We start from the raw sequence: 55,903 nt of genomic DNA, 5'->3' as shown, positions 1-55,903 counted from the left end.
CAGCGTCTGCTGGCACGCAAAAGCGCCATGCGAAGAACCTGCATAGCGTAACGCTGCCTTACATCAGAGCGTTGAATGCGTTACGTGATGTTTGTGGTATTTCGTGGGACGCTGTCGCCGGCGTTCATCAGGTCACATCGCGGTTGATGGGGAGGGTGGTCAAACCCATCTGGGCCAGGGTGAGGCTGACCTCATCTGCCAGCAAGTCCCAATATTGCGCAAGCCCGTCGCGCCCGCCTGCGGCAATCGCAAACTGCATCGCGCGACCAAAAAAGACAAAATCAGCACCCATTTGATAGGCTTTGACCACGTCTTCACCCGACCGCATCCCGGTGTCATAAAACAGGGGATACTGCGGGCCGATGGCGTCGCGTATGCGTTTGAGTGCAAGGATCGGGGGCGGCGCGCTGTCCAACTGTCGTCCGCCATGGGTTGAGACCTGAATGGCGTCAACACCCTGCGCTTTCAATCGCAAGGCATCGACCACATCTGTCACACCTTTGGCCACCAGATGGCCATCCCAACTGTCCCGCAAACGCTTGAGAAAATCCCAATCTGCGGCCGCGCGGCTTTCGGTTCGATCAAAGGTAAACTCCGGTGTCTGGAAGTTCGCCAGATCGGGCGCGCCTGCCATGAGGCTGGAGAGGGACCAGCGCGGATGCAGGGCAAAGTCGATGAATTGCATCGGCCCGATTTTGAACGGCATCTTGAACCCGCGCCGCAATTCGCGCGGACGTCGGCCAACTTCGGGCACATCCAGCGTCATGATCAGGGTTTTGTATCCAGCAGCCTTGGCGCGTTCCACCAGCTTGGCCGTGCCGCTGCCATCCCCGGAAAAGTAGAGCTGAAACCAGGCGTGTCCCTGCGCCTCTTCGATCATCGTTTCCAGTGAGGTGGACGCAACGGTCGAGACACCGACAGGCACCTGATGTTTCGCAGCAATGCGCGCCAGCATCACATCTGCGCCGGGACCTGACAGATTGCACATACCCATCGGGCTGATGCCAAAGGGAGCTTGGCCCGCGTGCTCAAACACCTGCACACCGATGTCGCGACGCGCAACGTTGCGCAGCACACGCGGCTGCAATTCGACGTCTCGCAGGGCGGCGAGGTTGCGCGCTTCGGCCACGCCATTGCCCGCCGCCCCGTCAATGTAGTCAAAGACCATCCAAGGCAGACGCCGCCGCGCGATGCGGCGGGCGTCGTCATAGCTGTGGATGGTCGCTCCCATCAGATCAGGCCTGAACCGCCTTCATGAAGCGGTCGCGAATGACGACCGGGTCCATGGTGATCACAGGCAGCTTGATGTTGCCGCTGTCGCATTTCACGACGATGATCGTCATCTGTTTGCTGTCGATGGCTTTTTGCAGAACCTCGCCGGTGTCTTTGTCCTGACACTCGATCACGTTTTCACAGCCACAGGCTGATGCCACTGCCGCCAGCGACGTTTTCTTGCCCGCGTAGGTCGGTTGATCCCCGGTGGAACCGTAAGATCCATTGTCGATGATCATCAGGATATAGTTGTCCGCGACGTTGTTGGCGATAGTAGGCAGAGTGCCCATGTTGGTCAGAACAGAGCCGTCCCCGTCGATGGAGATCACGGTTTTGTCCTGTGCCATGGCAAGGCCAAGCCCGATGGAAGACGACAAACCCATGGTGCCGAGCATGTAGAAATTGGTCGGCTGGTCGTCGATCATATGCAGTTCCTGGCTGGGCAGACCGATGTTGCAGATAACGAGGTGATCCCGAAGGATGGGCGCGATTTCGCGCAGGATTTCAGAACGGATCATTGGTCGCCATAGCCTCCCCAGAAGGACGCATCCGTCAGGATCGCCACAGGTTTGTTGCACATGAATGTGTATTTCAGAATCTCAGGCAGTTCGGCTGCATCGGATTCCTTATGGAAGTGGAACGTGGGGATCAGCATCTGGTTCAACAGCGCCTTGGTATGCACCGCCATCTCGACCTGACAGGCCACAGGTTCGCGCAATTCGCCCCGGTAGGAGATCAACATGGGCAGCGGCATCCGGTAGTATTGCGTCAGCGTCGCCAGCGTGTTGATTGTCACACCAATCGCGGTGTTCTGCATGATGATGGCAGGTTTCTTGCCCCCCATGAAAGCCCCCGCGCACAGGCCCATGCCTTCGTCTTCCTTGTTGGAGGGGACATGATGGATTTCGGGTCTTGCCTCGACTTCCTCGATGACGCCGGCAAGTTGTTTGCACGGCACTGTGGTAATGAATTCAACGCCTTCCGCGATGAAATCGTCCACAATTTTAGAGCTGATGGACACGAATGTGGCCTCCTGGGGTTCAGATTGAAGTGAAAATCATGTGATCGGGAACGGTACCAGCCTGCCTAGCGCAACACGACGACAGAACAATGCGCCTGCTGCACGATCCGCGCAGCCGTAGAGCCGAGAAAGAAATCGCTCAGACCGGGTTTGTGAGACCCGAGGATGATGCAATCGGCGTTTTGTTCCTTTGCATATTGCGCAATTGAGCGTCCCGTGTGGCCGTTGATCAGGACAGCCCTGGCGTTGGGGATACCCTGCACGCGTTCCAACAGCCGTTTTTCGGCATTCGCCCGTTCACGCTCCACGATATCGTCGGTGACATAGGCATTCGTGGTGCCCGACGGCAGTTCATGGACATGCAGTGCAATGATTTCGCCGCCGTCATCCAGCAACAGTTTCGCCTTGGCCAGCGCGGTTTCACTTATGCCGTGATCAAGAGCGAGGCAGACGATGATCTTCTTGTACATGCTATGTCCTTTTTCGGTTGCGGGCTGCGGATTAATCGGCGTGTTCGGGGATCAGGACGATCTTGGGCGATGCGACCTGACCGTTGCGAATGTCGTGAAACGCAGATTGGCCCTGCGCCAGGGAGCGTGTCTCGATCCAGTCAAGGGGGCCGAGCCGCCCGTCAAAAATGGCCTCGGCCGTGTCGCGGAAGTCCTGCGCCGTATAGGTATACGTACCAATAAAGGTGATTTCCTGCAACGTCATGCGGCGCACATCCAGACCGCCCTCCCCACTGCCGAGGCCGATGTGTCCGATCACCCCGCCGGCACGCACCATCGCGCAGGCCGCCGCGCGGGTGGCCGCATAGCCCACACCGTCGATCACAAGATCCACGCTGCCCGCTTCGGGGGCGGCGGGTTCATCCGGCGCGCAGACCTCGAAGCCTGCGACATCTGCAAGACGCGCGCGTCGTAGCTCATTGGGTTCAATCACCGTGATGTCCCGAGCGCCCTGTGCCGCAAGCGCCAAAGCCGCGCCAACACCAATGGCGCCGCCGCCGATGACGGCGCAGCGGGCATCCTTGAGATCGCCGCCCACCACGGCACGGGTGAGCCGCGCGGCGTGCCAGCCACAGGCAATGGGTTCGGTCAATGCGGCTTTCTTGAGGTCAACGTGATCCGGTACGGTGACAAGGTTACGCTCCGGTGCGCAGACATATTCGGCAAACGCGCCTTCGCGCGGCAGCATCGAGATGATCTGCCGATCGCTGCAAAGGTTCTCGCGGCCCGAGGTGCATGCATCGCAGGACAGGCAGGTGACCAACGGATTCAGAGTGACACGCCGCCCGTCCATGGCCCCACCGACCACAACCCCGGCGGCCTCATGCCCCAATGTCAGCGGGGCAGGGCGGCGTTCGTCGTGGCCGAGAAAAGCATGCATGTCCGACCCGCAAATCCCCGACGCCTCGATGCGCACCAGATGCTCGCCCGCGCCGGGGGTTGGGAGGGGGCGGTCCTGATAGGTCAATTGCTCAATGTCAGTATAGACTAACGCCTTCATTTTGCTGTAAAACCTCCGTCGACAAATAGTGTCTGGCCAGTCACATAGTCAGACGCGGGCGCGCAGAAAAACATCAGTGGTCCATCAAGGTCCACAGGTTCGCCGTTGCGCCCGATGCAGGTCTGATCCGCATTGCGCTGCGCCAGTTCGGGATCGGCAAAAACCGGCCCCGTGAGTTCCGTGCGGAAAAAACCGGGTGCCACGGCGTTCGCGGTGATGCCATAGCCTGACCATGCTTCGGCCATGGCACGGGTCATCTGTTCCACCCCGCCTTTGGACGCGCCATAGCTGATGCCATTGGGAAAGGCGCGCTGCGATTGCAGTGAGGCGAAATTTATGATCCGCCCCCATCCTTTCCGTTTCATGGCGGGAACCAGCGCTTGCGCGAGAAAGAAAGGCGCGGCGAGGTTCAGATTGAGGGTTACATCCCATCCGGTGTCTGTCACCTCGTCGGCGTGTTGGCGCGTATTGATACCCGCCGCGTTGATCAGGACATCGACCGTGCCAAAGGGCATGCTGACCTGCACGGCCACCTTTTTCAATGCCGCCCTGTCGGCCAGGTCGGCGGTGACGTAGGCGGTCTGTCCCTCGGTTGAGTTGTTCCAGGCTTCAAGCTCTTCTGCGCGTCGGGCGACGCCGATGACTTTGGCGCCGGCCTGTGCCAGCATCGTGGCGGCCTGTCGACCGAGGCCGCTGCTTGCGCCGGTCACGCAAACCACCCTGCCGCTGACATCAAAGAGCGCCGCCACCTGACTTAATCCACCGCTGAGAGGTCAAAGTTCTCGTTCGGAAAATACTTGTGCAGGCGCGCATCCGCGGCGCGCGCGTGCCCTTCCATCCCCTCCAGACGTGAAATCCGCGCCGTGGCTTCGGCCACCGGTCGTGCGCCGTCCCGGGTGGAGCGCTGCCACGTGACGATTTTCATGTATTTGTGGACCGACAGACCGCCCGTGTATTTTGCGGATCGCGATGTTGGCAGAACGTGATTGGTGCCCGAGGCTTTGTCGCCAAATGAAACGGTTGTCTCTTCCCCAAGGAAGAGCGAGCCGTAGCACTGCAACCGGTCGAGCCACCACGGCAGGTCTTCGGCCTGTACGGTCAGGTGTTCGGGGGCGTAGTCATCCGAGCAGGCGGCCATTTCCTCGCGGTTGGCACAGACGATGACCTCTGCATAGTCGCGCCACGCGGCAAAGGCGTTGTCGCGGTTCAGTTCTGGCAGATCGTCAATCATGCCCGGCACCAGCTCCATGACCTTTTCCGCCAACACGCGGCTGTCCGTCACCAGCCAGACCGGCGAATTATACCCATGCTCTGCCTGGCTGACTAGGTCTGTTGCGACCATGAATGGATCCGCCGTGGCATCAGCCAAGACCAGACTGTCGGTTGGCCCGGCGATCATATCAATGCCCACGCGACCAAACAGGATGCGCTTGGCTTCGGCGACAAATTGGTTGCCCGGCCCGACCAGAATGTCGGCTTTTGGCAGACCAAAGAGGCCAAAGGTCATGGCGGCGACCCCCTGAACCCCGCCCATGGACAGGATTTTGTCGGCACCGCAGAGGTTGGCGGCATAGACGATGGCGGGGTTGATCCCGACATCGGGGCGCGGCGGCGAACATGCGGTGATGTGCTGGCAGCCCGCCACCTTTGCCGTGGTGACGGTCATGATGGCGCTGGCGATGTGACTATAGCGTCCACCGGGAACATAGCATCCGGCCGCGCGCACGGGGATCGCCTTTTGCCCGGCGATCAAACCGGGGACGATCTCAAGCTCCACATCCTTCATCGTGGATTTCTGCACTTCGGCAAAGCGGCGCACATTATCATGCGCAAAGGCAATATCATCTTTCAGTTTCTGGCTGACCTTGGCGCTGGCGGCTTCAATTTCGTCGTCGGTCAGGATGACATTGCCGGCGTATTTATCGAACTGCTCCGCATAACGCATCGCTGCGGCATCCCCACCCGCCTCGATATCGCTCAGAATATTTTGAACGATTTCGCGCACGTCCCCCGCATCTGTCATCGCGGTCTTTTCAGCTTTTTTCAGATATTCACGAGCCATTTCGCGCCTCCAGCGTGTCACATGTGTCAGTTGGATGAATACTGGGGTTGCCCACCAATAGAATCCCTTGGTATGCAGATGTGTAAGCGCTTGCATGACGTAATGCAAGCGCTTACATGAGCGAGGTCCGCTTTCTGGATCCCAAGCGTGAGGCGATGGTGAGATGGTCAAGTCTACTGCACCCACTCTGGAAGACGTGGCAAGATTGGCCGGGGTTTCGACCGCGAGCATTTCGCGCGCCCTGAATGAACCTGACAAGGTTGCAGCCACGACGCGGCAAAAGATCGAAAAAGCGATTGATACCCTTGGTTATACGCCGAATTTTGGCGGTCGCGCGCTCGCGTCCAGTCGCACAAATACGGTGGGTGCTGTGATCCCGTCGATGGCGAATGCGATGTTTGCAAGCGGTCTTCAGGCCTTTCAGGAAGCTTTGGCGGTTGATGGCGTGACACTTTTGGTGGCCACGACCGGCTTTGATTCCGAACAGGAATTCCGCCAGATCAAATCGCTGGTCGGGCAGGGCGCTGACGGGCTGATGCTGATCGGGAATGACAGGCCGGACAAGACATGGGATTTTATCGACAAGCGACGTGTCGCACATGTGGTTTCCTGGTGTAACGTAAGCCGCGAGGGGCAGTATTTTGCAGGCTTTGACAACGCAAGAGCCGCCGGTGACGCTGCAGAGCGTGCGATGACCCTTGGACATCGGCGGATTGCTGTTATCAGCGGGCAGACCTTGAGCAATGATCGCGCAAAGGCACGGCGCGATGGGGTCCATGCAGCCGTGGCGCGATTTGGCGACGGTGCGCGGATCACCCATGAGGTCGAAGCGCCCTATTTGATCGACGATGCTGCCGCAGCGTTTGATCAAATTATGGCGCAGGCGGAAAAACCGACCGTGGTTTTATGCGCCAATGATGCACTGGCGGCTGGTGCGATGATGCGTGCGCGCGAAATCGGCATCTCGTTGCCGGATGAGATGTCATTCGTCGGGTTCGATGATGTGGGTCTGGCGCGGGTGATCACACCGGCGCTCACAACGGTGCGTGTGCCCCAGATCGAGATGGGCCGTGCCGCTGCGCAGTTTCTTTTGGCGAAAATTGGCGGTGAAACGGATCTGTCATCCACCACATTCGAGACAGAATTCATCTTGCGCGAGTCGCTGAAACCGCCGCTGGTGCCTTGACATCCATCGCGCATCGCTTTCTGTTTCCAGAAAATTGAAGGAGACGATTATGATGAGAACGCGAGCGGCGGTTGCGGTTGCGGCTGGGCAGCCTCTTGAGGTGATGGAGGTCAATCTTGATGGCCCGCGCGCCGGAGAGGTTCTGGTCGAGATCAAGGCGACGGGTCTGTGTCATACGGATGAGTTCACGCGCTCGGGCGATGACCCCGAAGGTATCTTCCCGGCAATCCTCGGCCATGAGGGCGCGGGCGTTGTCATCGAGGTGGGCGAGGGGGTGACCAGCCTTGAAGTGGGCGATCACGTGATCCCGCTCTACACGCCGGAGTGTCGCGAATGCGACTACTGCCTGAACCCCAAGACCAACCTCTGCCAGAAGGTGCGCGCCACGCAGGGCGCGGGGCTGTTGCCTGATGGCTCAACCCGGTTTTCGATGCTGGATGGCACGCCGATCCATCATTACATGGGCTGCTCGACCTTTGCCAACCACACGGTTGTGCCCGAAATCGCGCTGGCCAAGGTGCGCAAGGACGCGCCCTTTGACAAGATCTGCTACATCGGCTGCGGCGTGACCACCGGCATCGGTGCCGTCATTAACACGGCAAAGGTTGAGATTGGGTCAACGGCCGCCGTGTTTGGCCTCGGTGGCATCGGTCTCAATGTGATCCAGGGGCTGCGCATGGCGGGCGCGGATCAGATCATCGGCGTCGATCTCAACGACGACAAGGAAAAAATGGCGCGCCATTTCGGCATGACGGATTTCGTCAACCCCAGCAAGGTCGAGGGCGACATGGTCGCGCATCTGGTCGAACTGTCGGGTGGGGGGTGCGACTACACCTTTGACGCCACGGGCAATGTGAACGTGATGCGCACGGCTCTGGAGGCCGCGCACAAGGGCTGGGGCGAGAGCATCATCATCGGCGTGGCCCCTGCGGGAGCCGAGATTTCGACGCGGCCCTTCCAACTGGTGACGGGCCGGGTCTGGCGCGGCACGGCCTTCGGCGGGGCCAAGGGGCGCACGGATGTGCCGAAAATCGTGGACTGGTACATGGACGGCAAGATCGAGATCGACCCCATGATCACCCACAAACTCAGCCTGGACGAAATCAACCACGGCTTCGACCTCATGCACCAGGGAAAATCAATCCGAGCCGTCGTGGAGTTTTGAGTGACCCCGTCAGCCCCCATCCGATTGGGGGCTGACGCCCGCCAAATCAGCGCCGAGACCCGAAATCGCGCGCAGATGATCCAGCACCTCTGATACGCCCTGACCGTGACGCAACGCCGCAAAGACAAACGGGCGGCCTGCGCGCATCCGTGTCGCGTCCTGTTCCATCACTTCCAGCGAGGCGCCCACATGCGGGGCCAGATCGGTTTTGTTGATGATCAGGACATCGGATCGGGTGATGGCCGGGCCGCCCTTGCGCGGAATTTCTTCCCCCGCCGCCACGTCAATCACGTAGAGGGTCACATCCGCCAGTTCCGGTGAGAACGTGGCCGACAGGTTGTCGCCACCGCTTTCGATCAGGATCGCTTCAATGTCCGGATGTCGCGTCTGCATTTCGGCAACGGCTGCAAGGTTGATCGACGCATCCTCGCGGATCGCCGTATGTGGGCAGCCCCCGGTTTCAACACCGATCACCCTGTCCTGCGGCAGGATTTGCAACCGCATCAGCGCCTCGGCGTCTTCCTGCGTATAAATGTCGTTCGTGATGACCCCGACCGAGTGTCGCGGGCTCAGCGCTTTGGCCAAAGCGGCGGTGAGCGTGGTTTTGCCCGCGCCGACGGGGCCGCCGATCCCAATGCGCAAGGGTCCATTGAGCGTAAGAGGGGGGGCAACATTCATGTGCGAAATACCTTTGAATATTGGGTTTCATGATGCATGGCGGCAATATCAAGCGCCATGCAGGCGGTGGTCAGATCGTCAATGCCTGCATCATGGCACCGGCGGGCCACCTGCCGGATCAATGGCGCCAGTGCCGCCAGCACGGCCTGTCCTTCGGTCTGACCCAGGGGCACCAGACGCACCGCAGCAGACACAAGGTTCGCGGCAAAGGCATGGGTGTAGATTTCAAGTGTCAGATCCAGTGGCAGGCCCTGCGCGCAGGCCGCGCGCCCAACCGCAACGGGGTAGCATAGCTGTCCAAGGTCGGTGGCCCAGATGGCATCGACCGCTTTTGCAAATGCCGCGCCCTGATCCACCGTCTCTGTCACACGTTCGGCAGAGCTGGCAAAAGCACGGGCAATGGCGTCTATCCGGCTAACGTCTTCCGGGAGTGCTTTGTAGGACGCGGCCAGCAGAATGCCATCGCTCGTCCCGCTTCCGTGTTCCAAAATGTCCTCGACCCAGTCTTGCAGGGCCTTCGCATCGCGCATGTCACCACAATCAATGACCTGTTCAAGACCATGGGAATAGGCGTAGGCCCCGACCGGGAAACCGGGGGAAAGCCACTGCGTGAGTGTCAGGAAAGCGTCAGTGCTCATGATGATGCGGCTCGTGTGAATGGTCATGGGCCGGGCCGTGCTGGTGGCTGTGGTCATGGCCATGGGTGCGCCCGTGGCCGTAGGCCCCTCCCTCGGGTGTAAAGGGTTCAACGATTTCGGCCACCGTCGCGCCAATCTTGCCCAGCATATCGGCCATCACATGATCGCGCTGGATCAACAGCCGGTCGTCCTCGATCTGACAAGGCGTATGCCGGTTGCCGATGTGCCACGCGATCCGGTGCAACATCTCGCCTCGCACCTCAAGCAGTGGTTCCGGTGCCGCGATGATGCCGATCAGCGTGCCATCGTTGGCCTCCAACGCGTCGCCCGCATTCAGCGAAGTCGTCTGGGGCAGGTCCACCAACACCTGAACCCCCTTGTCGGTGGTCAACACCTTGCGCCGCAGGAACCGCGCGTCATAGTCGAGCGTCACGTGATCGTCCGTATGGTGGCTGTGGGTGATCTTCTGGGCGGTCAGCATAGTCTACAGTGCCAACGTGCCAATGGCCTAGATGGATAATTTAAGAACCCAAGCAACTTGAGTGTTGCACACAAGCCCCCCCAGACTAACCTGTCGATAGCGAATTGATGGTTCATGAGCAACAAACCTAATATCCTCTGCGTTTACGGAGTTTTAAAAGCGGACCGACTGTCAAACCGGGAGTGTCAATTATCGTCACTAATTTCTCCACAACATCCAAAGGAGCAAAAATAAACCATTCATCACTCCCTTGGTCACGGAACCACTCCAACGTCTCCTCAACGGCATCGAAGTTGATTTCTTCGCGATTGCCGTTGCGGTTTGTATGGGAAAACTGATCAAATTTGTAGCGCCGGGACCTATGCACAAACGTGTGTCGAAACTCGAAGAGCTTTTCAATTTTGTCTTGCCATCCGGAAAGCGTGTCAGCCGCCTGCGGACAATCTTGTTTTAAAAACTTGAATGCGAGCTTCAACTGATCCTTTGGCGAACGAAATCTATTCAGAACATCCTGTGCTGCTCGGTCTGGAATTTGAAGTTCTCGCAAGAACAGTTCTTCAATCCTGTTTTCCAGTTCAGTGCATTTTAGAATCGTATCGATGTACGTGTCGCGCCCGTCTAATGGTTCAGCATCAATCCAAGCGAACTCTGGGTTTTCGAGCCCGGTCAAAACAGAAAATACCGCTGCGCCATGGGCAGCACTTCGGCGGGTTGGCAGGTCAATAATTCCCCATCGGCGCGGACCTCGTAGGTTTCGGGGTTTACCTCGATATGGGGCAGGGCGTCGTTCAGGATCAGGTCCTTCTTGCCGATCCCGCGCGTGCCTTTGACGGCGATGAGTTCCTTGCGCAGGCCCAGCGTCTCGCCGATGTTTGCGGATTTGGCTGCACCGCTTACAAACAGAACGGCGGAACGTTCGACCGATCGCCCGAAGGCCCCGAACATAGGGCGTGAATAGACCGGCTGCGGTGTGGGGATGGAGGCGTTAGTGTCGCCCATCTGCGCGCAGACGATGGTGCCTGCCATCAGCACCATTTCTGGTTTCACGCCAAAGAACGCAGGGTTCCACAGGCAGAGATCAGCGCGTTTGCCGACCTCTATGCTGCCGATCTCGTGGGCAATGCCGTGTGCGATGGCGGGATTGATCGTGTATTTCGCGATGTAGCGGCGTACGCGCATGTTGTCGTTGTCGCCTGTTTCCTCGGTCAGTGCGCCGCGCTGTTTCTTCATCTTGTCGGCGGTCTGCCACGTGCGGATGATGACCTCGCCCACGCGTCCCATGGCCTGACTGTCGCTCGCGATGATCGAAAATGCGCCCATGTCGTGCAGGATGTCTTCGGCGGCAATGGTCTCGCGGCGGATGCGGCTTTCGGCAAAGGCGACGTCTTCGGGGATGGATTTGTCGAGGTGGTGGCAGACCATCAGCATGTCGAGGTGTTCTTCGAGCGTGTTCACCGTGAAGGGACGCGTCGGGTTGGTCGAGGAGGGCAAGACATTCGCATCGCCACAGATCTTGATGATATCCGGCGCATGCCCGCCGCCTGCGCCCTCGGTGTGAAAGGCGTGGATCGTGCGGCCCTTGATGGCGGCCACGGTGTTTTCGACGAACCCGGATTCATTAAGCGTATCGGTGTGGATCATCACCTGCACGTCCATGTCGTCAGCCACGGACAGGCAGCAGTCGATGGCCCCCGGTGTCGTGCCCCAGTCCTCGTGCAGTTTCATCGCGCAGGCGCCGCCTTCGATCATCTCGACGAGGGCCGCCGGTTGCGACGCGTTCCCTTTGCCCGAGATGCCAAAGTTCATGGGGAAGGCATCCAACGCCTGCAACATCCGACCGATGTGCCAGGATCCCGGTGTGCAGGTGGTGGCCAGCGTGCCATGTGCAGGACCGGTGCCACCGCCGAGCATCGTGGTCACGCCTGAATGTAGCGCGTCGTCGATCTGCTGCGGCGCGATGAAGTGGATATGGCTGTCGAACCCGCCCGCGGTCAGGATCTTGCCTTCGCCCGCGATGGCCTCGGTCGAGGGGCCGATGATGATGTCTACACCCGGTTGCGTATCGGGATTGCCCGCCTTGCCGATCCTGGCAATGCGCCCGTCGCGCAGGCCGACATCCGCCTTGTAGATGCCCGTGTGATCCACGATCAGCGCGTTGGTGATGACCGTGTCCATGGCCCCTTGCGCGCGCGTGACCTGAGACTGCCCCATCCCGTCGCGGATGACCTTGCCCCCGCCGAACTTGACCTCCTCGCCATAGATGGTGTGGTCGCGCTCAACCTCGATGATGAGGTCGGTGTCAGCAAGACGCACCTTGTCACCGGTGGTGGGTCCGAACATGGCGGCGTAGTTGGTGCGGGGGATTTTGGTGGGCATGCTCACTCCGATTTTTTCTGCTTATTGGTCTAAGGTAAGGAAATTATTGGGAAAATTTTTTTTGTCCGCATTGGTGATGAAAACACAAAAGCGAAAAAACAGGCGCGCTCCATATCTTGGGGTGGGCCTTTACAGAACCACATAATGTAGCATTCTGGTTTGGTGTGGACCTAGAAATATGCCTTGTTATCCACAGCTTTGTCCCGATTGCCGGATTATTCGAGCTGTGGTCTCCTGATCGCAACAAAAATCTGGTCATAAAAAAGGTTAAAAAATGAGTAGTACTGCTTTTTGGCTTCAGGCGGCCGCTTACACGATTTTTATTCTGGTTATACTTGGTCAATACCGTGGCTGGTGGTGACCCCGTCCGGCGGCACCGCCGGGCAGCGCCCGACCGCCCCCCCGGGCGGGCGCTTTCAGCGCGACGCCCGCGGCCGGTCGCCGCCCGGCTCTGTTGCGCGTTTGGGTAGAGTGCAGTCATGCCTTGAACACCTTGTCGACCTCCACCTGCAGCGCCGTGACCAGCCCATTGGTTTGCATCGCCATGCCGATGACGGCGGCCAGTTCTCCGTGTTGTGCGTCGCTCATGCCTTTGGCCTTGGCGGCGGCGGTGTGGGAGTGCACGCAGTAGGAACAGCCGTTGGCGGTTGAAACGGCGATATAGATCATCTCCTTGACCAACGGGTCGAGATCACCGGGGCCCATCACGACCTTCAGCCGCTCCCAAGTGGCTTTGAGCAATGCCGGGTCATGCGCCAGAGCGCGCCAGAAGTTGTTGATGAAATCCGTCCCGCGCACTGCGCGGATGTCGTCGAACACGGCCAGCACCTCAGGGCTGGCCGCTTCGTCAGAGATGAGCGAAACCGTCGCCATCAGACCATCGCAAAGATGCGCGCAGGGCCACCGGTGCCGCCCACATGGTTGGGTGCGCCCACGACCAAGGTCGCCCCGGCAGCGGGCACATTGCCCAGCCCTGCGAGGTTTTCGATGCCATAGCGGCCTTCGGGCAGCCACGCGTAATGGGTCGCGAAATCCGCCGAGGGTCCGTGATCCAGCGAGAGCGTATCCACGGCCATGCAGACGGCAGTGGTTTCTTCGACCAGCATCTGTGCGGCCTCCACATGGAAACCGGGGAAGTGTTTCACGCCATCCGCGTCATTGCCCACATAGGCGTCGGTCGCGGTCTTGCCTGCCCAACCGGAATGCATCGCAATGCAGGCGCGCTCCGGAATATCGCCGTTCGCTGCGATCCATGCTTTCAGATCATCCGGGGTGACTTGCGCGTCTGCATCCTCTGCCGCTTTGGCCGCGATGTCGATCACACAGAGCGGGATCACAAGATCGGTCACCGGGATCTCATCGACGCTGGCTCCATCGGCGGAAAAATGCAGCGGCGCGTCGATATGGGTGGCCGTGTGCTCATTGATGCTGAGGTTCATCAGGTTGAACCCATGTTCGGCAAAGTTGAACGGCTGTTCCATGGAAATACCGGGCACGCCAAAGAACGTCGGGAAATCGGGGCTCAGCTTGTGGGTCATGTCAACCACACCACCGTGTCCCGCCGCCATCGCCTGCGGGGTGGCCACGACGCCGCCAAGGGCCGCCGCTGCACCTGTCATGGCGCTGGCTTTGAAAAAATTCCGCCGCGACAGCATCCGGTCCTTTACGGCATTTATCACGCAAGCATCACACATATCTTTGTCTCCTCACTGTTGCGCAGGGGGCGCTAGAGATCACCCATGACCTGCTGATTGAACCCGAAAATACGCCGTGCACCCGAGATAGGGATCAGCTGCACGTCGCGTCTCTGGCCTGGTTCAAAGCGTACGGCGGTTCCTGCGGTAATGTCGAGACGCATGCCGCGCGCGGCGTCCCGGTCAAACTCCAGCGCCGCGTTTGCCTCAGCGAAATGATAGTGGCTGCCGACCTGCACCGGGCGATCCCCGGTGTTTGCCACCATCAGCGTGATGGCCTCGGCTCCTTCATTCAGGGTGATATCACCCTCTTTGGGCATGATTTCTCCGGGGATCATGGATGCCTCCTAGCGGATCGGGTTGTGGACGGTGACAAGTTTGGTGCCATCGGGAAAGGTCGCCTCGACCTGCACATCGTGGATCATCTCCGGCACCCCTTCCATGCATTGGTCGCGCGTGATCACCTGGGCGCCGGCTTCCATCATATCGGCAACGGACCGCCCATCGCGTGCGCCCTCCACAACCGCATCCGTGATCAGCGCTATGGCCTCGGGGTGGTTCAGCTTGACCCCGCGCGCGAGCCTTTTGCGGGCAACTTCGGCGGCCATCGAAATGAGCAGTTTGTCTTTTTCCCGTGGGGTGAGTTGCATCGCCTATAGCCTCCAGCTTTGGGGAAGTGTGTCATCCGTGATCAGGTCCAGCACGGGTATCAAGGAGCGCCGCAGGATATAGCCATCAGCCGCCAAAAGACGCATCACCAGCACGTCCGGGTGCAGCATGCTGACACCGCCAGAGCGGCCAATAATGCGGCGCAGCGCGTCGATGCGGCCTTCGGCCTCAGCCGATACCCATACAAGGCTCGCCATCGCACGTGCGCCATCTGCAATCGCGGGTCTGTCGAGATGCGTGGCCACATCGCCCTGTAAGTGAATGGCGTCGAGGTAAATCGGCGCGCCGTCACGACGGATATCAATGCGATCCCGAAAAGCGAGGGTGCTGACATCTTCGCCCATGGCCCGGCGCCCAAAGAGGACCGGTTCAACCATCAGGAACTCGGCTCCCGTGCTGAGGTCCACGCCGAGTTGGCGGTCAATTGCGGCATCCTTGTAAAGGATCGTTTCCTGTGGCAGCCAGAAAAGGCGGCTGCCTGCCTCGGCTTTGAGATTTGTTTTGATCTCGCCGGTTTGGCCAATTTGTGCGCCATATGCGCGTTCGGCTGCTTGCGTGGTTATGGTCAGCCGGGACCCCGCACCGGCACAGCCGTCAATGTCAAACCGGTCGCCCCCCGTGACACCGCCTGCTGTGTTGATCAGGGTCGCCTGAACGATGTCACGGGATGTTGGGAACAAGAGCTTCAGCGCACCCGACTGGCGCAACCCGTCGATGCCAGAGCCACCATTGACCCGTTTGCTGCTGACACGGGCAGAGCCGATGGCGCGGGGTTGGTCCAGCGGTGTGGCAGTGCGCATGAGCAAGGAAGCGGGCCTTCAGGTCGTTTCAAACGTGCCTCAGCTTCACATGAGGCCAAATGGATTGGCCAGAATGAGGGAACAGTTCAGCCGCAATTTAAATCGCTGTGCCTGTTTATTGTGCGTTTTCAGCTATCGTGGGATGGGGGACATTGGGCCTTGATCAAGACGCCGGATGTGCGGCGCAGCACCTTGCGGGAAAACTGCGGCCACCAGCGGGTCGTGACCCGGTATGATCAGATCCGGCTTGGAGGCCAGTCTTTCAAGGGTTGCAAAGCCATCCAGCATGTTTTGTAGATCAACCACAATCGGGAAGGGTTTGCGGGCAAAAACGTTCTCGTAATAATGCGCGGCGTCCGATGCCAGCACGAGCCAGCCCGCTTGCGTCCGGACGCGGACCGCCTGCAGGCCACGGCTGTGCCCGCCGATGCAATGGACGCTCACGCCATCCGCTACTTCTGCGTCGCCTTCGTAAAAGACTACCTTGCCCGCATAAAGGCGCTTGACCGCTTCGCAGATATGATCCGCCGTGAAGGGCATGCGCAGGGTGTCATGACACATGCAGGGGCCGGTGGCATAGGCCATGTCTGCCGCCTGCATATGCAGTTTCGCATTCGGGAACAGGTGCAGGCCGCCCGCGTGATCGTAGTGCAGATGGGTGACGATCACGTGGTCGATCTGCTCTGGCAGTATCCCAAGGGGGCGCAAGGCGTCGGCAGGGTCCATCCGGATCGGACGATCGCGATTTTGCGCTTCTGTCTGGTCATATCCTGTGTCCACGAGGATCACTTCGTTGCCTCGACGCAGCAGCCATATGAAATAATCCATGGGATGGGGCGCGTCGTGGTTGTCATCAAAGATAAAACTGTCGCGCCGTGTGCGGCTGTTTCGATCCGCATATTTGATGGCGTGTACTTCCCATGTGCTCACTGAACGACACTCCGGTAGGTCTTGATGTCCGTGGCTGCAATCATGTCGGCGGTTGCGGCATCGAAGGCCTGAAAATGCGTCGCCCCAAGATGTGCGTCAAACGCGGCAGCGTCTGAGTAAACCTCGTAGAGAAACACTTCCTCAGGTCGCGCGCTGTCTGTTGCCACGTCAAACTGCAGGCAGCCGACCTCACTCTCCAACGACGCCCTCGCGTTCTCATACATCAGCGGCATGAATTTTTCGGCGCACCCGGCTTTAAGGGAGAATGTGACCGTGACTGCAAACATTCGTTTCGCTCTCTTCTGGGGTGCTTTTCAGGCCAAGCGTTCTGCGTGGTTGAATAAAGTATGCATTAATGTATACGCTAATGCAATTGCGATGAAAGTGGACGTCGCCCCTGACCTTCTGATTTGAGAATGAGCCATGCAAAACACCTATAAGATCGCTGTTTTCGAGGGGGACGGCATTGGCCCCGAGATCACGGCCCCCACCGTCGAGATATTACGCGCCCTGTCCGAGCGTGCCGCCTATGATTTCGATTTCATCCCCTGTGCTGCGGGGGCCGCGCATTACGCGCAGTTCGGAGAGTCTTTGCCGGAGTCGTCCATGACGCAGGCGCAGTCGGCTGACGCAATCCTGCTGTCGGCGATGGGGCTGCCATCGGTGCGCTATCGCGATGGCACCGAAATCTCCCCGCAGATTGAACTGCGCAAGAAACTCGATCTGTTTGCAGGCGTGCGACCAGTTCGGATATTTCCGGGGCTGAACACGCCCTTGAAGCTTGCACCAGAGCAAGAGGTGGATTTCGTGCTGATCCGCGAAAGCACCGAAGGGCTGTTTTATACGCAGGGCTGCGGGGAAGTTACCGAGGATGAGGCGCGCGAAACGCTGCTGATCACGCGCGAGACCTCTGACAAACTCTTTCGCTTTGCCTTTGATCTGACCAGGCGGCGCAAGGCATCCGGCCGCGGTAAGGGGCGATTGACCTGTGTGGACAAGGCAAACGTGTTTCGCGCCTTCGCCTTTTTTCGCGCCTTGTTCGATGCGGAGGCGGTCAAACATGGCGATGTGCAGGCGGATCACGCCTATGTGGACGCAACAGCGCTGTGGTTCGTGCTGAAGCCATGGGAATTTGATGTTCTGGTCACGGAAAACATGTTTGGCGATGTTCTGTCGGACCTTGGCGCAGGTCTGATGGGGGGCTTGGGGGTTGCGCCTTCGGCGGACATCGGGCTCGATCATGCGGTTTTCCAGCCCTGTCACGGGTCGGCCCCCGACATCGCAGGGCAGGGTATCGCCAACCCGATGGCCATGATCCTGTCGGCGGCAATGATGCTGACATGGTTGGGGGAACGGCATGACTGTGCCGCCCTAAAACGCGATGGCGACCAGTTGCAGGCGGCCGTCGAAGCCGTCATCGGCGCGGGTCACCATCTGACGGCGGATATGGGTGGCGTGGCCAGCACGCAGGAGGCAGCGCGCGCGGTTCAAAACCGTTTGTTGTCACAATGAGCGAACCGCTGCGCGTTGCCTGCGTCGGGGCGGGCTATGTCAGTCAGTTCCATCTGGGATCATGGGCGCGGATCAAGGATGTCAAAATCATTGGTGTTGCTGATACGAAGATTTCAGCAGCGCAGGCGACGGGCTACCGGGCCTATGCAGACGCGGGCGAGATGATCCAGCACACATCCCCGGATATTCTGGACATTATCTTGCCACCGCCAGCGCAGGCCGCAACCATTGATGTGGCGCTGAGGGCGGGCGTCAAAACCATCATCTGCCAAAAGCCCTTTTGCACCTCACTCGAGCAAGCAAGAGAAGCGGTTGCGCAGGCGGCACGGGCGCAGGCGCGGCTGATCGTGCATGAAAATTTTCGGTTCATGCCGTGGTACCGCGCGATCAAGGCTGAGATCGCGCGTGGTGGCATTGGCGATGTGCATCAGGCCGTGTTTCGGCTGCGTCCCGGTGATGGTCAGGGGCCCGACGCCTATCTGGACCGGCAGCCCTATTTTCAGCAAATGCCTGCGTTTCTGGTCCATGAAACCGCCGTGCACTGGATTGACACCTTCCGTTACCTGTTCGGTGATCCGGTCTCGGTCTATGCCGATCTGCGTCGCCTGAACCCGGCGATTGCGGGCGAAGATGCAGGTTACATCATCTTTGAACATGCGGGCGGGGTCAGGTCGGTCTTTGATGGGAACCGACACCTTGATCACGCAAGTGACAACCTGCGCCGCACGATGGGTGAGGCGCTGATTGAGGGGACGGCGGGGGTGCTATCGCATTATGGGGACGGGCGGGTTGAAAAACGCGAATTTGGTTCGGCGGATGCGGCGGTTCTGCTGCCCCCTGATCCCTGGGACGGGTTTGGCGGGGATTGCGTGCATGCCCTGCAAAGCCATGTCATCGCGGGTTTGCGGGGGCGCGGAATTTTCGAAAACGAAGCGGCGGCGTATTGTGACGTGATCCGCATCCGGGATGCGATTTACCAATCTGCGCAATGTGGGGCAAAGGTCGATCTGAGATGACGGGTGCCGGTGCCACATCCAACACGCAGCGCGCGATCAAGGTTCTGCGCGACCTCATTTTCAGCGGTGATCTGAGCCCCGGATCGGATCATCTGGAAACCGAGCTTGCGCAGCGGCTGGGCATGTCACGCACGCCGGTGCGTGAGGCGGCCCTGTCGCTGCAGGCGCAAGGGCTGGTGGAGGTGCGCCCGCGCCGTGGTATCCGTGTGCTGGGCGTCTCGCCCCAGGATATGCGCGAGATTTATGACGTACTTACGGTTCTTGAAAGCCATGCGGCAGAGCAAGCCGCCGAACGAGCCTATGCAGCAGATCAATTGCTTGCGCTCAAGACGGCCATTGACGAGATGGACGCAGCCCTTGCGCGGGACGACCGCGCGGCTTGGGCGCGCGCGGATGATGCGTTTCACCGTGAGCTTGTGCGTCTGGGCGGAAACAGGCGGATCGAGGCGATTGTGGCAATGATGGCGGATCAGGTGCGCCGCGCGCGCGCCCTGACGCTTTACATGCGACCGTCGCCTGTGCGCTCCAACGCGGATCACCGGGCGGTTTTTGCCGCCATTGCCGCAGGCCAGCCGGGACAGGCGCGCGCCTTGCATGAAAGCCACCGGCGCGCAGCTCGCGACATGTTGGTCGATCTGCTGGCCCGTCACAGGTTGCAGCGGCTTTAATTCCGCGAAACTGTTGGATTTCTGCGGACAATGCCCGCGCAAAACGCTACCATTAAAAAACAGGACGAAACAAAGGTTCAGAATGAAAAATACGCGACAGATAGCCGTGATCGGCCTCGGCTCCATGGGCTATGGTATTGCCTCATCAGCGCTGCGGGGCGGGCATGAGACGTTCGGCTTTGACGTGAACGCAGAACAGGTTGCGCGTTTTGTGGCCGAGGGCGGGCAGACGGGCGCGCTTGGTGATCTGGCCCCGCAGATGCAGGTCGTGGTGGTCGTTGTGCTGAATGCAGCGCAGACGGAATCTGTCCTGTTCGGTGAAAATGGGGTGGTGCCGGGCCTGTCGAAAGGGGCGGTCGTCATCGCCTGTGCAACCGTGCCGCCGGATTTTGCAAAGTCCATGAGTGCCAGATGCGCCGAACACGGCGTGCATTATCTCGACGCACCGATTTCCGGCGGTTCGCTCAAGGCCGCGCAGGGGCAGTTGTCGATCATGGCGGCCGGTGCCCCTGCGGCCTTTGACGCGGCGCGCCCGGTGCTCGACAGCATTGCCGAAACGGTTTTTGAACTGGGTGACAGCGCCGGGGCGGGGTCGGCAATGAAGGCCGTCAATCAGTTGCTTGCAGGCGTGCATATCGCCACCATGGCCGAGGCGCTGACCTTTGGCATGACGCAGGGGGTGAGCCCGGAGAAATTCGTCGAGGTGATCAGCAAATGCGCGGGCACCAGCTGGATGCTGGAAAACCGCGCCCCGCATATCGTTGCCGGGGACTACACGCCGCACAGCTCCGTGAATATCTGGCCCAAGGATCTGGGCATCGTTCTTGATATCGCCAAGAACGCGCAGTTCAGCGCGCCGATCACGGCGGCAGCCCTTCAGCAGTTTGTCGCGGCTGCGGGGCAGGGGCTTGGCCATGAGGACGATGCTGCCGTTGCCAAAGTATATGCGCGCAACGCCGGGCTCACTTTGCCCGGTGATGGCTGAAGACAGGACATAGGGCAGAGCAGATGAATACAATTCTCGGCTGTATCGCTGATGATTTCACAGGGGCCACTGATCTTGCCGGCTTGCTCGCGCGGTCCGGTCTGCCGGTGTCCCTGCGCATCGGGGTGCCTGAGGATGCGCCGACGCAGACCGCCCCTTTCGAGGTCATCGCGCTGAAATGCCGGACGGCACCCGTTGAGGCGGCGGTGGCGGAGTGCGAGGCCGCACTTGAGTGGCTGCGCCGAGCCGGGGCGGGGCGGTTTTTCTGGAAATACTGTTCGACCTTTGACAGTACCGCGCAGGGCAACATCGGCCCGGTCGCGGAGGCGCTGATGACCGCCCTGAAGACGGATCAGACGATCTATTGCCCGGCCTTTCCGGAAAACGGACGTTCGATCTTCATGGGCAACCTCTTTGTCGGACAGCAACCTTTGTCCGAAAGCCCGATGAAGGACCATCCGCTCACGCCCATGCGCGACAGCAACCTGATGCGCCTGCTTGAATCACAGGTGACCCGACCTGTTGGGCTGATCGACCGGTTGTGCGTTGCGCGCGGCCCGGACGCTGTGCAGGCTGCCCTGCAGGACCATGCACGCAAAGATATCGCACATGTCGTCGTGGATGCGGTCGCGGATGACGACCTGTGCGTGATCGCCGAGGCATGCCGGGACATGCCGCTTTTGACGGGGGGAAGCGCGCTCGCAATGCCGTTGCCCGCGCTGTACCTGCGCGACGGTCTTATCAAGGCAGAGACGATTACGCGGCAGAAGCCCGAAGTTGCTGCGCAGGGCGTCGTCCTGTCGGGCAGTTGTTCCGCAATGACACGGACGCAGGTTGCGGCCTACCTTGAAACGGCGCCGGGTCTGCGTCTTGACCCGCTGGCGCTCGCGGAAAAAGGGATTGACGCAGCACTTGACTGGTTGAACAGCCAACCGCTGGACGCCATGCCGATCATATATGCAACAGCCGAACCGAGCGCCGTTTTGGCTGCGCAAGCCAGCCTCGGCGTCGCGCGCGCCGGTGAAATCGTCGAAGATGCGCTGGCGCAGCTGGCCATAGCCGCACGCGATCGCGGTGCCCGGCGCTTTATCGTGGCCGGTGGCGAAACATCAGGGGCAGTGACCAAAGCGCTTGGGGTGTCGCAACTCGATATCGGGGCAGAGATCGCGCCCGGTGTGCCGTGGACCTATTGCATCAGCGCCGGGACAGAGATCGCATTGACCCTGAAATCGGGGAACTTTGGCGCGGCCGATTTCTTTGACAGGGCCAATCGGGTGCTGGACGCTTCATGACCGCAGAAAGCCGCCTCAGGGAACAGATATGCGGATTGGCCAAATCCATGTTCGACCGTGGACTGACGGGCGGCAGTACGGGCAATATCTCGGCGCGTACGGATGATGGGGGGCTTTTGGTTTCTCCGACGGGGACGAGTTTTGGTCGCCTTGATCCCGGACGGTTAAGCCGCTTTGACGCGGCTGGAAAACTAATTGCGGGGGATGCGCCGACCAAGGAAATGCCTTTGCATTCCGCGTTTTATGACACGCGATCCACCGCCGGGGCCGTTGTGCATCTGCATTGCTGTCATGCGGTCGCACTTTCCATGATGCCGGACGCGGATGAGGATAATTTCCTGCCGCCCCTAACACCCTACGCGATCATGAAGCTTGGCAAGGTGAAGTTGCTGCCGTTTTTCCGGCCCGGTGATGCGGCAATGGGCAAAGCCGTGCGCGGTCTGGCGGGCAAGCGCAGTGCGGTGATGCTGGCCAATCATGGTCCTGTGGTGGCTGGAAAAGACGTTGAGGCGGCCTGCAACGCCATCGAAGAGCTTGAGGACACCGCCCGTCTGGCCTTACTCACGCGCGGGCTTCAGCCCCGGATGCTCAACCCTGCGCAAATCACTGATATCGTGACACATTTTGACGTAGATTGGGAGGCATGATGCAGTTCTCTGCAAATCTGGGTTTTCTTTGGACCGATCGCACCTTGCCAGAAGCGATACATGCCGCCAAAGCGGCAGGCTTTGATGCGGTCGAATGCCATTGGCCCTACGGGGAGGCTGCAAAAGACGTGGTCGCGGCGCTGGATGCGACCGGTCTGCCCATGTTGGGGCTCAATACATTGCGGGGTAATCTGGATGCGGGCGAAAACGGGCTGTCCGCCCTGCCGGGCCGCGAGGGCGAAGCACGAGCCGCGATTGATCAGGCAATCGCCTACGCGCGGGCAACAGGGGCGCAAAACGTGCATGTGATGGCGGGCTTTGCACAGGGTGTCGCCGCTGAAAACTGCTTTGTTGAGGCGCTGGAATATGCCTGTGAACAGGCGCTGCCGTTCGGCATCACAATTTTAATTGAACCGTTGAACCACTATGATGCGCCGGGCTATTTCCTGAGCACAACAACACATGCGAAAGAGATTATCACCCGTGTCGGGGCGCCAAACCTCAAGCTGATGTTTGATTGTTATCACGTCCAACTGATGGAGGGCGATCTGAGCCACAAGCTGGCGGCGTTGCTGCCCGTGATCGGACATATCCAGTTTGCGCGCGTGCCGGATCGGGGGCCGCCTGCGGGGGGGGAAGTGAATTACGCGCATATCTTTGGCGTGATCGAGGAGTTGGGCTGGCATAAACCCTTGGGTGCGGAGTATAAATCCCCGCTGCCGACGGATGAAACGCTGGGGTGGATGACGAAGCTGCGCAACTGAAGGCTCGACGGCCAAGTCCGCGCAAATAAGACGCTGCGACCTGCATGGGAACCGGGGCGAACCGCGACCTGTCGGCCCCTCGGTCTACGCAAATACTTTGCGCTCAGGCTGGCTTCCTGATGATTCATCCTGATAAGGTACGGTCATGGCGCAACACCACAAGATAACCATCGGTTTTTTGATTTTCCCGGGTTTTCCCATGGCCTGCCTGACGTCGATGATCGAGCCGCTGCGCGCGGCGAATGAGATCGCGGAGGTGGATGCTTTCGACTGGGTGATTTTGTCCGAGGACGGGAACACGGTGACATCCAGCGCGCAGGTCGTTTTTCAGGCCGATGCGGGGCTGCATGATGTGCATGACATTGATCAGCTCTACCTGATGGCGGCCCCTGCCAGTTCTTTTGCGGACCCTGCGCGATCAGATGCGCAGCTGCGCAAGCTGGAACGTCATGGTGTGACCTTGGGCGCGGTCAGTGGCGGAGTGTTTCCCTTGGCGCGGGCCGGCCTGCTGGAAGGGTTCCGCACGTCGGTACACTGGTGCTATGCCGCTGCTTTCGCACAAGAATTCCCGCGCATTCCTGCCACGAACGAGGTGATGTCCATCGACCGGCGTCGCACCACGGTTTCAGGCGCCGCAGCCGGTTTTGATCTGGCGCTGCATCTGGTGGCCGAACAGTTGGGGCAGGACGTCGCGACCGAGGTTGCCTGCTGGTTTCAACATGCGCTTGTGCGCGGTCAGGGTGTCGATCAACGGGTGCCGACGGTGCGCGCAGAGAGCACCGATGACATGCTGCCCCCCGTTGTCCGGGCGTCCATCGAATTGTTCGCCAGCCACATCGAGGATCCGATAAAAGTCGCGGATGTGGCGGATATCGTCGGTGTGTCCGCGCGCCAGCTTGAGCGTATGTTCCGCAAGGCCACCGGGCACAGCCCTTTGCAGTATTACCGCATGATGCGGATGAACGCGGCGCGCCAGCTTGTGCGCTATTCCAACGACAACATGACGGCGATTGCGCTGGCTGTCGGCTACGCATCCGCGACACCAATGATTCAGAACTACAAGGAAGTCTTTGGCCTTCACCCCGCCGAGGATCGCGAAAAGGTCAACCTTTTCCGGGTCCGCAAGAACCTTGCCGTTCCGGTGGTGTCCTGAACGAGCGTTCGCACCGGCAACGGAGACGACATGTCAGTGAACATCCAACTGTCTGAGGGCGAAGCGGCGGTTCTTGAGGGGCGGATGGGCTCGAAAGGCCAGCGCATGGCTCTCGAAATCGTTCTCGAGGCCGCGCGTATTCTGGGGGCCGAGCGCTTGGTGCCGATCAAATCCGCACATATCGATGGCTGTCTTTATCACGGGGCATCCGGGACGTTGTTTTGTGAGCGATTGGTTGAACTTGGCGCGCAAACAACCGTGCCCGCAACGACCAACGTGGGCGCGTTGAACCTGCTGAAACCCGCACAATCGCGCCTGTCTGGCGAGGCGCGAAAAATGGCGTTCCGTCTGATGGTGGCCCATGAGCGGCTGGGCTGTGTGCCCAGTTGGACCTGTGCGCCTTATCAGGCAGGCGCGCGTCCGGGGCTCGGTGCACAGGTGGCGTGGGGGGAATCCAACGCGGTGGCTTTTTGCAACTCTGTGCTGGGCGCGCGCACCAATCGTTATGGGGACTTTCTGGACATCGCCTGCGCGATTGCGGGCCGCGCGCCTTACTATGGGTTGCATGTGGCTGAAAACCGACATGCCACGATGCTGCTTGATCTGTCCGACATCCCCGCTGACTGGCAACAGGACGAGGTGTTTTTCCCCGTGCTCGGTGCGTTGATCGGCCGATTGGCAGGGGCACGTGTCTGCGCGGTCAAGGGCATTCAGGGCGCGCCGGGCGAGGATCAGTTGAAAGCGCTTTGTGCCGGTGCGGCATCGACCGGGGCCGTGGGGCTTGTCCACCTGATCGGCATCACGCCGGAGGCCCCGGATCAGGCAACCGCCTTTGGGGGCCGCCCTGCGCGCGACGTGCGGGTGATCACACCGCGCATGATGATCGAGGCCAAACGGGACCTCAGCCGCGCAGACACGGGCCACATTGATGCGGTGGCGCTCGGCAGTCCGCATTTTTCATCCGATGAGTGTCGCGCCCTGCTGGCCATGGCGCGGGACACGCCGTTCAAGGTGCCGGTCTACGTCTGCCTCGGGCGGCACAGTATGATCGATCTGGAAAGGGACAACACAAGCCGCGCGCTCGAGGCATTGGGCGTCGTTTTTGTGCTCGATACCTGTGTGGTCGTTACGCCGATTTTGCCCGATCATCCCGGTGTGCTGATGACCAACTCTGCCAAATTCGCCCATTATGCCAAGGGAAACACCGGATATGACCCGGTTTTCGGCAGCCTGCATGACTGTGTCGCAAGTGCGCAGGCGGGCCGGGTTGTTGGCTCGCGCGGTGGCTGGTGATGCGCTGGCAAGGCGAGGTTTTATGCGAGGGCCGCGCAAAGGGTGAGGTATTGCGCATCGACGCTCCTCTCAGTTTCTGGGGCGGGGTTGATCCTGCGACGTCGCGGGTGGTGCTGGCGGGCCATCCGCAGTATGGCGTTTTGATCAAAGGGAAAATCGTTGTTTTGCATGAGCTTATCGGCTCCAGCAGCTCATCTGCGGTGCTGCTTGAGCTGATTTACCGCGATGTCAGCCCGCTGGCGCTGATCCTCGGGCAGCGTGACGCCATCTTGCCGATGGGTGTTGTCGTGGCGCGCCAGATGGGCTGGTCAACGCCGCCGGTTCTGCTTGTGCCGGACCCGCAATTTGCATCCGGTGTTGTGCTGTCCATTGACCGGGATGGCGGGATTTCCACCTAAAGCGTCATGCGAAAAACCTGAATCACGCAACGCCGCCCGAAATCAAGAATTTCAACGCGTTACGTGATACCTGATGTGTCAAGTACTTCGTCAGACGCTCTGGAGCCCCACACAGACAGGCCAGTGAGCCGCGACTGGCCATGGGCGCGGCACCGATATGATCTGGATCAAGGCGCGAGCCTTGTCGGCTTGTGTACCTCTTGAAGCTGAAACGGAAGGGCATCAAGACACATGGATTATGGATCGTATTTCGCAAAAACTCTTTCTGGGCTGAAAGAAGAGGGCAACTACCGCGTATTTGCCGAACTGGAACGGGAACGCGGCGCCTTTCCTCGGGCGCGCTCGCATGGGGGCGAGACCGAGAAGCCGGTGACGATCTGGTGTTCGAACGACTATCTGGGCATGGGGCAACACCCTGATGTGCTGGGCGCGATGCATGATGCGCTGGACCGCTGCGGTGCGGGGGCAGGGGGCACGCGCAATATCTCGGGCACGACCCATGATCACGTATTGCTCGAAGCCGAACTGGCGGATCTGCATGGCAAGGAAAGCGCATTGCTTTTCACTTCCGGCTATGTGTCCAACTGGGCCGCTCTTGGGACGCTGGCGGGCAAAATCCCCAACTGCCTTGTCCTTTCCGATGCGCTCAACCATGCCTCGATGATCGAAGGCATCCGCCATTCCAAGGCAGAGCGTCAGATCTGGAAACACAATGATCTGGCGGACCTTGAGACCAAGCTGGCGCAACAGCCGCTGGATCGGCCCAAGCTGATCGCATTCGAGAGCGTGTATTCGATGGATGGTGACATCGCGCCGATCGCTGATATCTGCGACCTGGCGGATAAATACAACGCCATGACCTATCTGGATGAGGTCCACGCGGTCGGCCTTTACGGTCCGCGCGGCGGTGGCATTGCTGAGCGCGAGGGGCTGATGGACCGTCTGACGGTGATCCAGGGCACTCTGGGCAAAGCCTTTGGTGTAGTGGGCGGCTATATCGCTGCATCCGCTGATCTGTGCGATTTTGTGCGCAGTTTTGCCAGCGGGTTTATCTTTACCACGGCCCTGCCGCCTGCGGTTGCGGCGGGTGCGGCAGCCTCCGTACGCCATCTCAAGACGTCTCAGGCAGAGCGAAACGCGCATCAAGATCGTGTGGCGGCCGTGCGTGCGCGGCTGGATGCCCTCGGCATTCCGCATGAAATGAACCCGAGCCACATCATCCCGGTGATGGTCGGCTGTCCGGTCAAATGCAAATACATCTCTGACATTCTGATGCGGGATTTCGGCGTCTACATCCAGCCGATCAATTACCCGACGGTTCCGAAGGGAACCGAGCGGTTGCGCATCACCCCGTCCCCGGTCCACAGCGCCGCCGATATTGATCATCTGGTTTCTGCCCTCGGGCAGCTTTGGACGCAATGCGAGCTGGCGCGTCTGCCGATGGCCGCACAGTGATCTGATGTCTTTGGGTGGCTTGTTGCGGGCGGCGTAAGCTGGCAGATTGCAGGCGATGACGCCTGTGTTCTATTCCTTTCGCCGCTGCCCTTATGCGATGCGCGCACGGCTTGCGCTTGTGTCGGCGCAGGTGCCGGTGTGCCTGCGCGAAGTCGTGCTGAAAGACAAGCCGCAGGAATTTCTGGAGGCCTCGCCCAGCGGCACCGTCCCCTGTCTGGTCACGGATCAGCATGTGATAGACGAGAGCCTCGATATCATGATCTGGGCGTTGAAACGGAACGACCCGGAGCGATTGCTGGACATGCCCGACACCGGCTGGCAATTGATCGAAACCTGCGATGGTCCATTCAAGGCGGCCCTTGATCGCACGAAATATGCCACGCGGTACCCGGAGTCCGACCCGAATGAGGCGCGCGCACAGGCGGCTGATTATCTGCGCGCGCTTGAGGCGCAATTGTCCGGTTCTCTGTTTGGCCGGGCAACGCTGGCAGATCTGGCGATCCTGCCTTTTGTCCGCCAGTTCGCTTTTATCGACAAGGCGTGGTTTGATACGCAGGATTGGCCAAAGCTGCAGGACTGGCTGGCACAGTTCCTTGCCAGTGACGCCTTTTCCCGGATCATGCCGAAATACCCGCAATGGCAAACGGGGGACGCCGGTGTTGCCTTCCCCTGAGGTGGCGCGGATTATCAAACTGCTCGCATGCTCCGTTGACCTGAGTGTTAGCGCTCACTAGAAGGCCGATAGAGTCAATTTTGCCGTTCCTTTCGGCCTCTTTCGGATAAAACCTTATGTCGCACCCTTCACAGCAGTTTTCATTGGTTGCCGATATTGGCGGGACAAACACGCGCGTTGCCCTTTGTGATGGGGTTGAGGTGCTCAAACCCACGATCCGGCGCTACCGTAACGCGGACAATGACGGCTTTACGGCGGTCCTTGCGCAGTATCTGGCCGCAGAAGGGAATGTGCAACCAAGGGCGGTCTGCGTGGCAATTGCGGGGCCGGTCAGTGGCGGCAAGGGGCGGCTCACAAACCTTGACTGGGACATGGACGAGGCGGAGATCGCAAAGGCAACAGGTGCAAAGTGCGTCGCATTGCTGAACGATCTTCAGGCGCAGGGTTACGCGCTTGATCAACTGGGGCCGGGTGATCTTGCCCGCCTGCGCAAGGGGGCCGCGACACCCAAAGGGGACGCGCGCCTTGTTGTGAACCTCGGAACCGGGTTCAATGCCTCGCCCGTTTTCATGACGCAGGCCGGGGCCTATGTGGCAACATCCGAAAGTGGCCATGCCAACATGCCCATCCGGACGGATCAGGACCTGCGGCTCTGCGCCTTCATCGAGGAACGTCACGGATTTGCCGCGATTGATGACATTCTGTCGGGCCGCGGGCTGGAGCGTGTCTTTGCTTTTCTGGCGCATGAGGCCGGGAAAAACCGGTTGCTGAATTCGGCGCAGATCATGTCGGCCTGCGCGGATGACAGGGATGAACTTGCCGTGCAGACGGTGCGGTACTTCGTGCGCCTGACGGCGCTGGTCATCGCCAACCTTGCATTGGTGCAACTGCCCTTTGGCGGCATTTATCTGGTGGGCGGACTGTCCGGGGCCATTGCGCCCTATATGAGCAGCGAGAATTTCGAGGCAGCCTTTCTGGACAAGGGCCGTTTTGCTGACTTCATGACGGATTTCGCGATCTATGTCGTGCAGGATGATTACGCCGCGCTGAAGGGAAATGCGGCCTATCTGAATGGCCTCTTGCAGGGCTGAACGTCACACATCAAAGAAAACGGTTTCCCGCGCGCCCTGCAGGTGAATGTCAAAGTGATAGGTGTCGCCCTCGCGCCGGGCGATCAGGGTGTCGCGCCGTTCTCGCGGCACATATCCTGACAGTACGGGATCTGTTTCATGCGCTTGACTGTCCTGCGGGAAATACATCCGTGTGCTCAGCCCCATGTTGATCCCCCGCGCCACAATCCAAAAGCAAAGGTGCGGAGCCATCACTTTACCGCCCGCATCCAAAACGCATCCCGGTTTGATGGTTTCAAACGAGAACACACCTGTGTCGAAGTCCGTCGCCACGCGTCCCCACCCGGTGAAGCCGTCGTTTCCTGCGAGGCTGCCCGTGCCATCTGCCTGCCAGACCTCGATGATAGCATCTCTCACGCGATCGCCTGCACCGTCATGGATGCACCCCGTGACCGTGATGCGCGCGTCTTTGGTTTCCGGTCCGACAAGGCTGCGGCCCAGTTCCACTGGATGCAAGGCAAGGCCCGCCATTCTTGGCAGGAGTCCGATGTGGACATAGGGGCCTGCGGTCTGCGACGCGGTTTCCTGTTTGGGGGGATCAGGCAGCGTCATGGTCAATTCCCCTCGGGTCGGTTTTCAAAGGGGGTGGAACATGCCCCACGCAGGACGATGTCAAAGCGGTAGGCGATACTGTCAAAGGGTTCGCTCGTCTCCATGTCCAGCGGGGCAACCAGACGTGCCTTCGCATGAGGGTCGGGGATCGCCTGATAGATCGGACACAGGTCCAGCAGCGGGTCGCCTTCAAAATACATCTGCGTGATCAGGCGTTGCGCGAATGCGGTGCCAAAGACCGAGAAATGGATATGCGCAGGCCGCCAGCTATTGGGACCGTTTGGCCAAGGGTAGGCACCCGGTTTGATCGTGTGAAACCGAAAGGCACCGTCCTGATCGGTGAGGGTTCTGCCACAACCGCCAAAATTCGGATCAAGCGGCGCGAAATAGCTGTCGTTCACATGACGATAGCGCCCGCTGGCATTGGCCTGCCAGATTTCGACCAGCGTATGCGGGACGGGTCGCGCCTGTTCATCCAGCACGCGCCCATGCACGATGATGCGCTCGCCGATCGGGAGGCCTGTGGTCTTGTGGTTTTGCAGCAGATCACTGTCGCTCGCCGCGATCTGCGCCGGGCCGAATGTGGGGCCTGACAGCTCGCTTGTGGTCGGGTCCATCGCGATGAGGGCCTGCGCAGGTGCGCGCAACCGGCTGGTTTTATAGGCCGGCGCAAGGGCGGGCGGATGCACCTGCCAGTTTCGGGGGGACAGCGCGCGGTTGCTCATTCACCTGCATCTTCCATTTCCGCATAGGTCTGCTTGGCAAGTTTGATCGCGCGGTTTGCCGCAGGCACCCCGGCATAGATGGCCACATGCTGAAAGGCTTCCATCACATCCTGCGGGCTGGCACCTGTACGCGCGGTGGCCCTTATGTGCATCGGGATTTCATCAAAATTTCTGGTGGCCGCCAACAGGGCGAGCGTCAGCATGGAGCGTTCGCGAAGGCTGATGCCATCGCTGGCCCAGACCGTGCCCCATGCCGCTTCGGTGATCAGCGTCTGAAACGGCGTCTCAATCGGGTGCCGCTCGGCCTCTGTCTTGTCGACATGCGCATCGCCGAGAACGGCGCGCCTTATGGACATGCCATCTTCAAACCGGTCGCTCATTGGTGCCTCCCTCGTCTGTTCGCCACAGGCAGGTTGTCAAATATTGCGCACTTTGAATAGGGGGCTTTATGCCCTGTTGCCGCCTCAGATGAAAACGGCGACCCGTGGGGCCGCCGTTTTGTCTGCACCGTTATCCGTAGACCAGATTGGGTAGCCAGGTGATGACCTGCGGAAAGAACATGCAGATCACGAGGGCCACGATTTGCAGCGCAAGGAAGGGAAGTGCTGCCTTGAAAATATCCGTCATCGGAATTTCGGGCGGGGCCACCCCGCGCAGGTAGAACAGCGCATAGCCAAAGGGCGGTGACAGGAACGACATCTGCATGTTGACCAGATAAAGCACCCCAAACCACAGCACCAGATCGTTGGGATCGGTCATGCCGAAAGGCTCCGGCCCCATGGCCTTGATGATCGGCACAAAGATCGGCACGCACAACAGCAGGATGCCGACCCAGTCAAGGAACATGCCCAGAACGACCAGCACGATCATCATGATGATCAGGATGCCCCATGGACCAAAACCTGTGGCGGCAAGGCTGTCCTGTACGAATTGCTGGCCACCTTCAAGCACGTAGAGACCCACGAAAATGGTTGCACCGAACATGATCCAGATGACCATCGCGCTGGCTTTCAGCGTGGTCAGGCAGGCCTCGCGCACCGTTGGCCAGGTGAGCTTGCGGTGGATGGCCGCGACGATAAACGCGCCGAAGGTCCCGATGCCTGCCGCCTCAACCGGGGTGGCGACGCCGGAGAAGATCACCCCCAGCACCACGGCGATCAGGGCGATCGGCGCGGACATTTTACCGACCAGACGGATCTTTTCCCGCGTGGATACCCGCTCCTCCATTGGAATAGGCGGGCCGAGCGTCGGGTTGATGGCGCTGCGTGCCAGAACGTACATGATGTACATGCCCGACAGCATCAGACCGGGGATCACCGCACCGATGAACAGTTCCCCGACCGATTGCTCCGCCACAACCGCGTAGATGATCGCGAGGATGGACGGGGGGATCAGGATGCCCAGCGTGCCCCCGGCCATGATCGAGCCCATGGCGATCTTGGGATCATAGCCGCGTTTCAGCATGGCGGGCAGGGCGATGATGCCCATGGTCACAACGGCGGCACCAATCACACCAACCATGGCCGCCAGCACGGTGGAGGCGATGATCGTTGCCGCAGCCAACCCCCCGCGCACGCCGCCCAGCACCTTGTAGATCACATCGAACATGTCGTTGATGATCCCCGCCCGCTCAAGCATGGCGGCCATGAAGATAAAGAGCGGGATGGCCGACAACTGGTAGTTCGTCATCAGCGGAAAGATGCGGCTTGGCACGATGTTGAGCGCCTGCGCGTCCCCAAGGATAAAGAGGAACACGCACGCCAGACCGCCCGTGACAAAGGCCAGTGGCAAACCCGCCATCAAAAGCGCCAGCAGGCTGCCGAACATGATGAGCGTTAAAAGCTCAATTCCGATTTCAATGCCCATGGTCTATGCCCCTCTTGCGACAGCGCGCACGTCTTTTGCCAGCTTCGAGATGCCTTGCAGCACCAAAAGCAGACCGCCAATCACCATGACCCATTTCATCGGCCACAGCGGCACTTCCCATTCGTTAAAGCTGATCTCGCCCCAGCGAATCGCAGAGTCTGTGAACTGCGCCATGTTGAAAGTGGCCAGCATTTCACTGGTCGGGATTTCACCGCGCGCCCAGGACGACAGGACACCATTGCCCGAGGGCACAGCGATCGCATCCATCGCAAAGATGTAGCTGGTCACCAAAAGCGTGCCGGCAAAGATAAAGAAAAACACAGAGGTCAACAGGTCGACCCATGCTTTGGATTTTTTCTCCAGCGGTGCATAAAAGATATCAACGCGCACATGGGTTTCGGTCAGCATCGCATAAGAGCCGGCGATCAGATATTGCATGCCGAACATCAGATACATTGCCTCATGTGCCCAGTTGGTGGGCGAGTTGAAGACATAGCGCGCGATCACCTCGTAGTAGTAGACAAAGACCGCGATCACCGCCCAGTAGGAGACGAATTCGCCGCAAAACAGCGACAACCGGTCGATCCAGTTCTTGCCCCATTCGCGGTCGTCTTTCGGGCCTTCCTCGATCTCGGCATTTTCCAAGGCCAGTTCGACCTCTGACAACTCCTCGGGTTCAATGGCGGCATTGGCACGTTTGACCATGCCCGGCAACATCAGCGCATCGATAACCAGAAACGCAAGAATGACATACAGCGCGTATTTCGCGGCGTTCGTCCAGAAAAGTCGCGTTTGTGTTGCAACATCCAGCCGATCCCCAACAGCATCCAGCGCCTGCTGCGCCTCTTCGATGCGCGCGGCGCTCGTCTCGACACCGCCCGTGGCGCGGTCCAGTCTGCGTTGCGCGGACTTTTCGGCGAAGGACCCTTCCTCTGCCTCCGACAAGGCGGTGGTAAAGGCGATCACATCCTCGCGTGCCTTCTCCAGCCGGGGTGTTTCGCGATCTATCGTCCGCTCTGCGCTGCGTACTTCGTTCGTGACATCTGACAGGGCGTTGCGCGCGATCTGTTCCTGACCGTTCGAGTAGAGGATGAACAGAAACACCGGCAAATACAGAAAGCCGAGCATGCTCTTGAGGTAAAAGCGGTGCAGCCCGATGATACCACCGGTCACAAGGATCATATAACCAAGTGCGGAGGAATATTCACGATCAGCGGGCTGGGGGCGACGGGCCAATGCCATGGCAATAAGTGGAAAGGCGATCAGGCCAACCAGATAGAGCCAGTGTGGCAGCGTAAAGCTTAGACTGGGCATGTCTTTGTCCTGTTGAGAAAGGGATGTCTCGCACGGACAGCCCGACAGAACGCCGGGCTGTCACAGTGATTTGGTCAGTATCTGACCCCGATCAGAGGTTCAGTGTCAGACCTTCGATCTGCTCTGGCGTGACGTAGCCCAGAGAGCCGGACATCATGTAATCAAGCTGGATTTTGAAAACGCGGGCTGCGTCCTTGTCGCGGTTCGCATAGTCGAACCAGATCGGTACGGCGACCTCGGTCATCAGTTCCACATCGTCCTGTGACAGGCGCGTGACTTCCGTGCCGTCGGCTTCGAACTTGGCCCATGCTTCCTGATCGGCCTTTTGGATCGCGGCGTGGTGCATGTCGGAGTAGACGTGCGTTTCCATCTCGACGAACTGCTGCATTTGTGGCGACAGGGCGTCCCATGCAGTTTGGCCCACGGTGATGTCCATCAGGTCAACCGGTTGATACAGCGACATAAATCCGGCAGGGCCCATGGAAATATAGTTTGTCACCTGACTGAAGCCGAGCGCGTAGTTCACCGCTGGCCCGACAAAGTCGGCCGCGTCAATGGTGCCTTTTTCAAGCGCCGGGAAGATTTCGGAGCCGGGCAGAACGGTTGTCTCGGCACCGATTTCGCTGAAGACTTCCGCGACCATGCCGCCGGGCATGCGCATCTTCAGACCCGCGAAATCGTCGATGGAGCGGATCGGCACCTTGGAGTGGATGATGTTGGGGCCGTGGTGGACCGGGCCGACGAACTTCATACCCTGTGCCGCGTAAAGCTCGCGCGCGATCTCAAGACCGCCAAGGCTGTAGAAAAAGACATCCCATTCATGCGGGTTGCGCAGGCCCAGCGGATAGCTGGTTAGGAACGTCGCGGCAGGAATGATGCCTTGAGCATAGATGGTGAACGGGTTCACAGCGTCCAGAACGCCGTTCTTCACCGCGTCATAAAGCTGGAAGTCGCCCACAACGTCATTCGCGCCAAAAGCGGTAAAGGCAAGTTCCCCGCCGGTTTTCTCTTCGATCGAGCTGCACCAGTCCTTGAAGGTGGCAAGGCCAATCCCGCCAGTGTGCGACGTCTGGATTTTCCAGGTTGTCCCCTCACCTGCTGCGGTTGCAATATGCGGTGCGGCCAAGGTTGCGGCACCTGCACCGGCAAGAGTGCGCAGCGCGTTCCGGCGGCTTGTGGTTTTGATGGTCATATCGTCCTCCCTATATGGATCGGCAAAAGGAACGGATGTGCCTCACGCCTGATCTGGATCGAGGATTTAATACTTTTTGTCGCAATTGGTAAGAAGTTTTTTCCAGTTTAGCCGCTAACAGCGAAAACTACCCTGTTTTTCAGGTGAAATGAGGGGTCAGTTCTCTTGCCGAAACTGCGAATGTCAATTTGATGCTTTGCGCGCAACGGGCTTGAAATATCGGATATGGCCCCGGATTCGAATCACCGCTGCCGTATTTGGGGCGGTATCTGGGGTGCGGATGCAGGAAACGGCGCTGCGTTTGACCTAAAGCAAAGACGCGCAGACCAAACACTGTTCTGATCGCCGCGAGGTCACCCAATCGGAGAAGCTATGTTTGAGTCAATTGTCGTCGCTGTGGACGGGTCGGACGCCGCGACCCGTGGCGTGGAGGCCGCCTGCAAGCTATCCGAAGCCTTTGGTGGGGAAGTCCACCTTATACATGCGCTGGAAAACAAGGCGGTGGTCAAGTCAGATCAGGCAAAACGGGCCACTGGCGGAAATGGGCTGACATCGGATGTCATGGATGCCGCCGTCAAACAGGTGCGGAGCGCTGGCATCACGCCCTCCAGTGCGACAGTCGCGGAAGGCGACGCCTTTGATGAGATCATGATGATTGTCGGTCTTTACGCCGCCGATCTCGTCATCACCGGGCGCCGTGGTCTTGGCACGTTGAGCGGGATGTTTGCGGGCAGCACGTCACAACAGATCGCCAAACACGCAAGCTGTGCGTTCTTATCCATCAAATAGCTGGTCTCGCGTCGCTTCGATCTGCTCCCTGACGTGCATCGGCGGACCAGCAATCACACCAGCCACGCACCCCGACCGAGTGGGCGTTGCGTTGCCGGGACACCGGCGTCTTTCAGAGCGGCCCGGCACAAGTGACAGAGAAGTTCTTTTTTGATAGACTGCCCGCATTACGTGCAACAGATTTTCAACAACCAGATTTAAAAGGGGGGTGCCGCGATGCTATTTGTAACAAACCGATTTCCTACACAAAGCATACGGAGCCGCAAGGGCAGGAAGTTCAATTTTGATCTCAGAAACAATGCGCCAAGCAATTCCGTGTTTTTCTGTGAGATGGGCGAGGATGAGGATCACACGGAGATTGGCAGCGCCGAATTCCTTCTCAGGTTGAAGAATTCGAACTACAAGCAGGTTTTGCTTTTTGTGCATGGTTTCAACAACCTGCCCGAAGATGTGTTCCGTATGGCCAGCGAACTGCAGGAGCTTTGCGATCAGAAAAAGAACGAGGAAGCGCTGGTGGTTCCGATCATCTGGCCCTGCGACAACGATCTCGGCGTCGTCAATGACTACTGGGATGATCAGAAATCAGCGGATCAAAGCGGCTACTCCTTTGCCCGCGTTCTGGAAAAGTTTCTGGAGTGGCGCAACTCGGATGCAAACGAACCGGATGTGGCGCCGTGCCTCAAACGCATCAACATGTTGGCCCATTCCATGGGGAACCGCGTTTTGCGCCAGACATTGGTAGAATGGGACAGATATGATCTGGCCTCGGGCGTGCCGCTCCTGTTCCGCAACACTTTTCTCGTGGCAGCGGACGTCGTGAATGAAACCCTGCAAGAGGGCAATTCCGGCGAGTTAATCTGCCACGCATCGCGCAATGTTGTCGTTTATTATGCCTCGGATGATCTGGCGTTGCGTGCCAGCAAGGCGGCAAACCTCAGGAACAAGGTGGCGTCGCGCAGGCTTGGCCACACCGGTCCCGAAGATATGAAAAAAACCCCGCGCAACGTGTTTCAGGTCGATTGCGACGATATCAACACGGCCTATGATATGCCGACAGGCCACAATTATTTCCGCTATGCCAAAAAGGCTGGAAATCCGGGGCTGGTTTTTGAACACATCTTTCAATGCGTTGAAAATGGCCGCGTGTTTCCGGACGACCCGGAGCAACGCTCGATCATTCTCAAGTAGGATGAAGCGGCGCAGTCCACGGCCTGCCGGGCGCAGGTCGGGGCGTCGTGCGATGCCCGGTTTCTCTGCGCGCATAAAATGTGCAGTGGCGGCGTGTACTGCGCGGTTTGTCGCCGTCAGAACCTGCGTTGACCCGCATCCTCTCAGAAGCCCTGCAAAGATGGCTTGCGACAAAAACGCTGGTCGATTACCCTTTCCCGCATGAAGTGTATGGTTCAGCCCAGCAAAAAGCGCAACAAGGCGATGAAAAGCCGCCCGCAGCCGGATCGGCGCACGCCCGGTCGGGCCGGACATGCACTTCAGGCCAAGGCGGATCAAAGCGCATCTGTTCATCGGCTATCGGCCCTGCAACGCATGGCCGACAGCGGTGCCCAAAATGCCCCGGTATTGCAGGCTTTTGCCGAAACGGCGGCAGATGACCCGCCGCAGTGGCGTCTGAGCGACTCGCGAAAATCGGGGGTCCCGCAGGACAAGAGCGGCGGGGGCTCTGCGCTTTATGCCACGCCAGAAATCATCAAGGATGGGGATGACAAGTTGCTCGCGGCCTCCTCAGCCATCGGACTGACTCAAACGGCTGATTTGATGGAGCTGGAAGGAAACGATATTTATCGGGTCGCACCATATCTGCGTGAAAAGGCGATTGCGGATGTCGATCATGACCGCACGAAAAAACTGAAAGAGATCAACACAGGGGAAAAGCCCGATGACATGGGTGTGACGGACGATGACATGCTGGCCATGTGGACCGATTGTGGCAAGGTGGCCCGCACGATCATGGGGGCGCAAGACACCGGTCGCACGCCCAAGGCAACGACCAATATCGGGGATAGCAAGGCTTCAAACAGCCCCGAAGCCTATTCCAATGAAATGTTCCCCAAGGCAATAAAGGCCTTTTACGGCAGCGATGTCAGCGAGGGCCACTTGACCAAAGGCGTTCACTACCGGTCAATTGGCCCGTTTTCCTGGTTCATCAAGCCGCGCAGCGGGAAATCAGCGCGGCGCATGTATTACGCGCTTGGCGAAGAGGGGCGCACCGCATTCGACAAGCACGTCGGTATCAACCGCTATGCGAACCCGGAAATCGGGGGGGCCTATACCATGGTGACGCAAAAGGACATGCCGGGGTTTGCTTCAAGTGGCAAGACGTGGAATTTCCACTGGGGGGGTGTTGTGGCCAAGGACGGCGCGGACAATGTGACCCTGGAAAGCTATGCGGTCAGTGCCGCAAACAACATCAGGGAAGCCAAGGAAACGATGTCGGGCAAGGAACTCGCGGCAGAGATCAAGAGGCTGCGCGAGTGGGCCGCAGACTTTGTTGACCGCAGTTGGGCGTTCCAGATGTATGGTACAAAGGCCGAAGACGGGCAGACTTTTCATGATGAGCATCTGGCCAGCGGCACCCATGGCAATCGTGCCACGACCTTCAGCGCCAAGCCATGAATGATGCGCCGGTACTCTCTGACGCCTCTGGTTTCAAACAAAACACGGGTCGGGTGGTGCGCCTTGCGGGCGCGTACCGCGCAGAATTCAACCCCAGACACAGAACCCTTGTCAGGGATGCAGATGGCAACCTGAGTGCAGCGGGCTGTGTCGTCGTCCTTGCTCTTGAGGATGGCAGTTTCGTGGATCTGTTTGATCGACCCGAGGAGGAGGGCAAGGCGCTTCAGGGGAAGAAAGTGGTGGTGACAGGCACCCTGTGCGCACCCGAGGAAGAGGACGCATCGGTGGCACAGGCCGTGCCATTGTTCCACATGATCCACATCAGCAGCATCGACATCGCGCAGTAACCGCCTGCGTCCTGGTCGCGAACGCTGATCGGCCTGCCCGCGCGGACACCGGATTTTCAAAATGGAAATTGCCAGTATTGCGCCGACTGATTAAGGTCCGGCCATGAAAGATCCCAACACCCCCCTTTTTGCAGCCCGGCTGAATGCTTTCAAGATCGGTGCTGACGCCTATTGGCCCGGCAAAAACACGGTCACAACTGCCGATCTGCTGGGCCGCGCGGCCACGGCAGGGCTGACAGCGGCGGATTTGAATTACCCCGATCACTTCGTCAGCGATACGCCTGCGCAACTGACCGAGGCCTTGCAGGGCAACGGCATGGTGCTCAACGGCATGGCCATGCGGTACTACACCGACCCGGGCTATAAACTGGGGGCCTTCACGCATCCCGATGCCAGCGTCCGGCGCGCGGCCATAGATGAAACCAAACGCGGGCTCGATGTGCTGGCGCAGATGGGCGGGCGTCTGATGACGCTCTGGATGGGGCAGGACGGGTTCGATTATTCGTTCCAGATGGATTACACACGCGCATGGGACCACACGATCACCGCGATCACTGAGGTTGCCGATCACAACCCGACCCTTGATATCGCGTTGGAATATAAACCCAATGAGCCGCGCGCCTTTGCCCTGATGCCCGATGCGGCCACGACCCTTCTTGCGCTCAGGGAGGTTGACCGGCCCAATACCGGTGTAACTCTTGATTTTGCCCATGTGCTTTATGCCGACGAGATGCCCGCTTTTGCCGCCGCCCTCGTGGCGCGTCATTCGCGCATCCTCGGTGTGCATCTTAACGATGGCTACGGGAAATGGGACAACGGGCTGATGGTGGGGGCCGTGCATCCGGTGCAGACCATTGAACTGCTCGTGGAACTGACGCGCGCAGGGTATGATGGGGCGATTTATTTCGATACCTTCCCGGACCATTCCGGTCTTGACCCGGTGGCAGAGGCGCGCACCAATATCGACGTGGTGAACCGGCTGCGCGCGATTGCGCAGGGGCTTGCCGGGGATGCTGATCTGCAAGCGGCCATCGCCCGACAGGATGCGCCCCTGTCCATGCGGCTGGTACAGGCGGCCATGCTGAAATGAGCATTCTGGTGGTGGGTGCGTTGCACCTTGATGTGGTCGTGCGCGCTCCGCACATCCCCGATATTGACGAAACGCTGGCGGGCAGCGGCGTGGACTATGTCTTTGGCGGCAAGGGGGGCAATCAGGCGCTGGCGGCGGCCCGCTTGGGGGGGGATGTCCATTTTGCCGGACGCGCCGGCAGCGATGCCTTTGGCGACGTTCTGCGCGCACGTCTTGCGGCAAGCTCATTTAATATCAGCCAAGTGCAGCGCGATCCCGGTCCCAGCGGTATGAGCACCGCTATCGTGAATGATGACGGTGCCTATGGTGCGGTGATCGTTTCGGCCGCCAACCTTGCCATCGACGCAGACCAGATCGAAATCCCGCCCGAGGTGTCGATTGTCCTGCTTCAGAATGAAATCCCCCATGCGGTAAACCGCGCCATCGCGCAGCGGGCGCAGGTTTTGGGTGCTTCGGTTTGGCTCAACGCCGCCCCGGCGCGGCCGCTCGCGGATGATCTGCTGGCGCAGACCGATCTGTTGATCGTCAACCGGGTTGAAGCGGCATTCTATGCTGACCTGGCGCAAAAACCGGAGATGCTTACGACTCTTGGGGCGCAGGGTGTGGTGTATGGTGGATCATCCTATCCGGCCTGCGATGTTGCGGTTGCGTCCACCCATGGCGCGGGGGACATGTTTGTCGGGGCCTTGGCCGCCACTGTTTCGCAGGGTGCCAGCATCAATGAAGCCTTGCCGCGCGCGCAGGCCGCAGCCGCGTGGCTGGTTTCGACGCCGGTGGCGCAACGCGATGATGATGACGCGCTGCACGCCTTTCTGGACGCTCAGCTCAATCGGTAAAGCCGCGCGGCTGTTCCGCCAAAGATCGCTGTACGTTCGTCTGTGCTCAAACCCTTGGTGAGTGTCTGCGCAGCGCCATACCAAACGTCATATTCGGCCTGTAATCGGCAAACCGGCCAGTCCGACCCCCACATCACGCGATCCGGGCCGAATACCTCAAGCAAATGGGCGGCGAAGGGGGCCAGATCCTCGACCTGCCAGCCCTCATCCGCCTCTGTCACCAAGCCTGACAGTTTGCACATGCCGCTGGTTTCCTGTGCCAGTTGGCGCATGCCCTCGGCCCATGCCGGAAATATGTCCTTGCCTGCACGCTGGTCCCTGATCTGTGGTTTCATCGCGTGATCAAAGACGACCCTGAGGGCCGGATAGCGTTGCGCAATCGTCAGAAAATTCGGGATATGTTGCGCAAACCCGAGCGCATCAAAGGTCAGATCCAGATCGATCAGCGCTGCGTAAGCCCATTGCACGTCGTCGCGCAGCATCCAGTCGACATCGGGGATATCCTGAATCATCGGTCGCACCCCCAGAAACTTTGGATGCCGCGCCCAGCGTTCCAGATGGGTCAGATGGGAGGGGTCCTCGAAATCAATCCAGCCGACGACGCCTTTGACAAAGGGGGAGGCATCCGCAAGGCCCAACATATATTCGGTTTCATGCAGCGTCGCGGCGGCCTGAACCAGAACCGTGCCGTCGATATCATGGGCCGCCAGTATCCGCGCCAGATCATCCGGCGCATAGGCGCGGTTCAGGGTTGCATTGTCCTGCGGCATCCAGTGGTAATCGCCCCGCGCAGGCTGCCAGAAATGCTGATGTGCGTCGATTTTCATAGCTACCTCACGCCGGTGCGTCCGGGCGCATCAGCCCTTTGGCCTTCAGGTCCGCCCAAAGCGCTGCGGGGATGTCGGCCTGTGCCGCCTCCAGATTGGCGTGCATTTCGCCTACACCCTGACCGCCGGGAATGACGGCCACATGAGCCGGGTGCAAAAGCGGGAACTGGAAAGCGGCGTCCACCATGCGCACACCATGCTGCGTGCAGACCGCCTCGATTGCGTTCACCCGGTCCATGATTTCCTGAGGTGCCGGATCGTAATTGTAAAACGCACCGGGCTTGGCACCTGTGGCCAATATGCCGGAATTATAGGGACCGCCTGTTACAATGCCGATCCCGCGTTCAACGCAAAGCGGTAAGAAACTGTCCAGTGCTTTTTGTTCCAGCAAGGTGTAGCGCCCTGCCAGCAGAAAGAGGTCGAAATCACCTCGTTCGGTCAGTGTCTGGCAGACTTCCCACTCATTCACGCCGCCGCCAATCGCGCGGATCAACCCCTGATCACGCAGGGAGATCATCGCATCATAGCCCCGCCCGCCAAAGAACTCTTCGATCCGCATGTCGGAGGCTTCTTTCGAGCCATGCGAAAAGATACACAGGTCATGCACATAGAGAATATCAATGCGATCAACCCCAAGGCGCGAGAACGAATGCTCGAAAGAGCGCATTACGCCGTCATAGGTGTAATCATACTGTTCACGCCGTTGCGGGACGTCAAACCACTTGCCGACACCGGTGCGATACGCAGGCTCACACGGCTGCATGAGTCTCCCCACCTTGGTCGATAGCACGTATTCATCCCGTGGTTTGTCGCGCAGGAAAGGATTGAGCCTTGTCTCCGACAGGCCCAGCCCATATAGCGGTGCCGTGTCAAAATAGCGAACGCCCCCCTGCCATGCGGCGTCCAGCGTGGCACGCGCGTCCTCATCGCTGATGGCGCGATAAAGATTGCCCAGCGGGGCGGTGCCGAACCCGAGTTCCGTAAATGTCAGCCCGCCGTTGCCAAGCCTGTCCCAATGCCGCGTTTTCAATGCCATGTCGGTCTTCTCCCTGATGTTGCGGCGAGCATAAACTGTTTTGCCGTGGCAAGACCAGATCAGCTCGCCGCCTGTGACGCACGGCGCAAGCGCGCGTTTTTGCCATGCACAGGTTGGAGTGGGGTTTTATCTGTCCTATAAAATCCACAGCCGTGACATGCGCAGCATTTTGCGTTGTCCCGGCAGGGATGGGTTAAGCCGTTGGGCGCAGGTCTTTTCGCAATGGACGTGACCACCTTAAATGGCGATATGGGATGAGAGAAATTGATGGCCTACACGCTCGGCATTGACATCGGCACATATGAAACCAAGGGCGTTTTGGTGGATGACACGGGCCATATTCACGCGCAGGCGGCGCGGGGCCACAAGATGCTTGTGCCGCAACCGGGCTGGGCGGAGCACCGTCCGGAAGAAAACTGGTGGGGCGATTTCGTCCATGTGTGCCGGACCATACTGAGCGACAGCGGGATAGATCCCGCCGATATCAAGGCCGTCGCCTGCAGCGCAATTGGCCCCTGTATGCTGCCGGTGGATGCGCAGGGCACGCCGCTGATGAATGGTGTGCTTTATGGTGTCGACGGGCGGGCCGAAGCGGAGGTGCGTGAACTGACTGAGCGCATCGGCGAAGAGATGATCATTGCGCGTTGCGGCAATGCGCTGACATCCCAATCGGTCGGGCCCAAGATCCTCTGGCTGAAACGCCAACGCCCCGAAATTTACGCAAACTCGGCCCATATTCTGACGTCGACCAGTTTCCTCGTGCAACGCCTCACGGGGGAGGTGGTGATTGACCATTTCACGGCGGCGAGTTTCTCACCGCTTTATGATGTGGTCACGCAGGGTTGGGTCGATGATCTTGCGCCGGATATCCTACCACTGGACAAGCTGCCCCGGCTTTTGTGGTCAAATGAAATCGCCGGGACCATCACCGAAGCGGCGGCAGCGGCGACCGGGCTTGCGGTCGGTACACCTGTGACGGCGGGCACCATTGACGCGGCGGCAGAGGCGTTTTCGGTCGGTGTCGATCAACCGGGTGACATGATGATGATGTATGGCTCGACCATCTTCATTGTCCTGCGCACCGCTGCGCGCACGCCGGATCCGCGCATCTGGTATGCGCCCTGGCTATTTGAAGGCGCGCATACGGCGATGGCGGGTCTGGCGACCTCTGGGACGTTAACCCATTGGTTCCGCGATCAGTTTGCGCGCGATCTTGCGGCGGATGCCGCATTCCCGGCGCTGGCTGAGGAGGCGGCCAGCAGCCCACCCGGTGCGAACGGGCTCTTGATGTTGCCCTATTTCTCAGGCGAACGGACCCCGATCCATGACATGAACGCCAAGGGCGCCTTCTTTGGGTTGAACCTGACCCATTCGCGCGGCGACATGTACCGCGCGCTGATCGAGGGGATCGCCTATGGCACGCGGCATGTGACGGACACCTTTGCCGAAACAGGCCAAAGCCCGACCCGCCTGCTTGCCGTTGGGGGTGGCACGAAAAACCGTCTTTGGCTGCAGGCCACGTCGGATATCACGGGGATTGATCAGATGGTCTGCGAAAAAACGTCCGGCGCGGCCTATGGCGATGCGTTCCTTGCCGCCTTGGCAATTGGCGCGGTCGAGCGCGCGCATATCACCGACTGGAACCCGGTGCAGGACACCGTGCGCGCCACTCCGGACCCGATTTATGAAAAGCACTACGCCTTGTTCCGCCGCCTCTATGAGCAGACCAAGGATATCGCGAGCGAGCTGGGGTAAAGCCCGCAGTGCAGGGCAAAACCTTGCTTTCGCTGCCAAAGCCGCGAATGGCCGGTTCAATCGGGTAGATCCAAGTCGATGCTGCACATTCGATCCCGTTTATTGTCGGGTTGGGTCATCGATACCCTGAGCGATTTACCCGAATACCTCGCCCATCTTCTCAATTAGCCACCGGGTCGCGGGGCCAATAGCGGCGTCTTTCTTATGCGCGGCGAACAGCGGTACGCGCATCACCTCATCCGGTCGGGCGGAAATATCGAGGGTGACCAGCCGACCGGATGCAAGGTCGCGTTCCACCAGATAGGTTGGCACGGTGCCCCAGCCCATGCCACGTCTCAGCATCTCGTGGCGCATGTCCAATTCTGCAATCTCCCAGATGTCGTTGACCATCCGGTTGAGGTAGCGCGGCAGCGCGCGGCTGGTGGGCACAAGCTGGCGGTGGTCGGTCAGATCGACTTCGGTCAGCGGGCGGTCCATCATCGCGAGTGGATGATCAGGACGTGCCACCGCGACCACGTCCGAGGTGCCGACAGCAGTAGCCTCCAGCGGCTCAAAAACCGCACCGGCAAGACTGGGTTTGCCCAAGAGCCCCAGATCGGCGCGACCATCCATCAACAGTTGTGGCACGCCGCCGATTTCCTCGACAAACAAGCGCAGCCCGATTGTGGGAAACTCTGCGCGAAAGGCATCCAGCAAATCCAGAACGCCCTCGCGCGGCGCAATGACCGAAGTGGCGAGGCAAATCTCGCTCTCCATACCCGCCGAAATACCGCGCGCCCGCGCTTTTAGGTGATCAACCCGCGAAAGGATCGTGCGCGCCTCTGCGATGATCGCGTCACCCGCTGGGGTGCGCACGGGTTTGCGGCCCGTGCGGTCAAACAGCACGACATCCAGATCCGCCTCCAGCGTACGGATCGCATGGCTCACAGCGGACTGCGCGCGCTGCACGCGGGCGGCGGCGGCGGTAAAGCTTCCGGTTTCATCAATGGCGACCAGCATACGCAACTGATCAAGCGTCACATTATCAAGCATCTACTTACCCATCTGAATATCAGATGGGTTGCAGAGATTTTTTCGCAGTTCAAGGAGAATCTGGCGTTGCTATATCTTGCTTCAAGAAAAGAAAAACTGCGCAGCGCGCCAAACAAAGATGGGAAAAATCATGTACACACAGGTTTATAGCGTTTTTTCGGCCTCGGTTCTGGCTTTTGGTCTGGTCCTGAATGCCGGTGGGAAAACAAGCGTAGCCAACATAAATTCTGATGCGCCAGAGCGGGTGTTCCTTGCCGCCGCCCTCAACGTGGACCCCGCCTCTTTCACCCCGCTGGAGCTGATCTCACTCGCTGCGGGACGCACGCATGTCGCACAGTCAACAGGTCTGGCATTGCATGCGCCGCTCACTGATGCCGAACGGGCGCAGTTCCGCGCCACGCTCCAGCAGGCCAGAGCGCTCAAGCAGGCGCATGCGGTGCAACTGGCCTCCAACGCCCCCGCCAAGGCGCCACGCTGCCTTGTTTAACCTTCCCTCAACCAGAAAATCAAAGGACATTATCATGACACAAGAAATGCTTTCCCGCCGTGCCGCCCTGACAGGTCTGGGTCTTGCCAGCATGGGGGCTGCCGCCCTTGGTACAACAGACGCTTCGGCGAAAACCAACCCTGCGGCGCCACTTGCCGGCAAGGTCGCTATCGTGACCGGCGCGCGCGCCAACCTCGGGCGCGGATTCGCGGAGCGTCTGGCGCAGATGGGGGCCGATGTGGTCGTCCATTATCACCGCGCCGAGACGCAGGCAGAGGCCGAGCAAACCGCGCAATTGGTGCGTGACGCGGGTCGCCGTGCGGTGCTCGTTCAGGGGGATCTGGGCAAAAGTGCCACTGCCGTGGCGATGTTCGATCTGGCCGAGGCGGAATTCGGTGGGGCCGACATCCTTGTCCACACCGCCGGAACAATCATCAAGAAACCTGTGGCGGATTTCATCGACGCAGAATTCGAGCAACTGCTCAATGACAACACCAAGACGACCTTTTATGCCATGCGCGAGGCGGCACGCCGCCTGCGGGATGATGGTCGCATCATCGCCGTCGGCACGTCGCTGACCGCAGGCGCCGCCCCCGGTTATGCGGTCTACGGTGGCACCAAGGCGCCAGTGGAGGAATTCACCCGGATGATGGCCAAAGAGTTGGGCGCGCGCCGGATCACGGTCAACACCATCGCACCCGGTCCGCTTGACACGTCGTTCTTCCACGCCGCCGAAACGCCGCAAACCGTCGCCTTTGCCGCGGGTCTTGCCGCCGAGGGGCGCCTCGGCACTGTGGCAGACGTGGTGCCCGCCATGGCCGCTCTGGCCCTGCCCGAAGGTCAGTGGACCAACGGCCAGACAGTTTTCATCAACGGCGGATATCTTACCCGCTGACACAATGCGGGCGCGGCTTTTGCGGCTGCGCCCGCTTCATACCTTTGAACCTGTGAGGACAAGGATCAATGCACAACGACACCCAATCCCGCCACCTTGGGTCGAATGGCCCGGAGGTATCGCCCCTCGGTCTCGGATTGATGGGGATGAGCGATTTTTATGGCCCTGCTGATGAGAACGAAAGCCTTTCGACGATCCATGCGGCAATGGAGCATGGCATCACGCTTTTCGATACGGCTGATTTCTATGGCTCAGGCCATAACGAGATGCTGCTTGCCCGTGCCCTCAAAGGCAGACGCGAGAAAAGCTTCGTGCAGGTCAAGTTCGGCGTGCTGCGCGACCCGGCAGGGGGGGTTGCCGGTGGCGACTATCGCCCGGCATCGATCAAAAACGCGTTGGCCCAGACCCTGCGCCGTCTCGGCACGGATTACATCGACCTCTACCAGCCCGCCCGCGTGCCGCGTGACGTACCGCTGGAAGAGTGGATGGGCGCGTTGAAGGACTGCGTGGCGGTCGGATGGGTCCGTCACATCGGCCTGTCCGAAGCGGGCGCAAAGACGATCCGCGCAGCCCATGCCATCCATCCGATCACCGCCGTGCAGCAGGAATGGTCGTTGATGAGCCGCTCTATCGAAGGTGAGGTGTTGGAAACCTGTCGCACCCTCGGCATCGGCATCACGGCCTACGGCGTTCTGTCGCGTGGTCTGCTGTCGGGTCATATGACGCCCGATGCCATGGCAGGCCGTCGCGAATTCCGCGCGATCGCGCCCCGGTTTCAGGGAGAGGCCCTTGCACAGAACCTTGCCCTCACCGACGCTCTTGGCCGTCTGGCCCGCGAGCGCGGATGCACAACGGCTCAGTTGGCCATCGCTTGGGCGTTGCATCGCGGCACCGATGTTGTGCCCCTGATCGGAGCGCGCCGCCGTGATCGTCTGGTGGAGGCGATAGATGCATTGGATATACAACTTTGCGCCGAAGAGCTCGCTTTGATTGAGGCCGCAGTGCCTGCCGCTGCTGTTCAAGGCGATCGTTACGACGCTGCGGGCATGGCCATGCTTGACAGCGAAAGCTGATTGCCAAAGCGCGCGCAACACCCGCTTGCGGGGACCTGAAGGCTGTCACGGGTTCAGTATGACAGAGCCAAAACGGACCGTGCGAAGTGTCAGAGCGCCAATGCAGCGCTCAAGAGCGCACTGTTGCGGTGCCAGCGAACTGAGCAGGCAAACAGGCTGAAAAGGCGCGTCATTGTTGGTTGTTGTCGTGACTGCGCGGCCCGTGAAACGCGCGCTTCCCGGCACAGACGGGATGATGCGCCAGATGATATCACGCAGTGGGCAAATACGTAGCAGCCATCGATAGGTTCACAGTAAAGACGAGACAGGCTACTTTATCGGCAGGCTTTTGCAGCAGATGGAACGGATGACGATGGCAAGGCAACTCCCACATGAATCTGAAAAGAAGTTCCTTGTCTATGCTGGCACCGGTACCGATCTCATTTTCACCCACGGTGTGGAGTTGCCCGGATTCGCGTCATTCCCCTTGCTGGAACAGCCACGGACGCGGGCCATACTGGCCAGTCAAATGCAATCCCTTGTTGATCTTGCAAAAGAAATGGACGTCGGATGTATTCTCGATGCGCCCACTTGGATGGCGAACGCGGATCGCGCGGCACCACTGGGCTATGATGCTGGACGCCTCGTCGAAGTGAACAAGGATGCGGTCAGTCTGATGGAGGAGGTGCGTCGGACCGCAAATCGCGATGACGTTCTGGTCTCTGCTTGCATCGGCCCGCGCCATGATCCTTATGCAGGCATTCCGCCAGTCTCTGTCGAGGATGCGCGCCACTATCACAAGGCTCAGATGCAGAGTTTGCACGATACCAGTGTTGACCTCGTCACCGCCTATACGTTCAACCGGCCCAGCGAAGCTGCCGGCTGCATTCTTGCCGCGCAGGATGCAAAACTGCCGATCATCATGTCTCTGGTCGTTGAAACAGACGGGTGTCTGGCCGACGGGTCCAGACTTGTCGAGGTGATCGATCAGATTGATGAGGCGACCAATTCGGCGGCATTGTTCTTCATGGTGAATTGCGCCCATCCGACCCATTTCTCCGAAGCCCTCGACAACCATCCGCGCCTGAGGGGAATCGTGGCGAACGCGTCGAGTTGTTCACACGCGGAACTGGACGAGGCTGAGAATCTAGACGCAGGAGATCCCGGCCAACTTGGTAGGCAGATGGCCGAGATCCTGCGAAGAAATCCGTCAATTCAGGTGCTTGGAGGGTGCTGTGGCACAGACATGCGCCACCTCAGATCAATGGTCCGCGAAATGGCATGACCAACCCCCACGACCCTGAGTGGCCATCGGCCAAGGCCTTCGGATACCGCGGTGGCAGCCCGCCTTGTGCCCGATCGCAGCGAGCGCCAGTTTCGCAAGGCGTCAAACGCGCACGTCGTGCGCCTTTCTGCCCTCCGCATGGCGCATTAAGGTTTGCTGCAAAGCGCGTTGCGGATTTTCCGGGCAGATCGCAAAGGGACTGCATCCATAGATGCGCGCAAGGTGTTGAGAAACCCAGGCAACCGGTTCGATACAGAACAGGTGCCAAACGCGGTCTTTTTTCGCCCTGCCAACCGGGCGTGGGTGGTCAACTTTCGCGGGGTGACGCGGAAAAACTTTTCTCGACCGTGATTGACGCATACCCGCGCGAGATTTGCCCCTTGCGCTCTAACCCGGCGAGCACCTTTGCGGCCGCGCCCCGGGACAAACCACAAATCTCGGCGAATTGTCCCTGGGTGATGGGCAAATCGCATGGAAGGCACTGACGACCGACCAACCGGTCCAAGGTCGCCACACATCTTTCAGTCGGTGACCGCAGGAGGTTATCCCGCGCAATGCGGGTCGCCAGCATCGCGTTCTGCGCGGCCAGAACTGCGACGCCCCGCCAAAGGGTGGGGTGTTCCTGTGCAATACGTTCGATTGACCGTCTGTTGATCAGCACGACACGGGCGTCCACGTGTGCTGAACTGCCGATAAACCGAGGTGTGTCGATCAGCACTGACGCGACGCCAAACCAATCACCCGGCCAGACCACATGGCCGATGACATCATGGCGTTCTTGATCGTCCGTATGAAGCGCGAGAACGCCCCGATTAACACCGATGAGGCAATGCGCCGTATCACCAATTTCACTGAACCGCTGTCCGGCCTTCAGATCAAGGGTATGAGCGGCGTTCTCCAAGGTCTTCACCACGGTCGCGGGAAGTGTGCGAAGCCACAGACCGTCGCGAAACGCACCAGTCCGAATATCTTCTTATACTGTCATGGTTTGTACACAGGATGACAATGGCGTGAGTGAAAGCGACTATTCTGTCAGAAAAGTGATCCTGAAGGCCGCGCCGGGCAATGCTGAACCGTTGGTTGAAGTTGCCACGCCATAAACGCGTCGCCTCGCTCTGTCCGGATCACCAACACTGGCACTGGCGCGAAAAAGGTGTGTATGCGTTTGAAATTGATCTTTGCGCTGGTGGCAGCGGCGCCCGCCGTTGCGCAGTCGGACGGGCAGGATCTGGCATCGGCGGCCAATGATCCGACGGCGTCGCTGATGTCTTTCCAGCTGCAGGACTTTTACGTTTCCGATTTTCACAATCGGAACGATACTACGCAGAACACACTCCAGTTTCGGGCGGCGATCCCGTTCAGCTTCGGGTCCATGAACAATATTGCGCGGCTCACACTGCCCTATCTGACTGATACGCCATCAGGCCAAAGCGGGCTATCTGATGCGACACTGTTCAATCTCACTGTCTTTGACCAATCGTGGGGGCGGTGGGGCGTGGGTGCGGTGGCACTGCTGCCGACCGGCAAAGAGGGATTGAGTGCCGAGAAATGGGGGCTTGGTCCCGCAGTCGGGTTCACGGCGAGCCCGGACTGGGGGCTTTGGGGGGTATTCAACCAGAACCTCTTGACGGTCGCGGGCGATGACGACCGCCCGGATGTGAACCTGTCAACCATCCAGCCGATTGTGAACATACCGATGGGGCAGGGGTGGTCTGCCGGGTTCTCGGATATGACGTTCGTCTACGACTGGGATGCAAACAAATTCACGTCCCTTCCCTTGGGCGTCAAGCTGTCAAAGCTCACCCGCCCCGGCGCGGGTCGCGTACCGGTGCAGTATCAGATCAGCTATGAACGCAACTTTTATGACGATGGGGCCGCGCCGCGCGACACCTTTGGATTTACCGTGAAATTTCTTCTTCCAACAGGGGGCTGACGTGCGCCTGTTTCTCTTTTCCACCGTTGCAAAGCGCCCCTCCTGCTCGCAGGCGCTTGCCTGGGGCGGAGGCAATAACCCGTGCCGGCACTTACCGTCCGTTTCCGACCAAAGGCTTCGAGCTTCAAGATTTAACTGGACAAGGACGCTGACGTGAAACGAAAAAAACTTGCGATCGCCGCCGTCATGCTAGCCCTTTTCACTGCGCCGCCCATCGCGAGCGCCGACGATCGCACTTTGCCGCTGCCGGATTTGTCGGGCCTGCAGGGGGAAGAAGCGCAAGCCTTCTACCTCGCGCTTGATGCTGTCATCTGGGGCTACCCGGTGGTGTTTTTCGAAGATCTCATGCGCGGGCGCGCGACCCCGGATGCCGAGGAGAAGACCGGCAACCCGGGATCACAGGTGAATGAACTGGCCCGCGTGCGGCAGTTGCGCGGCCCCGAATATACACAGATTGCCACCCCGAATAACGACACGCTTTACATCCAGTCCTTCATGGACCTCAGCAATGAACCCATGGTGCTGAGTGTGCCGGAGGTCGAAGACGATCGCTATTATGCAATCCAGCTTTGGGATCCAAACGGCGATACCTTTGACTATGTGGGCACACTGACGACGGGGACCGATGCGGGGGCTTATGCGCTTGTGGGTCCGAACTGGACGGGCACGCTGCCTGACGGTCTGCCACGGATCGACAGCCCCTATGACAATGCGGTGTATTGGGGGCGCATTGGTGTGAAAGGTCCGGGCGATGTGGCCCGCGCCAATGAAATACAGGACGGGATGTGGATCACCCCGCTCAGTGCCTATCCCTCTGACAGTGAGGTGCCTGTCGATGCTGCGTTCTCGCAGGCGCGTGTCGCCTATGCCCCGCCCACGGATTTGCCCGATGGTCTGCTCTTTTACGACAAGCTGGCCCATGCGCTGCAATTCACGCCGCCCAAGCCGCAGCAAGATGCCGTCTTTGCCGACAGTCTGGCGCAGATCGGTTTCACCGATGGCAACACCCGTTTTGACCCGACGATGTTGTCGGACGCGGAACGGTCGGGGCTGGCTAAAGCCTATCTCTTTGCAAATCACCTGATGGATGTGAACGCAGCCATCACGGGCGAAGAGGTCAATGGCTGGCGCTGGAGCCGGACGTCGGGGATCATGGGCACCGATTATCTGTTCCGGGCGACTTGGGCCAAATGGTTCACCGGCGGCAATCGGCCCGACGAGGCGATTTACATGGACGGTCGCATAGACACCGACGGGGCCGCGTTTGATGGGGCAAACAGCTACACCCTCCGGTTTGACGGAGACGCCTTACCCGGTGTGTCCGCCTTCTGGTCTTTGTCTATGTATGACGCGGGCACTGGCGCCTTTGTGGCCAATCCCATCGACCGATATTCCATCGGCACCTACACACCGGGGCTGGTCTATGACGACGACGGCTCCCTGACGATCACCATCCAGAACGCCGCGCCGGAAGGGGATGGCGCCACATCCAACTGGCTGCCGGCGCCAGAGGGCGGGTTTTACATGAACCTGCGTCTCTATGGCCCGGATGACGGTCTGGCAACTGGAACATGGGCGCCGCCCGCCGTGGCGAGGTCCAACCCGTGACGCGTGACGATGCCACAGAATGCCGCCACGGCCTGACAGGCAGGATGCCCAGCCTAATGCGCAAACCTACCATCGCTGCGATCATGGCGGTGGGCGTCGCGGGCGGTGGATCGGATGCCTTTGCTGGCGAGGGCGGCGGCAGCCACTACGTTCCCGGCACGCAGGGCGAGTTCCTGCTTGGCGTCTTCGGACCGGCGGGCCTCTACCTGCGCAACGACACATGGTTCTACGACTACGATGTCGGTGCCCATGTGCGAAACGGTGTTGCCGTAGGATCCGCCAATCAGCAGGCATCGCTCAACACGACCCGGCTGTCATGGTTGACCGATACCGAGGTTTTCGGCGCACGCTACGGGGCGTCTGTTGTTCTGACCTATGTGCTCGACGCAGATATTTCCGGGCAGGTCTTGACGGATTTCGGCGGCTTTACCCGCGGCAAGTCCATCTCCGGCTTTGCCGATCTCTATGTCGCGCCGGTCCTTTTGAACTGGTCGCAGGACAAGCATCATTTCACGTTCAAGCTTGGTGCCTACGCGCCGACGGGCAGCTTTGACGCGGAAAAGGCACTGAACACCGGTCGCAACTACTGGACGGCCGAAATCGGGGGTGCCTACACCTGGTTCAATCCGCAATCCGGGTTCGAGGTTTCCGCGAATGTCGGGTATCTTCATAACTGGGAAAACCCGGACACAGAATACAGAACAGGTGATGAAGTTCACCTCGACTGGACCGTCGCCAGACATGTCTCCAAGAGCTTCACCGCTGGCATCAGCGGATACTTCTACGCCCAGATCGAAGCCGACGAGGGTAATGTGATCGGCCACTAGGACGCCTCGGACATCAAAGCGTGGAGCTACGGCCTCGGTCCAGTGGCGCAATGGAATGCGCCCGTCGCAGGCACTTCCATTGGTGTCACTGCCAAGGCGCTTTTCGATATCGACGCCAAGGACCGGCTGTCCGGCGATCTCTACGTGTTGTCCCTTTCCTATGCTTTCTGATCAAAGGACCACCCGATGTCTCATCTAACCTCAATGCCCGCGCTATTCCTGGCCATCGCGGCAACGGTCCTTGCCGTCTCCGTCCAAGCGCAGGAGGCCGGCACCCCGAACGACGGATCAGTTCTGCCGTTCCCGCCGCAACCCATGGCGGGCACGGCGGCCCGGCGCCTTCAGGACAGCACCATGAAATGGCCCGACCCGGTCGAGCGTCTGCCAGAGGACGCGCCCAACATCCTGATCGTGATGCTGGATGACGTGGGCTTTGGCATCCCTTCGACCTTCGGGGGGGGCGGTGAGCACACCGACGCTTGATGCGCTTGCCGCCGAAGGCATCTTTTTCACCAAGTTTCATACCTCCTCGATCTGCTCGCCCACCCGTGCTGCTCTGCTCACGGGTCGCAACCACACGCGCGTCGGCTCCGGTACTATTGCGGAGCGTGCGGTGGCCTTTGACGGCTACACCGGCGTCATTCCCAAGGAGGCGGCGACCATCGCCGAGGTTTTGAAGGAATACGGCTACCACACCTCCGCCTTCGGTAAGTGGCACAACACGCCTGCAATCGAGACCACGGCAATCGGGCCAAAGGACCGCTGGCCGACCGGATATGGGTTTGAGTATTTCTATGGGTTCCTTGGTGGCGAAACCTCGCAATGGGAACCGCGGCTGACGCGAAACCTCGACGCGGTCGAGCCACCCGTGGACGATCCCCACTATCACCTGACCGAGGACCTCGTGGACGATGCGCTGCGCTGGCTGGACGATTACCGCGCCTTTGATCCGGATAAGCCTTTCTTCATGTACTGGGCACCGGGCGGCGTGCATGGCCCGCACCACATCTTCCCCGAATGGGCTGACAAATATGACGGCCAGTTTGACGACGGCTGGGATGCCTACCGTGAAGCCACATTCCAGCGGCAACTGGAGATGGGTGTGATCCCCGAGGGCACGCAACTGACCCCGCGTGACGAGACGCTGCAAGGCTGGAACGAAATCCCCGCGGATCAACACGACTTCCAGACGCGGCTGATGGAGATATTCGCCGGCTTCGTCGAACATACCGATACGCAGGCCGGGCGGCTGATCGACGGGCTGGACGACCGGGGCCTGCGCGACAATACGCTGATCTTTTACATCTTCGGTGACAACGGATCCTCCGCCGAAGGCCAGCGCGGCTCGATCAGCGAACTTCTGGCGCAGAACAACGTCCCCAACACGATCGAACAGCAACTTGAGGCGCTCGATCAGATCGGCGGGATCGAGGAACTGGGCGGCCCGCGCACCGACAACATGTACCATGCGGGCTGGGCCTGGGCGGGGAGCACGCCGTTCAAGGGCACCAAGTTGATGGGCGCTTATTTTGGCGGCACACGCAATCCGATGGTCGTCAACTGGCCGGGCCGGATCGTTCATGATGGCGAAATGCGCACCCAGTTTCACCATGTCGTCGATATCGCCCCGACGATCTATGAATTGCTTGACATCCCTCATCCCGACGTTGTGAGTGGTTTCTCCCAAATGCCCATGGACGGCGTGAGCCTTGCCTACACCTTTGGCGATGCGGATGCGGCCCCGCAGAAGTCCGAACAGTTCTTTGACAACAACGGCAGTCGGGGGATTTATCTGGACGGCTGGTTCGCGGGCACCTTTGGGCCTTTCACGCCATGGGACAGCGTAGGTTCGGCTGCCGGAATCGCGGATTGGGACTCTGACAATGACGTGTGGGAACTTTACAATCTGACGGAGGATTTCAGCCAGGCCAATGATCTGGCGGCCGAGATGCCGGACAAACTGGCCGAGTTGCAAGCCCGGTTTCTGGAGGTGGCGGAGGACAACAAGGACTTTCCCATCGGGGCGGGCAACTGGCTGCGCATCCATCCCGAGGATCGGATCACCTCGGCCTATGACAGCTGGACCTTCGGACCCGAGATCAAGCGGATGCCGGAGTTCGCAGCACCGGGCATCGGTCGTCAATCGACCCGCGTGACCATCGACGCCGAGTTCGGCGAGGCCGCGAACGGCGTGCTCTATGCCGTTGGCGGCGCGGGCGGCGGCCTGTCCGTCTATGTCAAGGAGGGCGTGCTGACCTATGAATACAACATGCTCATCATCGAAAACACGCAGGTACAGACCGATCCGCTGCCGGCGGGTCGCCACAAGATCGTTATCGACACGACAATTGCGAAACCCG

Annotated in this window: 61 protein-coding genes (1 of these 61 running past the window's edge); 32 read left to right on the top strand and 29 right to left on the bottom strand. The window is 59.7% G+C overall.

Annotated features, from left to right (window positions below):
• Positions 1–127: 127 nt before the first annotated feature.
• The 7 genes from RD1_RS17465 to hisD all read right to left on the bottom strand — a co-directional run bounded on the left by RD1_RS17465 (position 128) and on the right by hisD (position 5,864).
• Positions 128–1,231 (bottom strand): alpha-hydroxy acid oxidase, encoded by a 1,104-nt coding sequence (locus RD1_RS17465; protein WP_011569889.1) that lies wholly within the window; start codon positions 1,229–1,231, stop codon positions 128–130.
• A 4-nt stretch (positions 1,232–1,235) separates the two neighbouring features.
• The gene (gene comE / locus RD1_RS17460; RefSeq protein WP_011569888.1) at positions 1,236–1,790 is read right to left on the bottom strand and encodes a sulfopyruvate decarboxylase subunit beta; all 555 of its coding nucleotides are present in this window, start codon (positions 1,788–1,790) and stop codon (positions 1,236–1,238) included.
• On the bottom strand, positions 1,787–2,293 hold the full coding sequence (comD, locus tag RD1_RS17455) for a sulfopyruvate decarboxylase subunit alpha (protein WP_011569887.1): 507 nt from the start codon (positions 2,291–2,293) through the stop codon (positions 1,787–1,789). The genes comE and comD overlap by 4 nt, the downstream gene beginning before the upstream one ends.
• A gap of 65 nt (positions 2,294–2,358) precedes the next feature.
• The gene (locus RD1_RS17450) at positions 2,359–2,763 is read right to left on the bottom strand and encodes a universal stress protein (protein ID WP_011569886.1); all 405 of its coding nucleotides are present in this window, start codon (positions 2,761–2,763) and stop codon (positions 2,359–2,361) included.
• Between the two features lie 31 nt (positions 2,764–2,794).
• Positions 2,795–3,802: an alcohol dehydrogenase catalytic domain-containing protein gene (locus tag RD1_RS17445; RefSeq protein ID WP_011569885.1), complete on the bottom strand. Its 1,008-nt coding sequence runs from the start codon at positions 3,800–3,802 to the stop codon at positions 2,795–2,797.
• A complete protein-coding gene (locus RD1_RS17440; RefSeq protein WP_011569884.1) occupies positions 3,799–4,551 on the bottom strand; it encodes an SDR family NAD(P)-dependent oxidoreductase in 753 nt (250 codons plus the stop codon). The genes RD1_RS17445 and RD1_RS17440 overlap by 4 nt, the downstream gene beginning before the upstream one ends.
• Positions 4,552–4,556: 5 nt before the next feature.
• Positions 4,557–5,864 (bottom strand): histidinol dehydrogenase, encoded by a 1,308-nt coding sequence (gene hisD / locus RD1_RS17435; RefSeq protein ID WP_011569883.1) that lies wholly within the window; start codon positions 5,862–5,864, stop codon positions 4,557–4,559.
• A gap of 163 nt (positions 5,865–6,027) precedes the next feature.
• Here hisD and RD1_RS17430 point away from each other — a divergent pair, with 163 nt between their 5' ends.
• Both RD1_RS17430 and RD1_RS17425 read left to right on the top strand, forming a co-directional pair.
• Positions 6,028–7,050: a LacI family DNA-binding transcriptional regulator gene (locus RD1_RS17430; protein WP_011569882.1), complete on the top strand. Its 1,023-nt coding sequence runs from the start codon at positions 6,028–6,030 to the stop codon at positions 7,048–7,050.
• A 52-nt stretch (positions 7,051–7,102) separates the two neighbouring features.
• Positions 7,103–8,215, top strand: a complete 1,113-nt coding sequence (locus RD1_RS17425; RefSeq protein WP_011569881.1) for an S-(hydroxymethyl)glutathione dehydrogenase/class III alcohol dehydrogenase — start codon at positions 7,103–7,105, stop codon at positions 8,213–8,215.
• Positions 8,216–8,224: 9 nt separating this feature from the next.
• Here RD1_RS17425 and ureG read toward each other — a convergent pair whose 3' ends face one another.
• The 12 genes from ureG to RD1_RS17365 form a co-directional block, all read right to left on the bottom strand.
• Positions 8,225–8,893 carry an urease accessory protein UreG gene (gene ureG / locus RD1_RS17420; RefSeq protein WP_011569880.1) on the bottom strand — a complete coding sequence of 223 codons (669 nt, stop codon included), beginning with the start codon at positions 8,891–8,893 and terminating at the stop codon, positions 8,225–8,227.
• On the bottom strand, positions 8,890–9,558 hold the full coding sequence (locus RD1_RS17415) for an urease accessory protein UreF (RefSeq protein ID WP_011569879.1): 669 nt from the start codon (positions 9,556–9,558) through the stop codon (positions 8,890–8,892). The genes ureG and RD1_RS17415 overlap by 4 nt, the downstream gene beginning before the upstream one ends.
• Positions 9,521–10,012, bottom strand: a complete 492-nt coding sequence (gene ureE, locus RD1_RS17410; RefSeq protein WP_011569878.1) for an urease accessory protein UreE — start codon at positions 10,010–10,012, stop codon at positions 9,521–9,523. Before ureE ends, RD1_RS17415 begins: the two co-directional genes overlap by 38 nt.
• 127 nt (positions 10,013–10,139) lie before the next feature.
• Positions 10,140–10,682, bottom strand: coding sequence for a hypothetical protein (locus RD1_RS17405; RefSeq protein WP_011569877.1), 543 nt, complete (start codon positions 10,680–10,682; stop codon positions 10,140–10,142).
• The gene (ureC, locus tag RD1_RS17400) at positions 10,679–12,388 is read right to left on the bottom strand and encodes an urease subunit alpha (protein ID WP_011569876.1); all 1,710 of its coding nucleotides are present in this window, start codon (positions 12,386–12,388) and stop codon (positions 10,679–10,681) included. Before ureC ends, RD1_RS17405 begins: the two co-directional genes overlap by 4 nt.
• A gap of 477 nt (positions 12,389–12,865) precedes the next feature.
• Entirely contained in the window at positions 12,866–13,261 is a 396-nt protein-coding gene (locus RD1_RS17395; protein ID WP_011569875.1) for a carboxymuconolactone decarboxylase family protein, read from the bottom strand.
• Positions 13,261–14,082 carry a cyclase family protein gene (locus RD1_RS17390; protein WP_011569874.1) on the bottom strand — a complete coding sequence of 274 codons (822 nt, stop codon included), beginning with the start codon at positions 14,080–14,082 and terminating at the stop codon, positions 13,261–13,263. The genes RD1_RS17395 and RD1_RS17390 overlap by 1 nt, the downstream gene beginning before the upstream one ends.
• Before the next feature lie 32 nt (positions 14,083–14,114).
• Positions 14,115–14,420, bottom strand: a complete 306-nt coding sequence (locus tag RD1_RS17385) for an urease subunit beta (protein ID WP_011569873.1) — start codon at positions 14,418–14,420, stop codon at positions 14,115–14,117.
• 9 nt (positions 14,421–14,429) lie between these two features.
• Positions 14,430–14,732 carry an urease subunit gamma gene (locus RD1_RS17380; RefSeq protein WP_011569872.1) on the bottom strand — a complete coding sequence of 101 codons (303 nt, stop codon included), beginning with the start codon at positions 14,730–14,732 and terminating at the stop codon, positions 14,430–14,432.
• A 3-nt stretch (positions 14,733–14,735) separates the two neighbouring features.
• On the bottom strand, positions 14,736–15,551 hold the full coding sequence (locus RD1_RS17375; RefSeq protein ID WP_044033243.1) for an urease accessory protein UreD: 816 nt from the start codon (positions 15,549–15,551) through the stop codon (positions 14,736–14,738).
• Positions 15,552–15,683: 132 nt separating this feature from the next.
• The gene (locus RD1_RS17370; RefSeq protein WP_011569870.1) at positions 15,684–16,481 is read right to left on the bottom strand and encodes an N-acyl homoserine lactonase family protein; all 798 of its coding nucleotides are present in this window, start codon (positions 16,479–16,481) and stop codon (positions 15,684–15,686) included.
• On the bottom strand, positions 16,478–16,768 hold the full coding sequence (locus tag RD1_RS17365; protein ID WP_011569869.1) for a putative quinol monooxygenase: 291 nt from the start codon (positions 16,766–16,768) through the stop codon (positions 16,478–16,480). Before RD1_RS17365 ends, RD1_RS17370 begins: the two co-directional genes overlap by 4 nt.
• A 136-nt stretch (positions 16,769–16,904) precedes the next feature.
• Here RD1_RS17365 and RD1_RS17360 point away from each other — a divergent pair, with 136 nt between their 5' ends.
• The 13 genes from RD1_RS17360 to RD1_RS17300 all read left to right on the top strand — a co-directional run bounded on the left by RD1_RS17360 (position 16,905) and on the right by RD1_RS17300 (position 29,428).
• The gene (locus RD1_RS17360) at positions 16,905–17,993 is read left to right on the top strand and encodes an isocitrate/isopropylmalate dehydrogenase family protein (protein WP_011569868.1); all 1,089 of its coding nucleotides are present in this window, start codon (positions 16,905–16,907) and stop codon (positions 17,991–17,993) included.
• Positions 17,990–19,009: a Gfo/Idh/MocA family protein gene (locus RD1_RS17355; protein ID WP_011569867.1), complete on the top strand. Its 1,020-nt coding sequence runs from the start codon at positions 17,990–17,992 to the stop codon at positions 19,007–19,009. Before RD1_RS17360 ends, RD1_RS17355 begins: the two co-directional genes overlap by 4 nt.
• Complete coding sequence (locus RD1_RS17350; RefSeq protein WP_044033242.1) at positions 19,006–19,677, top strand: GntR family transcriptional regulator; 672 nt, start codon at positions 19,006–19,008, stop codon at positions 19,675–19,677. Before RD1_RS17355 ends, RD1_RS17350 begins: the two co-directional genes overlap by 4 nt.
• An 82-nt stretch (positions 19,678–19,759) precedes the next feature.
• Positions 19,760–20,662, top strand: coding sequence for an L-threonate dehydrogenase (gene ltnD, locus RD1_RS17345; protein ID WP_011569865.1), 903 nt, complete (start codon positions 19,760–19,762; stop codon positions 20,660–20,662).
• A 23-nt stretch (positions 20,663–20,685) separates the two neighbouring features.
• A complete protein-coding gene (otnK, locus tag RD1_RS17340) occupies positions 20,686–21,954 on the top strand; it encodes a 3-oxo-tetronate kinase (protein WP_011569864.1) in 1,269 nt (422 codons plus the stop codon).
• Entirely contained in the window at positions 21,951–22,601 is a 651-nt protein-coding gene (locus RD1_RS17335; protein ID WP_011569863.1) for an aldolase, read from the top strand. The genes otnK and RD1_RS17335 overlap by 4 nt, the downstream gene beginning before the upstream one ends.
• Positions 22,601–23,365 carry a hydroxypyruvate isomerase family protein gene (locus RD1_RS17330; RefSeq protein ID WP_044033521.1) on the top strand — a complete coding sequence of 255 codons (765 nt, stop codon included), beginning with the start codon at positions 22,601–22,603 and terminating at the stop codon, positions 23,363–23,365. The genes RD1_RS17335 and RD1_RS17330 overlap by 1 nt, the downstream gene beginning before the upstream one ends.
• Before the next feature lie 145 nt (positions 23,366–23,510).
• Positions 23,511–24,518 (top strand): GlxA family transcriptional regulator, encoded by a 1,008-nt coding sequence (locus tag RD1_RS17325; protein ID WP_011569861.1) that lies wholly within the window; start codon positions 23,511–23,513, stop codon positions 24,516–24,518.
• A gap of 30 nt (positions 24,519–24,548) precedes the next feature.
• Positions 24,549–25,811 carry an aconitase X gene (locus RD1_RS17320; RefSeq protein WP_011569860.1) on the top strand — a complete coding sequence of 421 codons (1,263 nt, stop codon included), beginning with the start codon at positions 24,549–24,551 and terminating at the stop codon, positions 25,809–25,811.
• Positions 25,811–26,209 (top strand): aconitase X swivel domain-containing protein, encoded by a 399-nt coding sequence (locus RD1_RS17315; RefSeq protein WP_011569859.1) that lies wholly within the window; start codon positions 25,811–25,813, stop codon positions 26,207–26,209. The genes RD1_RS17320 and RD1_RS17315 overlap by 1 nt, the downstream gene beginning before the upstream one ends.
• A gap of 231 nt (positions 26,210–26,440) precedes the next feature.
• Positions 26,441–27,664, top strand: a complete 1,224-nt coding sequence (hemA, locus tag RD1_RS17310; protein ID WP_011569857.1) for a 5-aminolevulinate synthase — start codon at positions 26,441–26,443, stop codon at positions 27,662–27,664.
• A gap of 55 nt (positions 27,665–27,719) precedes the next feature.
• Positions 27,720–28,337 carry a glutathione S-transferase gene (locus RD1_RS17305; protein WP_011569856.1) on the top strand — a complete coding sequence of 206 codons (618 nt, stop codon included), beginning with the start codon at positions 27,720–27,722 and terminating at the stop codon, positions 28,335–28,337.
• A 116-nt stretch (positions 28,338–28,453) separates the two neighbouring features.
• Complete coding sequence (locus RD1_RS17300) at positions 28,454–29,428, top strand: glucokinase (RefSeq protein ID WP_044033241.1); 975 nt, start codon at positions 28,454–28,456, stop codon at positions 29,426–29,428.
• 3 nt (positions 29,429–29,431) lie between these two features.
• On the opposite strand, the gene pcaG is transcribed toward RD1_RS17300, so the two are convergent.
• The 6 genes from pcaG to dctP all read right to left on the bottom strand — a co-directional run bounded on the left by pcaG (position 29,432) and on the right by dctP (position 35,116).
• The gene (gene pcaG, locus RD1_RS17295) at positions 29,432–30,019 is read right to left on the bottom strand and encodes a protocatechuate 3,4-dioxygenase subunit alpha (protein WP_011569854.1); all 588 of its coding nucleotides are present in this window, start codon (positions 30,017–30,019) and stop codon (positions 29,432–29,434) included.
• Positions 30,020–30,021: 2 nt separating this feature from the next.
• Positions 30,022–30,744: a protocatechuate 3,4-dioxygenase subunit beta gene (pcaH, locus tag RD1_RS17290; RefSeq protein ID WP_011569853.1), complete on the bottom strand. Its 723-nt coding sequence runs from the start codon at positions 30,742–30,744 to the stop codon at positions 30,022–30,024.
• The gene (gene pcaC, locus RD1_RS17285; RefSeq protein ID WP_011569852.1) at positions 30,741–31,124 is read right to left on the bottom strand and encodes a 4-carboxymuconolactone decarboxylase; all 384 of its coding nucleotides are present in this window, start codon (positions 31,122–31,124) and stop codon (positions 30,741–30,743) included. The genes pcaH and pcaC overlap by 4 nt, the downstream gene beginning before the upstream one ends.
• A gap of 130 nt (positions 31,125–31,254) precedes the next feature.
• A complete protein-coding gene (locus tag RD1_RS17280) occupies positions 31,255–32,610 on the bottom strand; it encodes a TRAP transporter large permease (RefSeq protein ID WP_011569851.1) in 1,356 nt (451 codons plus the stop codon).
• A gap of 3 nt (positions 32,611–32,613) precedes the next feature.
• Positions 32,614–33,924 carry a TRAP transporter small permease subunit gene (locus tag RD1_RS17275; protein WP_044033240.1) on the bottom strand — a complete coding sequence of 437 codons (1,311 nt, stop codon included), beginning with the start codon at positions 33,922–33,924 and terminating at the stop codon, positions 32,614–32,616.
• A gap of 91 nt (positions 33,925–34,015) precedes the next feature.
• The gene (gene dctP / locus RD1_RS17270) at positions 34,016–35,116 is read right to left on the bottom strand and encodes a TRAP transporter substrate-binding protein DctP (RefSeq protein ID WP_011569849.1); all 1,101 of its coding nucleotides are present in this window, start codon (positions 35,114–35,116) and stop codon (positions 34,016–34,018) included.
• A gap of 372 nt (positions 35,117–35,488) precedes the next feature.
• Between dctP and RD1_RS17265 the strand changes: the two genes are divergently transcribed.
• The 6 genes from RD1_RS17265 to RD1_RS17240 all read left to right on the top strand — a co-directional run bounded on the left by RD1_RS17265 (position 35,489) and on the right by RD1_RS17240 (position 40,806).
• Positions 35,489–35,905, top strand: a complete 417-nt coding sequence (locus tag RD1_RS17265) for a universal stress protein (RefSeq protein ID WP_011569848.1) — start codon at positions 35,489–35,491, stop codon at positions 35,903–35,905.
• Between the two features lie 315 nt (positions 35,906–36,220).
• Positions 36,221–37,093, top strand: a complete 873-nt coding sequence (locus RD1_RS17260) for an alpha/beta hydrolase (RefSeq protein ID WP_245897312.1) — start codon at positions 36,221–36,223, stop codon at positions 37,091–37,093.
• Between the two features lie 210 nt (positions 37,094–37,303).
• On the top strand, positions 37,304–38,533 hold the full coding sequence (locus RD1_RS17255) for a hypothetical protein (protein WP_245897311.1): 1,230 nt from the start codon (positions 37,304–37,306) through the stop codon (positions 38,531–38,533).
• A complete protein-coding gene (locus RD1_RS17250) occupies positions 38,530–38,880 on the top strand; it encodes a hypothetical protein (RefSeq protein WP_011569845.1) in 351 nt (116 codons plus the stop codon). The genes RD1_RS17255 and RD1_RS17250 overlap by 4 nt, the downstream gene beginning before the upstream one ends.
• A 103-nt stretch (positions 38,881–38,983) precedes the next feature.
• Positions 38,984–39,970, top strand: a complete 987-nt coding sequence (locus tag RD1_RS17245; protein WP_011569844.1) for a TIM barrel protein — start codon at positions 38,984–38,986, stop codon at positions 39,968–39,970.
• Positions 39,967–40,806 (top strand): PfkB family carbohydrate kinase, encoded by an 840-nt coding sequence (locus RD1_RS17240; RefSeq protein WP_011569843.1) that lies wholly within the window; start codon positions 39,967–39,969, stop codon positions 40,804–40,806. Before RD1_RS17245 ends, RD1_RS17240 begins: the two co-directional genes overlap by 4 nt.
• Here RD1_RS17240 and RD1_RS17235 read toward each other — a convergent pair.
• Both RD1_RS17235 and RD1_RS17230 read right to left on the bottom strand, forming a co-directional pair.
• Positions 40,791–41,633, bottom strand: a complete 843-nt coding sequence (locus RD1_RS17235; RefSeq protein WP_011569842.1) for an amidohydrolase family protein — start codon at positions 41,631–41,633, stop codon at positions 40,791–40,793. The genes RD1_RS17240 and RD1_RS17235 overlap by 16 nt on opposite strands.
• Before the next feature lie 7 nt (positions 41,634–41,640).
• The gene (locus tag RD1_RS17230; protein WP_011569841.1) at positions 41,641–42,669 is read right to left on the bottom strand and encodes an aldo/keto reductase; all 1,029 of its coding nucleotides are present in this window, start codon (positions 42,667–42,669) and stop codon (positions 41,641–41,643) included.
• 267 nt (positions 42,670–42,936) lie between these two features.
• Here RD1_RS17230 and RD1_RS17225 point away from each other — a divergent pair, with 267 nt between their 5' ends.
• Positions 42,937–44,424, top strand: coding sequence for an FGGY-family carbohydrate kinase (locus RD1_RS17225; protein ID WP_011569839.1), 1,488 nt, complete (start codon positions 42,937–42,939; stop codon positions 44,422–44,424).
• Between the two features lie 135 nt (positions 44,425–44,559).
• On the opposite strand, the gene RD1_RS17220 is transcribed toward RD1_RS17225, so the two are convergent.
• Complete coding sequence (locus RD1_RS17220; protein WP_011569838.1) at positions 44,560–45,456, bottom strand: LysR family transcriptional regulator; 897 nt, start codon at positions 45,454–45,456, stop codon at positions 44,560–44,562.
• A 130-nt stretch (positions 45,457–45,586) separates the two neighbouring features.
• Here RD1_RS17220 and RD1_RS17215 point away from each other — a divergent pair, with 130 nt between their 5' ends.
• The 4 genes from RD1_RS17215 to RD1_RS17200 all read left to right on the top strand — a co-directional run bounded on the left by RD1_RS17215 (position 45,587) and on the right by RD1_RS17200 (position 49,175).
• On the top strand, positions 45,587–45,943 hold the full coding sequence (locus tag RD1_RS17215) for a hypothetical protein (protein ID WP_143090271.1): 357 nt from the start codon (positions 45,587–45,589) through the stop codon (positions 45,941–45,943).
• 34 nt (positions 45,944–45,977) lie between these two features.
• A complete protein-coding gene (locus RD1_RS17210; RefSeq protein WP_105880276.1) occupies positions 45,978–46,838 on the top strand; it encodes an SDR family oxidoreductase in 861 nt (286 codons plus the stop codon).
• 68 nt (positions 46,839–46,906) lie between these two features.
• Positions 46,907–47,911, top strand: a complete 1,005-nt coding sequence (locus RD1_RS17205) for an aldo/keto reductase (protein ID WP_011569835.1) — start codon at positions 46,907–46,909, stop codon at positions 47,909–47,911.
• Positions 47,912–48,263: 352 nt separating this feature from the next.
• A complete protein-coding gene (locus RD1_RS17200) occupies positions 48,264–49,175 on the top strand; it encodes a homocysteine S-methyltransferase family protein (RefSeq protein WP_245897310.1) in 912 nt (303 codons plus the stop codon).
• A gap of 307 nt (positions 49,176–49,482) precedes the next feature.
• Here RD1_RS17200 and RD1_RS17195 read toward each other — a convergent pair whose 3' ends face one another.
• Positions 49,483–50,076, bottom strand: coding sequence for a Crp/Fnr family transcriptional regulator (locus RD1_RS17195; RefSeq protein WP_171960014.1), 594 nt, complete (start codon positions 50,074–50,076; stop codon positions 49,483–49,485).
• A gap of 258 nt (positions 50,077–50,334) precedes the next feature.
• Here RD1_RS17195 and RD1_RS17190 point away from each other — a divergent pair, with 258 nt between their 5' ends.
• The 6 genes from RD1_RS17190 to RD1_RS17175 form a co-directional block, all read left to right on the top strand.
• Entirely contained in the window at positions 50,335–51,108 is a 774-nt protein-coding gene (locus tag RD1_RS17190) for a hypothetical protein (RefSeq protein ID WP_011569830.1), read from the top strand.
• Between the two features lie 153 nt (positions 51,109–51,261).
• Entirely contained in the window at positions 51,262–52,716 is a 1,455-nt protein-coding gene (locus RD1_RS17185; RefSeq protein WP_011569829.1) for a DUF1254 domain-containing protein, read from the top strand.
• A 56-nt stretch (positions 52,717–52,772) separates the two neighbouring features.
• A complete protein-coding gene (locus RD1_RS17180) occupies positions 52,773–53,543 on the top strand; it encodes a SphA family protein (RefSeq protein ID WP_171960013.1) in 771 nt (256 codons plus the stop codon).
• Positions 53,544–53,585: 42 nt separating this feature from the next.
• Positions 53,586–53,714, top strand: coding sequence for a hypothetical protein (locus tag RD1_RS21405; RefSeq protein WP_011569827.1), 129 nt, complete (start codon positions 53,586–53,588; stop codon positions 53,712–53,714).
• 15 nt (positions 53,715–53,729) lie between these two features.
• Positions 53,730–54,026: a hypothetical protein gene (locus tag RD1_RS21215; protein ID WP_011569826.1), complete on the top strand. Its 297-nt coding sequence runs from the start codon at positions 53,730–53,732 to the stop codon at positions 54,024–54,026.
• Positions 54,007–55,903 carry the 5' portion of an arylsulfatase gene (locus RD1_RS17175; protein WP_011569825.1) on the top strand. It continues 221 nt past the right edge of the window, so only the first 1,897 of its 2,118 coding nucleotides appear in the window; the start codon lies at positions 54,007–54,009; its stop codon lies beyond the right edge, outside the window. Before RD1_RS21215 ends, RD1_RS17175 begins: the two co-directional genes overlap by 20 nt.

Source organism: Roseobacter denitrificans OCh 114 (genome assembly GCF_000014045.1).
Lineage (GTDB): Bacteria > Pseudomonadota > Alphaproteobacteria > Rhodobacterales > Rhodobacteraceae > Roseobacter > Roseobacter denitrificans.
This window is presented reverse-complemented; position numbering and strand designations above follow the sequence as displayed.

Excerpts from the sequence above, each read along its gene's own strand:
- RD1_RS17465 (WP_011569889.1), bottom strand. The coding sequence starts at position 1,231 with ATGGGAGCGACCATCCACAGCTATGACGACGCCCGCCGCATCGCGCGG.
- comE (WP_011569888.1), bottom strand. The coding sequence starts at position 1,790 with ATGATCCGTTCTGAAATCCTGCGCGAAATCGCGCCCATCCTTCGGGAT.
- RD1_RS17450 (WP_011569886.1), bottom strand. The coding sequence starts at position 2,763 with ATGTACAAGAAGATCATCGTCTGCCTCGCTCTTGATCACGGCATAAGT.
- RD1_RS17445 (WP_011569885.1), bottom strand. The coding sequence starts at position 3,802 with ATGAAGGCGTTAGTCTATACTGACATTGAGCAATTGACCTATCAGGAC.
- hisD (WP_011569883.1), bottom strand. The coding sequence starts at position 5,864 with ATGGCTCGTGAATATCTGAAAAAAGCTGAAAAGACCGCGATGACAGAT.
- RD1_RS17430 (WP_011569882.1), top strand. The coding sequence starts at position 6,028 with ATGGTCAAGTCTACTGCACCCACTCTGGAAGACGTGGCAAGATTGGCC.
- RD1_RS17425 (WP_011569881.1), top strand. The coding sequence starts at position 7,103 with ATGAGAACGCGAGCGGCGGTTGCGGTTGCGGCTGGGCAGCCTCTTGAG.
- ureG (WP_011569880.1), bottom strand. The coding sequence starts at position 8,893 with ATGAATGTTGCCCCCCCTCTTACGCTCAATGGACCCTTGCGCATTGGG.
- RD1_RS17415 (WP_011569879.1), bottom strand. The coding sequence starts at position 9,558 with ATGACCATTCACACGAGCCGCATCATCATGAGCACTGACGCTTTCCTG.
- ureE (WP_011569878.1), bottom strand. The coding sequence starts at position 10,012 with ATGCTGACCGCCCAGAAGATCACCCACAGCCACCATACGGACGATCAC.
- ureC (WP_011569876.1), bottom strand. The coding sequence starts at position 12,388 with ATGCCCACCAAAATCCCCCGCACCAACTACGCCGCCATGTTCGGACCC.
- RD1_RS17395 (WP_011569875.1), bottom strand. The coding sequence starts at position 13,261 with ATGGCGACGGTTTCGCTCATCTCTGACGAAGCGGCCAGCCCTGAGGTG.
- RD1_RS17390 (WP_011569874.1), bottom strand. The coding sequence starts at position 14,082 with ATGTGTGATGCTTGCGTGATAAATGCCGTAAAGGACCGGATGCTGTCG.
- RD1_RS17385 (WP_011569873.1), bottom strand. The coding sequence starts at position 14,420 with ATGATCCCCGGAGAAATCATGCCCAAAGAGGGTGATATCACCCTGAAT.
- RD1_RS17380 (WP_011569872.1), bottom strand. The coding sequence starts at position 14,732 with ATGCAACTCACCCCACGGGAAAAAGACAAACTGCTCATTTCGATGGCC.
- RD1_RS17375 (WP_044033243.1), bottom strand. The coding sequence starts at position 15,551 with ATGCGCACTGCCACACCGCTGGACCAACCCCGCGCCATCGGCTCTGCC.
- RD1_RS17365 (WP_011569869.1), bottom strand. The coding sequence starts at position 16,768 with ATGTTTGCAGTCACGGTCACATTCTCCCTTAAAGCCGGGTGCGCCGAA.
- RD1_RS17360 (WP_011569868.1), top strand. The coding sequence starts at position 16,905 with ATGCAAAACACCTATAAGATCGCTGTTTTCGAGGGGGACGGCATTGGC.
- RD1_RS17355 (WP_011569867.1), top strand. The coding sequence starts at position 17,990 with ATGAGCGAACCGCTGCGCGTTGCCTGCGTCGGGGCGGGCTATGTCAGT.
- RD1_RS17350 (WP_044033242.1), top strand. The coding sequence starts at position 19,006 with ATGACGGGTGCCGGTGCCACATCCAACACGCAGCGCGCGATCAAGGTT.
- ltnD (WP_011569865.1), top strand. The coding sequence starts at position 19,760 with ATGAAAAATACGCGACAGATAGCCGTGATCGGCCTCGGCTCCATGGGC.
- otnK (WP_011569864.1), top strand. The coding sequence starts at position 20,686 with ATGAATACAATTCTCGGCTGTATCGCTGATGATTTCACAGGGGCCACT.
- RD1_RS17335 (WP_011569863.1), top strand. The coding sequence starts at position 21,951 with ATGACCGCAGAAAGCCGCCTCAGGGAACAGATATGCGGATTGGCCAAA.
- RD1_RS17330 (WP_044033521.1), top strand. The coding sequence starts at position 22,601 with ATGCAGTTCTCTGCAAATCTGGGTTTTCTTTGGACCGATCGCACCTTG.
- RD1_RS17325 (WP_011569861.1), top strand. The coding sequence starts at position 23,511 with ATGGCGCAACACCACAAGATAACCATCGGTTTTTTGATTTTCCCGGGT.
- RD1_RS17320 (WP_011569860.1), top strand. The coding sequence starts at position 24,549 with ATGTCAGTGAACATCCAACTGTCTGAGGGCGAAGCGGCGGTTCTTGAG.
- RD1_RS17315 (WP_011569859.1), top strand. The coding sequence starts at position 25,811 with ATGCGCTGGCAAGGCGAGGTTTTATGCGAGGGCCGCGCAAAGGGTGAG.
- hemA (WP_011569857.1), top strand. The coding sequence starts at position 26,441 with ATGGATTATGGATCGTATTTCGCAAAAACTCTTTCTGGGCTGAAAGAA.
- RD1_RS17305 (WP_011569856.1), top strand. The coding sequence starts at position 27,720 with ATGACGCCTGTGTTCTATTCCTTTCGCCGCTGCCCTTATGCGATGCGC.
- RD1_RS17300 (WP_044033241.1), top strand. The coding sequence starts at position 28,454 with ATGTCGCACCCTTCACAGCAGTTTTCATTGGTTGCCGATATTGGCGGG.
- pcaG (WP_011569854.1), bottom strand. The coding sequence starts at position 30,019 with ATGACGCTGCCTGATCCCCCCAAACAGGAAACCGCGTCGCAGACCGCA.
- pcaH (WP_011569853.1), bottom strand. The coding sequence starts at position 30,744 with ATGAGCAACCGCGCGCTGTCCCCCCGAAACTGGCAGGTGCATCCGCCC.
- pcaC (WP_011569852.1), bottom strand. The coding sequence starts at position 31,124 with ATGAGCGACCGGTTTGAAGATGGCATGTCCATAAGGCGCGCCGTTCTC.
- RD1_RS17280 (WP_011569851.1), bottom strand. The coding sequence starts at position 32,610 with ATGGGCATTGAAATCGGAATTGAGCTTTTAACGCTCATCATGTTCGGC.
- RD1_RS17275 (WP_044033240.1), bottom strand. The coding sequence starts at position 33,924 with ATGCCCAGTCTAAGCTTTACGCTGCCACACTGGCTCTATCTGGTTGGC.
- dctP (WP_011569849.1), bottom strand. The coding sequence starts at position 35,116 with ATGACCATCAAAACCACAAGCCGCCGGAACGCGCTGCGCACTCTTGCC.
- RD1_RS17265 (WP_011569848.1), top strand. The coding sequence starts at position 35,489 with ATGTTTGAGTCAATTGTCGTCGCTGTGGACGGGTCGGACGCCGCGACC.
- RD1_RS17255 (WP_245897311.1), top strand. The coding sequence starts at position 37,304 with ATGGTTCAGCCCAGCAAAAAGCGCAACAAGGCGATGAAAAGCCGCCCG.
- RD1_RS17250 (WP_011569845.1), top strand. The coding sequence starts at position 38,530 with ATGAATGATGCGCCGGTACTCTCTGACGCCTCTGGTTTCAAACAAAAC.
- RD1_RS17245 (WP_011569844.1), top strand. The coding sequence starts at position 38,984 with ATGAAAGATCCCAACACCCCCCTTTTTGCAGCCCGGCTGAATGCTTTC.
- RD1_RS17240 (WP_011569843.1), top strand. The coding sequence starts at position 39,967 with ATGAGCATTCTGGTGGTGGGTGCGTTGCACCTTGATGTGGTCGTGCGC.
- RD1_RS17235 (WP_011569842.1), bottom strand. The coding sequence starts at position 41,633 with ATGAAAATCGACGCACATCAGCATTTCTGGCAGCCTGCGCGGGGCGAT.
- RD1_RS17230 (WP_011569841.1), bottom strand. The coding sequence starts at position 42,669 with ATGGCATTGAAAACGCGGCATTGGGACAGGCTTGGCAACGGCGGGCTG.
- RD1_RS17225 (WP_011569839.1), top strand. The coding sequence starts at position 42,937 with ATGGCCTACACGCTCGGCATTGACATCGGCACATATGAAACCAAGGGC.
- RD1_RS17220 (WP_011569838.1), bottom strand. The coding sequence starts at position 45,456 with ATGCTTGATAATGTGACGCTTGATCAGTTGCGTATGCTGGTCGCCATT.
- RD1_RS17215 (WP_143090271.1), top strand. The coding sequence starts at position 45,587 with ATGTACACACAGGTTTATAGCGTTTTTTCGGCCTCGGTTCTGGCTTTT.
- RD1_RS17210 (WP_105880276.1), top strand. The coding sequence starts at position 45,978 with ATGACACAAGAAATGCTTTCCCGCCGTGCCGCCCTGACAGGTCTGGGT.
- RD1_RS17205 (WP_011569835.1), top strand. The coding sequence starts at position 46,907 with ATGCACAACGACACCCAATCCCGCCACCTTGGGTCGAATGGCCCGGAG.
- RD1_RS17200 (WP_245897310.1), top strand. The coding sequence starts at position 48,264 with ATGGCAAGGCAACTCCCACATGAATCTGAAAAGAAGTTCCTTGTCTAT.
- RD1_RS17190 (WP_011569830.1), top strand. The coding sequence starts at position 50,335 with ATGCGTTTGAAATTGATCTTTGCGCTGGTGGCAGCGGCGCCCGCCGTT.
- RD1_RS17180 (WP_171960013.1), top strand. The coding sequence starts at position 52,773 with ATGCGCAAACCTACCATCGCTGCGATCATGGCGGTGGGCGTCGCGGGC.
- RD1_RS21215 (WP_011569826.1), top strand. The coding sequence starts at position 53,730 with ATGTCTCATCTAACCTCAATGCCCGCGCTATTCCTGGCCATCGCGGCA.